The organism is Herbiconiux flava (genome assembly GCF_013409865.1).
Taxonomy (GTDB): Bacteria; Actinomycetota; Actinomycetes; order Actinomycetales; family Microbacteriaceae; genus Herbiconiux; species Herbiconiux flava.
Map to the genome: position 1 here is coordinate 2693249 of NZ_JACCBM010000001.1, position 57671 is coordinate 2750919.

The window sequence follows — 57671 nt, forward strand, 5'->3', positions numbered from 1 at the left end:
GATGACGAACTTCGTGTCGAGCTGGGCCAGGAACTGGCCCGAGATCTCACCGGTGTAGGCGCCGGAGTCGTACTCGGAGATGTCCTGCCCGCCGTAGGCGAGCCCCAGCTTGTCGGCCGCCACCAGGGTCTGCACCGAGCGGAGGTCGGTGAACGGGGGGAACACCGCGACCTCGACGTCGTCGAAGCTGTGCTTCGCGTCCTCCAGCGACCAGGCGAGCTTCTGGACGAAGGCGATCGCCTGCAGGTGGTCGAGGTTCATCTTCCAGTTGCCCGCGATCAGGGGCGTGCGCTTCAGGACCATCCGAGGACCTCCAGGCCGGGGAGACGCTTGCCCTCGAGGAACTCGAGACTGGCACCGCCTCCGGTTGAAATGTGACCGAACTGGTCGTCAGTGAAGCCGAGGGCGCGCACGGCCGCAGCCGAGTCACCGCCACCGACCACACCGAGGCCGTCGACCTCGGTGAGGGCCTGCGCCACGGCTTTGGTGCCGGTTGCGAAGGGCTCGAGCTCGAACACGCCCATGGGGCCGTTCCAGAACACGGTCTTCGAGTCGGCGATGATCTCCGCGAAGGCCGCCGCGGTGTCGGGCCCGATGTCGAGACCGAGTCCGGATGCGCCGAACGGCGTCTCCTCGATCGAGTCCGCCGAGGTGACCGCCGTGTCGGCGTCGGCGCCGAACGTCGAGGCCACGACGATGTCGGTCGGCAGCACGATGCGCACACCGAGCTCGTCGGCCTTGGTGAGGTAGCCGCGCACGGTGTCGAGCTGGTCCTCCTCCAGGAGGCTGGAGCCCACGGCGTGGCCCTGGGCCTTGAGGAAGGTGAAGAGCATCCCGCCGCCGATGAGCAGGGTGTTCACCTTCGGCAGCAGGTGACCGATGACACCGAGCTTGTCGGAGACCTTCGAGCCGCCGAGCACGACGGTGTAGGGGCGCTCCGGGTTCGCGGTGAGGCGGTCGAGCACCTCGAGCTCGGTCTGGATGAGCAGACCGGCGGCGCTCGGCAACAGCTCGGCGAGGTCGTAGACGCTCGCCTGCTTGCGGTGCACGACGCCGAAGCCGTCGGAGACGAAGGCGTCGCCGTAGGCGGCGAGCTTCTCGGCGAACGCGCGGCGCTCCCCCTCGTCTTTGCTGGTCTCGCCGGGGTTGAAGCGGAGGTTCTCGAGCACGGCGATCTGGCCGTCTTCGAGGGCGGCCACCGCATCCGTCGCCTCGTCGCCGACCGTGTCGTGGGCGAACGCGACCGGGGCGCCGAGCAGCTCGCTCAGGCGCTGGGCCACGGGCTCGAGGGAGTACTTGGCCTCGGGGGCGCCGTCGGGGCGGCCGAGGTGGCTGACGACCACGACGCGGGCGCCCTGCTCGAGCAGCGCGTTCAGGGTGGGGAGGCTCGCTCGTACGCGGCCGTCGTCGGTGATGACTCCGTCCTTGACAGGGACGTTGAGATCGCAGCGGACGACGACACGCTTGCCGGCGAGCGATCCGAGGGAGTCGAGAGTGCGGAGCGTCACGGGATCGCTTTCAGTCAGGAGCCGGTGGTGCCCCGTCGCGGAACGACGAGGCACCACCGGCTGAGGGGTTGCTACAGCTTGGCGGCGACGAACTCGGCGATGTCGACGAGTCGGTTCGAGTAGCCCCACTCGTTGTCGTACCACGAGGCGACCTTGACCTGGTTGCCGATGACCTTGGTCAGGCCGGCGTCGAAGATCGAGGAGTGCGGGTCGGACACGATGTCGCTGGAGACGATCGGGTCTTCCGTGTAGCTCAGGATGCCCTTGAGGTCACCCTCGGCGGCGTTCTTGTACGCCTCGTTGATCTGCTCGACCGTGGCCGGGTTGGTCAGCTCGACGGTGAGGTCGGTGATCGAACCGGTCGGGACCGGGACGCGCAGGGCGTAGCCGTCGAGCTTGCCCACGAGCTCGGGGATGACGAGGCCGAGGGCCTTCGCCGCACCGGTCGAGGTGGGGATGATGTTCAGCGCGGCGGCGCGGGCGCGACGCAGGTCGCTGTGCGGGCCGTCCTGCAGGTTCTGGTCGGCGGTGTACGCGTGCACCGTCGTCATCAGGCCGCGCTCGATGCCGAAGTTGTCGAGCAGCACCTTGGCGAGCGGCGCGAGGCAGTTCGTGGTGCAGGAGGCGTTCGAGATGATGTCGTGCACCTGGGGGTCGTAGGTGCCCTCGTTCACGCCGAGCACCAGGGTCGCGACGTCGTCGCCGGTGGCCGGAGCCGACACGATGACCTTCTTCGCACCCGCGGTGATGTGCTTGCGCGCGTCGTCGCTCTTGGTGAAGCGGCCGGTCGACTCGATGACGATGTCGACACCCAGCTCGCCCCAGGGGAGGTCGGCGGGGTCGCGCTCGGCGAGGACGATGATCGGCCTGCCGTTGACGACGATCTTGTCGCCGTCGAGCTCCACCTTGGCGTCGAGACGGCCGGTGATGGAGTCGTACTTGAGAAGGTGCGCGAGCGCCTTGTTGTCGGTCAGGTCGTTGACGGCGACGATCTCGATGTCGCTGCCCTTGGCGAGGGCGGCGCGGAAGAAGTTACGGCCGATACGGCCGAAGCCGTTGATGCCGATCTTTACGGACACAGATTGCTCCTGTTGCTGGGGCCCTGTCGGGCATGTGGTGGTGGGTAGCCGTGGAGAAGGATGCCGGGGCGACCACGAGGTCGGCCCCGGCATCCGGCGTCGCTATGACAGTACCAGCAGGCCTTCGGTCTTCGTGCGGGCCGCCTCGAAGCGTGCGGCGACGTTCGACCAGTTGGCGATGTTCCACACCGCCTTGATGTAGTCGGCGCGGACGTTGAGGTAGTCGAGGTAGTAGGCGTGCTCCCAGACGTCGAGCATGAACAGCGGCACGACGCCGAACGGCACGTTGCCCTGCTGGTCGAACAGCTGGAAGACGGTGAGCTGCTGGCCGACGACGTCCCAGCCGAGCACGGCCCAGCCGGAGCCCTGCACGCCGAGCGCGACGGCGGTGAAGTGGGCCTGGAACTTCTCGAACGAGCCGAAGGTGTCGTCGATCGCCGCGGCGAGCTCGCCCTCGGGCGTCTGGGTGTCGGGGGTCAGGTTCGTCCAGAACACCGTGTGGTTGACGTGACCGCCCAGGTTGAAGGCGAGGTCCTTCTCCAGCTTGTTGACGTTCGCCAGGTTGTCGGATGCGCGGGCCTCGGCCAGCGCGGCGAGGGCCGTGTTGGCGCCAGCCACGTAGGTCGCGTGGTGCTTGTCGTGGTGGAGCTGCATGATCTTGCCGCTGATGTGGGGCTCGAGCGCAGCGTAGTCGTACGGCAGCTCAGGCAGAGTGTACTCAGCCATTGATGATCTCCTCGTGATAGAGGCCGCCGGCCAGATGAGCGGCGGCTGTGAGTGACCTGATCAGTCTATTCCTGCTCCGCCGGTCGCGGTGGCGGCACCCAGCGATCGTTCACCTGGGGCCGTCTGACCGATCGCGCCGGGAAGTTCCGAGCGGGTCCGGATGCCCAGCTTGCGGTACACCCGCAGCAGATGGGTCTCGACGGTGCGCACCGAGAGCACGAGCGCCTCGGAGATCTCCCGGTTGCTCAGGCCGGAGGCCGCGAGGACGGCGAGCTCCCGCTCCCGTCCGGACAGGGGCGAGCGGCTGTGGCCTTCGAGGAACGGAGACTCCGTGAGATCGCAGATCTCGAGCTCTTGATCGACCCGCCGGGAAGCCGCGGCGGCCTCCCGTTCCGGACCGTGCCGGGTGCGGAGCTTCTCACAGCGTGAGAAGAGCTCTGCGGCATGGAGATGGAAGCCGGCCCGGGCCGTTCGCTCGCCGGCGTCGGAGAGTTCATCCGCGACGGACCGCGCCCTGGCGTCGGCCCTCTCCACGGTCGACGAGGTGCCCGTCAGGCGCTCGTAGCGGGCCAGGGCCCGAGCCGCGACGACGAGCGATGCGGAGTTCTCCCCCTGCACCAGGGCGGCCAGTGCCTCGATCCGAGGCAGGACCACGGTGGCGCTGCCTGCGCGTGCGGCCTCGGCCCACGGAAGCATGGCGGCACCGAAGTGGCCCAGCTCCTCGTAGGCTTCCGCCGCTGCGACGAAGTGCCTGGCCGCTTCGTCGCAGTCGCCCGCGACGGCGGCCTCCCATCCACGGGCCTGGTGCTCCGTCGGCGCCACCACGAAGGGGTGGCCGGCCGGTGCTTGCGTCGACCCGGTGGCAGCGCCGTCTGAACGTGCCGATGCGCCTGTCAGTGCCTCGGCGATCCGGACCTCAGCGCTCGACAGCCCCGTCCCGATGTTCATCCCGGCCCGTGTCATGAGCTCCTGGGCGGCGAGGAGCTCGGTGAGCGCGAGCCGGCATCGGCCGGAGTAGAGCAGGCGATGACCGAGGATCCAGGTCGCGACCGCGTGCTGCACCGGCCGGCCGGACACCCTCGCCTGATCTCGCAGTTCGCCGATCACGGCCAGGTTCTCCTCCATGGCCCCGTCGAGGCTCCGCGCGAAGGCGCGATTCAGGCGGACGACGAAGGTGTCGCCGCCGACTCCGTCGAGCAGGGATTCGGCGGCGTCGAGGAACGCGTTCGTCGTGCGAAGGTCGCCGCTGAGGGCGGCGTTCTCGGCGGCCTGTCTCAGCCGCTCAGCCTCCACGACGTCACGCAGTCGATCGGCGTCGGCGGTATGGCCACCTCCGGTCGGCGGCATCGAGTGCCGACGCGAGCCGAGTCGGAGCAGCGCCGCGAGATCCACGGCCTCCGAGGGCATGGGCGATCCGCTCGGCCGGTCCCAGCCGAATCCCGGGCTGCCGGCCGTGTCGCTCATCAGAGCTCCGAGCGTCGAGATGGCCGTCGAACGAACCGCGTCACCGGCGGCGAGCATTCGGGCAGCCTGCAGCCGTGTCGACGCCTGATCAGGATGCCCGAGCCGCCACTCGCACGCGGCGACGACGATCTCGGCATCGACTCCCCCACCCGCCGCACCGGCTGCGGTGGCCAGTTGGAGCGAGAGCTCGACCTGGGAGCTCTCGAAGGCCGCCACGGCCGAGAGCAGAAGAGCCCGGCGGTCGACGGGCCGTCCGGAAGGCAGAGCGTGCCTGGCCAGGGCTGCGAGCTGCTCCGGTGCCAGCCCATCGGGATCCCGGCCGCTCAGGACATCGGCGATGGCGCGGCCGAGCCTCTCCTTCCGCAGCCGGCCGACCGTCCACGGCAGCACCAGCTCGATGACGGGATCGGTGATCGTCAGGCGAGATGGCCCCCCGTGCATCGAGACGTCGACGATGCCCTCGCGCTCCAGACGCTCGAGGTCCTCGGCCGTCCCCGGCGAGACCATCGCCTCCACGATGTCGTCCGCGGTGAGCCCCGGTGCCAGGGCGACGATGTCGAGGATGGATTCGATGCTCGAGGTGACCTCGACCGAGGTCGACAGGCGGGCGTGGACGAGGCGGCGGAGGCCGTCCCGCGGAGGTATCGGATCGACGATGCTCCATCGACCGCCGGACAGCGCGAGCGCTCCGACTGCCTTGAGGTCGACGACGGCCGCGCGCAGGACGACGAGGTCTCCCCCGGGCCGCGCCGGGACCACGGAGGGAACCGAGTCCGGGCTGAGGATGCCTCCGAGAGTCTCCTCGACGACCCGGTGCATCGTCTCGATACCCGGTTCCGGGAGTTCGAGCCTCACGGCCTCGCCGTCACGCACGAGCCGCTCCAGGGCCGGCGGGAGGGGGAAGCTCCGAAGGACCGTGCCCAAGGGCACCAGCCGACCCGACTGCACCGCCTGCGCCAGCTTCTCAGCCTGCTGAGCGTCGAGCAGATGCACGTCGTCGCCGATCCACATCCGCTCGCGGCCGTCGGCGCCCGCACCCTCCAGCAGGCGGTGGACGAAGTGCGTGCGGCCCCAGCCCGCCCCGCCCGACACGAAGACGCCACGGCCCTCGAGTACGGCCGCAGTCGCCGCCGGATGCAGATCGACGGCGGCACCTGACATGCACGTCACATCCATTCCACCGGCCCCCCGTTCGCTGGGGACTCATTTCTACCCCGTGTGACGCGATAGGTCCAGGGCGGACACCCTCGTGAGGCCGGATCTGTCGCCGACGTGCGGAAGGACGGCGCGGATCAGTCGTCGAGGTCGGGCGGGAGGTTGGCCTCCGTGCCCGGGATGCCCTGGTCGGCGGCCTGCTTGTCGGCCATCGCGAGGAGGCGGCGGATGCGGCCGGCGATCGCGTCCTTCGTCATGGGCGGGTCGGCGTGGTGGCCGAGCTCGTCGAGGCTGGAGTCGCGGTGGGCGAGGCGGAGCTCGCCGGCGTACTTGAGATGGTCGGGGATCTCGGGGCCGAGGATCTCCATGGCCCGTTCGACCCGGGCGCAGGCGGCGACGGCGGCCTGCGCGGAGCGGCGCAGGTTGGCGTCGTCGAAGTTCACCAGGCGGTTCGCGGTGGCCCGCACCTCGCGGCGCTGGCGCATCTCCTCCCAGGTGGTGACGGTCTTGGCCGCCCCCATCACGGAGAGCATCGCGGCGATGGCCTCGCCGTCGCGGATGACGACTCTGTGAACCCCGCGCACCTCGCGCGCCTTGGTGGCGATGCCGAGGCGACTCGCGGCGCCGACGAGCGCCATGGCCGCCTCGTTGCCGGGGCAGGTGACCTCGAGGGCCGCCGACCGTCCGGGGTCGGTGAGCGAGCCGGCGGCGAGGAACGCGCCGCGCCAGACGGCCGCCAGGTCGTCCCGGCCGCCCGTGGTGAGTCGGTTGGGGAGGCCGCGGATGGGGCGCCGCCGTGCATCCAGCAGCCCGGTCTGGCGGGCGAGCGTCTCTCCCCCGTCGATGACGCGCACGAGGAAGAAGCCCTCGCGGCGGGCACCCGAGGGCGCCACCTTCGAGACGTCGCCCTTCACGCCGTAGAGCTCGGCCAGGTCGCGCAGCACGCGCTTGACGATGTCGGCGGTGTCGAGCTCGGCCTCGATGGCGATGCGGGAGGAGATGAGGTGCAGACCTCCGGCGAAGCGGAGTACGGTCGCGAGCTCGGCTGCCCTGACGGTCGTCTTGCTGACGACGACGCGGGCGAGCTCGTCTTTCACATCGGCTGTGAGAGCCACTATTCAGAACCTTCTTCTATTGCTGGTCACTCGCGACCGAGGTCGCGGTGCTTGACGTTGACCACCACGCCGGGGAAGGCGCCGATCAGCTCGGAGAGCTCGCGGGCGATGGCGACGGAGCGGTGCTTGCCGCCCGTGCAGCCGATCGCGATGGTCGCGTGGCGCTTGTTCTCGCGCTGGTAGCCGGCGAGCACCGGCTCGAGGGCCTTGGCGTACGCCTCGACGAACTCGCGCGCGCCCGACTGGCCGAGCACGTACTCGCTCACCTCGGGGTCGAGCCCGGTGTGGGCCCGCAGCTCGGGCACCCAGAACGGGTTGGGGAGGAAGCGGGCGTCGGCGATGCCGTCGGCGTCGGTCGGCGCCCCGTACTTGAAGCCGAAGCTCATCACCGTGACCTGCACGCCCGCGGTGTCGGCGTGCGAGAACTTCTCCTGCACGACGGTGGCGAGCTGGTGGATGTTCAGGTCGGAGGTGTCGATGATGATGTCGCTCGACTCCCGGATGGGGCTCAGGCGCGAGCGCTCGGCCCCGATTCCGTCGAGCAGCGTGCCGTTGCCCTGGAGCGGATGCGGACGCCGCACCTGCTCGAAGCGCCGCACCAGTGCCTGGTCGGTCGCCTCGAGGAACACCACGCGCAGCTGGGTTCCGCTGCGGAGCGCCTGGATCATGTCCTGCAGGTCGGCGAAGAAGTCGCGCCCGCGCACGTCGACCACCGCGGCGATGCGCGGCAGGGTCGACCCGGCGTGCTCGGCGAGATCGACCAGCGGCCGCAGCATCTGCGGCGGCAGGTTGTCGACGACGTACCAGCCGAGGTCTTCGAGGGCGTTGGCCACGGTGGAGCGGCCCGCCCCCGACATGCCCGTGACGATCAGCACTTCCTGCTGCTGAGGGGAGTCGGACATCACACGCTTTCGCTCAGGGGATCGGGACGGGACGGCATCCAGCCTACCGGTGCAGGGTGGTGCGGATCTGCTCGGCGAGCACCGGACCGATGCCCTTCACCTCGGAGATGGCCTCGAGGTCGGCCTTCTTCAGCTCGGCGACCGAGCCGAAGTGCCGCAGCAGCTCGCGCACCCGGGACGGGCCGAGGCCGGGCACCTCGGTGAGCACGCTGGTGATGTCGCGCTTGCGGCGCGAACGCTGGTGCGTGATGGCGAAGCGGTGGGCCTCGTCACGGATGCGCTGGATCATGAACAGCGCCTCGCTGCCGCGGGGCAGGATGACCGGGTAGTCGCTGTCGGGCAGCCAGATCTCTTCGAGACGCTTGGCGATGCCCGCGAGGAAGATGCCCTGCACGCCGGACTCCTCCAGGGCGCGGGCGGCGGCGTTCACCTGCGGCTGGCCGCCGTCGACGATCAGCAGGTTCGGCGGATAGGCGAACTTCTTCTTGCGCTCGGGCTCGACCGGCCCCTCCCCCTCGGCGAAGACCTGCGTCTGCGCCTCGAGGGCGGCCTTGGCCTCGGCGGCCACGGCCTCTGGGCTCTCGTCGGTCTTCAGGTAGGCGAGACGCCGGGTGATGACCTGGTAGATGGACTCCGTGTCATCCGTCGAATCGGCGATCGAGAATCGGCGGTACTGATCCTTCCGGGCCAGACCGTCTTCGAACACGACCATCGAGGCGACGATGTTGGTGCCCTGCAGGTGCGAGACGTCGTAGCACTCCATGCGCAGCGGGGCGTCGGTCATGCCGAGCGCCTCCTGGATGTCGGTGAGCGCCTGGGAGCGGGCCACGAAGTCGGACGAGCGCCGGGTCTTGTAGAGCATCAGGTTGTTCTTCGCGTTCATCGTGGCGGTCGACATCAGGGCCGCCTTCTCGCCGCGCTGGGCGGTGCGGAGGTGCACCTGGCCGCGGCCGCGCCGCCCGCCGAGCCACGCCTCGAGCTCGTCGGTGTCATCCGGCAGCGCCGGCACGATGATCTCCTTCGGCGGCACCTCGTTCTCGTAGGCCTGCAGCAGGATCGTGTCGACCAGCTCGCCCGTGTCGATGTCGATCTCCTTGTCGACCGTCCACGAGCGCTCGCCCCGGATGCGCCCGCCCCGCACGATGAACTGCTGCACGCTGGCGGCCAGTTCGTCGTGCTCGATGCCGAACAGGTCGGCGTCGACCTTGTCTCGGAGCACGACGGCGCTCTTCGCGAGCACGGCCTCGAGGGCCTGCAGCTGGTCGCGGTACTTCGCCGCGGCCTCGTAGTCCTGCCGCTCGGCCGCCGCCTTCATGTTCTTGGTGGCCTGCGTGACGAAGCGCTTGTCGCCGCCCGCCATGAACGCCACGAAGTCGTCGACGACCCTGCGGTGCTCCTCGATGGTGACCTTGCCCGAGCAGGGGCCGCCGCAGCGCCCGATCTGGCCGGGGAAGCAGGGCCGCCCGGTCTGCATCGCGTGCTTGTAGCTCGAGTCGGAGCAGGTGCGGATGGGGAACGCCTTGATCATCAGGTCGATCGTGTCGCGCACCGCCCAGATCTTCGGGTAGGGCCCGAAGTACTTGGCGCCCTTGATGCGGTGGTTGCGTGTCACCATCACCCGCGGCGCCTCGTCACCGAGGGTGACCGCCATGAACGGGTACGTCTTGTCGTCACGGAACTTGACGTTGAAGGGCGGGTCGAACTCCTTGATCCAGGTGTACTCGAGCTGCAGCGATTCGATGTCGGTCGCCACGACCGTCCACTCGACCCCGGCCGCGCTCAGCACCATGCGCCGGGTGCGCTCGTGCAGGCTGCGGAGCGGGGCGAAGTAGTTGCTCAGACGGGCGCGGAGGTTCTTCGCCTTGCCGACGTAGAGCACGCGGCCGGTGGCGTCCTTGAAGCGGTAGACGCCGGGCTGGGTGGGGATCTCCCCCGCCTTGGGGCGGTACGAGACGGTGTCTGCCATGGGTCCTTGCTGCTTCGGTGCGGGTCTGTCGGTCGGGCGGGTGCCTACTTCGTCAGGGCGGGCTGCTTCTCGGCCTTGTCGACCGCCGCTTTGTCGGCCGCCTTGCGCGGGCGCCGGGCCGGGGCCCTGTCGGCCGCCGTGCGCGGCGCCGGCAGCACCTCGGCCAGGAAGTGCCCGGTGTGGCTCGCCTCGACCTTGGCCAGTGCCTCGGGGGTGCCCGAGGCGATGATCGTCCCGCCTCCCGAGCCGCCCTCGGGGCCGAGGTCGATCAGCCAGTCGGCCGACTTGATGACGTCGAGGTTGTGCTCGATCACGATCACGGAGTTGCCCTTGTCGACGAGCCCGTTCAGCACCATCAGCAGCTTGCGCACGTCTTCGAAGTGCAGACCGGTGGTCGGCTCGTCGAGCACGTAGATGCTGCGCCCGTTCGAGCGCCGCTGCAGCTCGGTGGCGAGCTTGACGCGCTGCGCCTCGCCGCCGGAGAGCGTGGTGGCGCTCTGGCCGAGCCGCACGTAGCCGAGGCCGACCTCGACGAGCGTCTTCAGGAAGCGGTGGATCGCCGAGATGGGCTCGAAGAACTCGGCCGCCTCGGAGATCGGCATGTCGAGCACCTCGGCGATGTTCTTGCCCTTGTAGTGCACGCTCAGGGTGTCGCGGTTGTACCGCGCGCCGCCGCAGACCTCGCACGCGACGTAGACGTCGGGCAGGAAGTTCATCTCGATCTTGATCGTGCCGTCACCCGCGCAGGCCTCGCAGCGGCCTCCCTTGACGTTGAAGCTGAAGCGGCCGGGCAGGTACCCTCGCGCCTTCGCCTCGGCGGTCTCGGAGAAGAGGTTGCGGATGCGGTCGAACACGCCGGTGTACGTCGCCGGGTTCGATCGCGGGGTGCGGCCGATCGGCGCCTGGTCGACGTGCACGACCTTGTCGAGGTTCTCGAGCCCGGTGACGCGCTTGTGCTTGCCGGGGAGCTTGCGCGCCCCGTTCAGCTTGTTGGCGAGCACCCGGTAGAGGATGTCGTTGACGAGGCTCGACTTGCCCGAGCCGCTCACGCCGGTGACGGCGGTGAGGGTGCCGAGCGGGAAGTCGGCCGTGACGTTCTTCAGATTGTTCGCCTCGGCGCCCACGACCGTGATCATGCGCTTCTTGTCGATCGGCCGACGCTTCGTCGGCACCTCGATGGCCTTGCGGCCGGAGAGGTAGTCGCCGGTGAGCGACTCGGTGTTCGCCAGGAGTTCGTCGTAGTGGCCCGAGTGCACCACCGTGCCGCCGTTCACGCCGGCACCGGGGCCGATGTCGACGATCCAGTCGGCGGTGCGGATGGTGTCTTCGTCGTGCTCGACGACGATCAGCGTGTTGCCGAGGTTCTTCAGCTTCACGAGGGTGTCGATGAGGCGGCGGTTGTCGCGCTGGTGCAGACCGATCGACGGCTCGTCGAGCACGTAGAGCACGCCGGTGAGGCCCGACCCGATCTGCGTGGCGAGACGGATGCGCTGGGCCTCGCCGCCCGAGAGCGACCCCGCGGCGCGAGCCAGGTCGAGGTAGCTCAGGCCGACCTCGATCAGGAAGTCGAGCCGCGCGCGGATCTCGCGCAGCACCTGCGCCCCGATCATCGCCTCCCGGTCGGTGAGGGTGAGGGTGCCCATGAACTGCTGGGCGTCGCTCAGGCTGAGCTCGGCGACGTCGGCGATGCTGTGGTCGTTGACGGTGACCGCGAGCACCTCGGGCTTCAGGCGCTTGCCGTTGCAGACGGGGCAGGGCACCTCGCGGAGGTACTCCCCCCAGCGCTGGCGCTGCGAGTCGCTCTCGGCCTGCAGGAACTGACGCTCGATGTAGGGCATGACGCCCTCGAAGCCGGAGGTGTAGCTCATCTCACGGCCGTAGCGGTTCTTCCACTTGACCTTGACCTCGAAGTTGTCGCCGCGCAGGATCGCCTCGCGCACCTCGGGTGTGAGCTTCTTCCATGGCGTGTTCAGCGAGAACTTGAGGTCCCGGGCGAGGCCGTCGAGCAGCTTCTCGTAGTACTGGAACAGGCCCTTGCCCTGCGTGGTCCAGGGGATGATGACGCCGTCGTTGATGCTGAGGTCTTCGTCGCCGAGCAGCAGGTCTTGGTCGACCGACATGCGCGTACCGAGGCCGGAGCACTCGGGGCAGGCGCCGAACGGGGCGTTGAACGAGAAGGTGCGCGGCTCGATCTCGGAGAGCTGGATGGGGTGCTGGTTCGGGCAGCTGAGCTTCTCGGAGAAGGTGGCCCAGGCGTCGGGCCCGTTCTCGTCGACGTAGTTGATCTGCACCAGGCCGTCGGTGAGGCGGAGCGCCGTCTCGAGTGAGTCGGTGAGGCGCCCGAGGATCTCGGGGCCCGCCACCAGACGGTCGACGACGACCGAGATGTCGTGCTTGAACTGCTTCTTGAGCTTGGGGGCGTCGGAGAGCTGGATCATCTCGCCGTCGACGATGGCGCGCGAGTAGCCGCTCGCGCTCAGCTCCTTGAAGAGGTCGACGAACTCGCCCTTCTTCTGCGAGACGACCGGGCTGAGCACCTGGTAGCGGATGCCCGGCTCGAGCTCCATCAGCTGATCGGCGATCTGCTGCACGGTCTGCGCCGAGATGCGCTCCCCGCAGATGGGGCAGTGCGCGATGCCGATGCGCGCCCAGAGCAGACGCATGTAGTCGTAGATCTCGGTGATCGTGCCGACCGTGGAGCGCGGGTTGCGGTTCGTCGACTTCTGGTCGATCGAGACCGCAGGGCTGAGGCCCTCGATGAAGTCGACGTCGGGACGGTCGACCTGGCCGAGGAACTGGCGGGCGTAGGCGCTCAGGCTCTCGACGTAGCGGCGCTGGCCCTCGGCGAAGATGGTGTCGAACGCGAGGCTCGACTTGCCCGAACCCGACAGGCCCGTGAACACGACGAGCGAGTCGCGCGGGATCTCGATGTCGACGTCGCGCAGGTTGTGCACTCGGGCGCCCTTGACCGTCAGCTTCCCGAGGGAGTTGAAGGGCTTGACGGCAAGGGAATCAACGTTCTCTACGTTCGAAATCGACACCCTTCAACTGTACGTGGAGCCACCGACACTGGCGTCCGCGTTCGCTCGGAGCGACACCGCGCTACGCGATGTGGCCGGCCTTCTCCATCTGCCGGAGCTCGCGCTTCAGCTCCGAGACCTCGTCGCGCAGGCGACCCGCCAGCTCGAACTTCAGCTCGGCGGCCGCCTCGAGCATCTGGCTGTTCAGGTCGGCGATGATCGACTCGAGGTCGTTCGCGCCCTGGGCCGCGATGCCCTCGCGGCGGAGGTTCGGCGTGGGGCTCTTCTTGCCGCGCCCGGCGCGCTCCTTCAGCAGGTCGGCGGTGTCGGCGCCTTCGCGGGCCAGCGCCTCGGTGATGTCGGCGATCTTCTTGCGCAGGGGCTGCGGGTCGATGCCGTGCAAGGTGTTGTAGGCGACCTGCTTCTCGCGCCGGCGGTCGGTCTCGTCGATGGCGAGCCGCATCGAGTCGGTCATCTTGTCGGCGTAGAGGTGCACCTCGCCCGAGACGTTGCGGGCCGCGCGGCCGATGGTCTGGATGAGCGAGGTCGACGAGCGGAGGAACCCCTCCTTGTCGGCGTCGAGGATCGCCACGAGCGACACCTCGGGCAGGTCGAGCCCCTCGCGCAGCAGGTTGATGCCGATGAGCACGTCGTAGACGCCCTGCCGGAGCTCGGTCAGGAGCTCGACCCGTCGGAGCGTGTCGACATCCGAGTGGAGGTAACGCACGCGCACGCCGGCCTCGGTGAGGAAGTCGGTGAGCTCCTCGGCCATCTTCTTCGTGAGGGTGGTGACGAGCACCCGCTCGTCGCGCCCCGCGCGGATGCGGATCTCCTCGAGCAGGTCGTCGATCTGCCCCTTGCTCGGCTTCACGATGAGCGTCGGGTCGATCAGGCCGGTGGGGCGGATGATCTGCTCCACCACCCCGTCGGCGATGCCCATCTCGTACCGGCCGGGCGTCGCGGACAGGTAGACGGTCTGGCCGACGCGCTCCTTGAACTCGTTCCACTTCAGCGGACGGTTGTCGAGCGCGCTCGGCAGCCGGAAGCCGTGGTCGACCAGAGTGCGCTTGCGCGAGGAATCGCCCTCGTACATCGCACCGATCTGCGGCACGGTGACGTGGGACTCGTCGATGACGACGAGGAAGTCGTCGGGGAAGTAGTCGATCAGGCAGTGCGGCGCCTCGCCCGGGTTGCGGCCGTCGATGTGCCGGGAGTAGTTCTCGATGCCCGAGCAGAAGCCGATCTGCTGCATCATCTCGAGGTCGAAGGTCGTGCGCATCCGGAGCCTCTGGGCCTCGAGCAGCTTGCCCTCGCGCTCGAGCTGGGCCAGCCGGTCGTGCAGTTCGGTCTGGATGGTCTCGATGGCGCGGTGCATCACGTTCGTGTCGGCCACGTAGTGGGAGCCGGGGAAGACCGAGACGCTCTCGAGCTTCTGCACGATGTCGCCGGTGAGCGGGTGCAGGCTGTAGAGGCCCTCGATCTCGTCGCCGAACATCTCGATGCGGATGGCGAGCTCTTCGTACATCGGGATGATCTCGATGGTGTCGCCTCGCACCCGGAAGTTGCCGCGCGAGAAGTCGACGTCGTTGCGCTGGTACTGCATCGAGACGAAGCGGCGGATCAGGTGGTCGCGGTCGATGCGCTGCCCGACCTGGAGCGCCATCATGGCGTTCAGGTACTGCTCCGGCTTGCCGAGGCCGTAGATGCACGACACGGTCGAGACCACCACGACGTCACGTCGGGACAGCAGCGAGTTGGTGGTGGAGTGACGCAGGCGCTCGACCTCGGCGTTGACCGAGCTGTCCTTCTCGATGAAGGTGTCGGTCTGGGGCACGTAGGCCTCGGGCTGGTAGTAGTCGTAGTACGAGACGAAGTACTCGACGGCGTTGTTGGGCATCAGCTCGCGGAACTCGTTCGCCAGCTGCGCCGCCAGGGTCTTGTTGTGCGCGAGCACCAGGGTCGGGCGCTGCACCTGCTCGATCAGCCAGGCGGTCGTCGCCGACTTGCCGGTACCGGTGGCGCCGAGCAGCACGATGTCGGTCTCACCCGCGTTGATGCGGCCGGCGAGCTCGGCGATGGCGGCGGGCTGGTCTCCACTCGGCGTGTATTCAGAGATGACTTCAAAGGGGTGCACGGAGCGAGTGGGTTCCATGCGTTAAGTTTAGGGAGAGCCACCGACATCAGCGTCGGTGCTCGCTCAGAGCGTCATGCCGAGCGTTACCTCACCACCACCACCACGAGGCAGACATCACCATGCGAATCGGAATCCTCACCAGCGGCGGCGACTGCCCCGGCCTGAACGCCGTCATCCGCGGCGCCGTGCTCAAGGGCACGGAGATCAACGACCAGGAGTTCGTCGGCTTCAAGGACGGCTGGCGCGGTGTCGTCGCCGGCGACATCCGCCCCCTCGAGCGCAGCGACGTGCGCGGCATCGCCAAGCAGGGCGGCACCATCCTCGGCACCTCGCGCACCAACCCCTTCGAGGGCAACGGCGGGCCCGAGCGCATCCAGGAGACCCTCGACCGTCTCGGCATCGACGCCATCATCGCCATCGGCGGCGAGGGCACCCTCGCGGCGGCCAAGCGGCTGACGGATGCCGGACTGAAGATCGTGGGTGTGCCGAAGACCGTCGACAACGACCTCGACGCGACCGACTACACCTTCGGCTTCGACACCGCGGTCGAGATCGCCACCGAGGCCATGGACCGGCTGCGCACCACGGGCGACTCGCACAGCCGCTGCATGGTCGCCGAGGTGATGGGGCGCCACGTCGGCTGGATCGCGCTGCACTCCGGCATGGCCGCCGGCGCCCACGCCATCCTCATCCCCGAGCAGAAGACGAGCATGGAGCAGGTCGCCGCGTGGGTGCGCAGCGCCGCCGACCGCGGCCGCGCGCCGCTGGTCGTCGTCGCTGAGGGCTTCACGCCCGACCACGCCGACGACGCCCACTCCGAGCGCGGCCTCGACGCTTTCGGCCGCCCCCGCCTCGGCGGCATCGGCGAGCGGCTCGCCCCGATGATCGAGGAGATGACGGGCATCGAGACCCGCGCCACCACGCTCGGCCACATCCAGCGCGGCGGCGTCCCGACGGCCTACGACCGGGTGCTCGCCACCCGCCTCGGCATGGCCGCGAGCGACATCGTGCAGGACGGCTCGTGGGGCCGCATGGTGGCGCTCCGCGGCACCGAGATCGAGACGGTCGGCTTCGAGGAGGCCCTCGGCAAGCTCAAGACGGTGCCGCAGCACCGCTACGACGAAGCAGCGATGCTCTTCGGCTGATCCCCGAGCTGCTCGCGCACGGATGCGGGCCGTCGACCCATCGCTGCGGTCGGCGGTCCTCATCCGTGCGGCTAGCCCCCCACCGCCTCGAACCCGACGGCATCGCCCGGCCTCAGCTGTGCCGCCACGTCCACGGCTTCCGGCGTGAGCACCGCGATCACCGGGTAGCCGCCCGTCACCGGGTGGTCGCGCAGGAACACCACCGGTTCGCCGCTCGGCGGCAGCTGCACCGCGCCGACGACCATGCCCTCGCTGGGCAGGGTGAGCGCCTCGCGTCCGGGTTCGGCGGATGACGGCGGGCCGACGAGCCGCACGCCGACACGGTTCGACGCGGGCGAGACGGTCCACTCGGTGGCGAGCAGCCGCGGCCAGCCCGCGTCGCCCGCCAGCTCGGCGCGCGGCCCGGGCGTCACCGCGAGCATCCACCCCGGTCGCCACCCGATCGCCGACGGCAGCAGCGTCGCCTCGGGCCACTCCCCCGCGGCATCGCCCACCGGCAGCACCTCGCCGGCCCGCAGCGGGGCCGGACCGAGCCCGCTCAGCACGTCGCTCGACCGGCTGCCGAGCGTCGGCGGCACGGCGAATCCGCCGCGCACGGCGAGCACGGTGCGGAGGCCGGCCGACGGCGTCCCCACCCGCACGACGTCGCCGTCGCCGAGGGTGAACGAACAGCCCACCGGATGCTCGACCGCCGCCCGCCCGCCACCCCGCTCCACCACGACTTCCGCCGAGGCCCCCGTCACGGCCACGAGCAGCGCCCCGCGTGCGCGCAGCGCGATCCCGCCGAGCACGGACTCCAGCACGGCCGCCCCCGACGCGTTCCCCACCAGCCGGTTGGCTGCCCGGTACGCGCCCTGGTCGGCGGCACCCGATCCGGTCACGCCGAGGTGCGCGAAGCCCGGCCGGCCCGCATCCTGCACCAGTGTCAGCGGACCGGTCGCCAGCACCTCGACCGCGTGCTCAGCCGGCATCGACGAACCCCACGACCGTGCCCGGGGCGATCAGGGCGGGGTCGTCGCGTCGGCTGTCCCAGAGCGCCGCGTCGGTGTGCCCGATCAGGTGCCAGCCGCCCGGCGACTCCCGCGGATACACGCCGCAGTACCCCGCGGCCAGCGCCACCGATCCCGCGGGCACAGCAGACCGGGGCGTCGCCCGGCGCGGCAGCGCCAGCCGCCCTTCGTCGTCGCCCATCAGGTAGGCGAAGCCGGGCGCGAAGCCGATGAAGGCGGCCGTCCAGCGGGTGGCGGTGTGCAGCGCGATCAGCTCGCCGACGGTCAGCCCGAGTGTGCGCGCTACGTCGTCGAGGTCGGGTCCGTCGTAGGTCACCGGGATCTCCACCCGCCGCTGCCCGGCCCCGGCGACCGGGGCCACGGGCGCGGTCGCCGCCTCCTCCAGCCCGCGCCGCACCCGGGCGGCGTCGGTGCGTGCGGCGTCGAAGGTGACGAGCACCGTGCGTTCGGCCGGCACCACGTCGATCACCCCGTCGAGGGCGGGAGACGCAGACGGCTGCGCCCTCAGGCGGGAGTAGAGGGTGAGGGCGGAACGGGCATCCGGAACCTCGGCCAGCAGCGCCGAGCCGCCGAGCGCGCGCAGCTGCAGCCGGGGTGGCGACTCGGGTGTCTGCCCGGGCCCGGTCATCGCACCGCGAAGGGCGCGACCGTGAGCCCCGAGGCCTCCAGCGCGTCGCGCACGGTGCGGGCGATGCGCACGGCACCCGGGGTGTCGCCGTGCACGCAGATCGTCTCGGCCGAGAGGGGCAGCTCGGTGCCGTCGACGGCGGTGATCACGCCCTCGGCGGCCAGGCGGAGCATCCGCTCGCCGATCTCGTCGGGGTCGTGCAGCACCGCGCCCGCTTCGCTGCGCGGCACGAGGCTGCCGTCGGACCGGTAGCCGCGGTCGGCGAAGGCCTCGGGCACGAAACGCAGGCCCTCGGCCTCGGCGAGCCGGCCGATCTCGGAGTCGGGCAGGCCCACGATGGGCAGCGTCGCGTCGACTGCGAGCACGGCCTCGACCACGGCCGCCGCCTGCAGCTCGTCGTGCACGACGCGGTTGTAGAGGGCGCCGTGCGGCTTGAGGTAGGCGACGCGGGTTCCGGATGCGGTGGCCAGCCCCTGCAGTGCCCCCAGCTGATAGACCACATCGGCCATCAGGTCGGCGGGCGGCAGGTCGAGGGCGCGGCGGCCGAAGCCGCGGAGGTCGGGGTACGAGACCTGGGCGCCGATGCTCACCCGGTGCGCGGCGGCCTGGCGCACCGTGGCGAGCAGGCCGGACGGGTCGCCGGCGTGGAAGCCGCAGGCGACGTTCGCGCTGGTGACGAGCTCGAGCATGGAGCGGTCGTCGCCGAGGGTCCAGGCGCCGTAGGACTCGCCGAGGTCGGCGTTGAGGTCGATGGAGGTCATGGCGCGCGTGTCGCTCTCGGCCTCAGTCGGCGGATGCCCGGTCGGCGGCCTCGCGCACCCGGATCCACGCGGCGTCGGTCTGCTGCACGGTCTCGTCGAGGGAGCCGCCCGTGTCGATCACCACGTCGGCGAGGGCGCGGCGCTCCTCGTCGCTCGCCTGCGCGGCGACGCGTCGGGCGGCCTCGTCGGCGGCCATCCCCCGCAGCTCGATGAGGCGCTGCACCCGCACCTCGGCCGGGGCCTCGACCACCACGACGAAGCGGAAGAGCCCGTCGCGGCGCCCGCCCGACTCGGCCAGCAGCGGCACGTCGTAGACGACGATCGCGTCGGGGTCGGCCTGCGCGGTGTCGGCCAGGCGCTCCTTCAGCAGCGCGGCGACGGCCGGATGGGTGATGCCGTTCAGGTCGAGCCGCGCCGTCTCATCGGCGAAGACGATGGAGCCGAGCGCCGGACGGTCGAGCCGGCCGTCGGCGTCGATGACCCCCGGGCCGAAGCGCTCGGCGATCGCGGCCAGGCCGGGGGTGCCCGGCTCGACCGCCTCCCGGGCGAGCCGGTCGGCGTCGATCACGACGGCGCCGTGCTCGGCGAAGCGGCGGGCGACGGTGGATTTGCCGGCGGCGATGCCTCCGGTGAGCGCGATCACGAACACGCTGCCCATGCTAGCGGGCGGCCCGGGCGCCGGCCGTGGAACGGCGGATGGCCGCCCCTCGAGAGGGACGGCCATCCGGTACTGCTGGTGTGACTAGTTGTTCGAGCTGAGCTTCTCGCGCAGTGCGGCGAGGGTCTCGTCGTCGGCGAGGGTGCCCGCGCCGGTCGACTCGCTCGAGAACGAGTTCGAGGCAGAGGGGATGTCGCTGTTGAGCGCCTCGGCGGCCGACGTCGCGACCTGCTTCTTGTGGGCCTCCCAGCGGGCCTGCGCCTCGGCGTAGTCCTGCTCCCACTTCTCGCGCTGGGCCTCGAAGCCCTCTTTCCACTCGTTGGTCTCCGGGTCGAAGCCCTCGGGGTACTTGTAGTTCCCCTGGTCGTCGTACTCGGTGAGCATGCCGTAGAGCGCCGGGTCGAACTCGGTGCCCTCGGGGTCGACGCCCTCGTTCGCCTGCTTCAGCGAGAGGCTGATGCGGCGACGCTCGAGGTCGATGTCGATGACCTTGACGAAGACCTCGTCGCCGACCGACACGACCTGCTCGGCGAGCTCGACGTGCTTGCCGGAGAGCTCGGAGATGTGCACCAGACCCTCGATGCCCTCGGCGACGCGGACGAACGCACCGAACGGCACCAGCTTGGTGACCTTTCCGGGCGCGACCTGGCCGATGGCGTGGGTACGGGCGAACACCTGCCACGGGTCTTCCTGCGTCGCCTTGAGCGACAGGGAGACACGCTCGCGGTCGAGGTCGACCTCGAGGATCTCGACGGTGACCTCCTGGCCCACCTCGACGACCTCGGAGGCGTGCTCGATGTGCTTCCAGGAGAGCTCGGAGACGTGAACCAGACCGTCGACGCCGCCCAGGTCGACGAACGCACCGAAGTTGACGATCGACGAGACGACGCCCTTGCGGACCTGCCCCTTCTGGAGGTTGTTGAGGAAGGTGGTGCGGCTCTCGGACTGCGTCTGCTCGAGCAGGGCGCGGCGCGACAGCACGACGTTGTTGCGGTTCTTGTCGAGCTCGAGGATCTTCGCCTCGATCTCCTGGCCCAGGTACGGGGTCAGGTCGCGAACGCGGCGGAGCTCGATCAGCGAGGCGGGGAGGAAGCCGCGGAGGCCGATGTCGACGATCAGGCCGCCCTTGACGACCTCGATGACCGAACCGGTCACCACGCCGTCGGCGTCCTTGATCTTCTCGACGTCGCCCCATGCGCGCTCGTACTGGGCGCGCTTCTTCGACAGGATGAGCCGGCCTTCCTTGTCCTCCTTCTGGAGGACGAGGGCCTCGACCAGGTCACCGACCTGAACGACCTCGGTCGGGTCGACATCGTGCTTGATCGAGAGTTCACGCGAAGGGATGACGCCCTCCGTCTTGTAACCGACGTCGAGGAGGACCTCGTCGCGGTCGATCTTCACGACGGTGCCCTCGATGAGGTCTCCGTCGTTGAAGAATTTCAGAGTCTTTTCGACCGCGGCGAGGAAGTCTTCAGCAGATCCGATGTCATTGATGGCGACCTGCTTGGTTGCCTTTTCGGTCGTTGCGATTGTCATGTAGTGGTTGCTCCGTTGTGGACATGATTCAGGCCGGTCGCGCGGGATCTCATTCGAAGTCCAGGTTTTCCGCGACTGGCAGGCGGATAGAAGTCACAGAAGTGACGCTCTAGTCTAGCTATTCAGCTCACTGTCCTGCAACGCCTTCGAGGCACCGGGTATTCCGACGCCGGAGCCCGAGAGCGCGCCCGCCAGCTCGCTCCGGCCCCGCACCCCGAGCTTGCGGTAGACCCGCAGCAGATGCGTCTCCACCGTGCGCACCGACAGCACGAGCGTCTCGGCGATCTCCCGATTCGACCGGCCCTGGAGGACGAGATCGACGATCTCCCGCTCGCGATCGGACAGCTGGGGGCCGGAGGGACCGGCGTCGCCGGGCGCTCCGGCGCGACAGATCGCCGCGTGGGCGGCGGCCCGTCGCGATGAGGCCGCCGCCGGCCGTGTCCGGCCCTCGGCGACGTGCAGTTCGGCTGCGGCGCTGAAGGCCTCCTGTGCGTGAGCGTGCATTCCGAGGGACGCGGCCGTCTCGCCGATCCCGTCGAACTCGTCTGCGAGGTCCGGGTCTGCGCCGTCGGGTGCCTGTTTCCGCGCCAGGGCGCGCGCCTGACGGACGAGGAGGACGATCGAGCATCCGTCCACCGTGGTCGCGAGCTCTTCCATCCGGCCCACGACCCTGGCGGCGGCTCCGGACCGCGCGGCCCCGCTCAGCGCGATGATCTCCGACAGCGAGAACCCCATGCCGCCGTGGATGGAGGCGGCGGCCAGGAATTCGTCGACTGCCTCGCGGTGCTCGCCTAGCCCGTGGAGTACCCAGCCGTGGGCATCTCGGGCCCAGCCCTCGAGGAGGGGTTTCCCGGCGGAGGCCGCGAGAATGGGGGCGAGGGTTCCGTTCGCCTCGGCGCCCTCACCGGCAGCGGCCAATGCCTGAGCGAGGGCCAGCTGTGCCAGGAGCGCCGCCTCGCCGAGCTCGAACCGTTCGAGCCCGTGCAATGCCGTGCGCAATTCGGGAACGGCCTCGGCCACCCGCCCCGCATGGCCGAGCGCGACAGCCGCCGACCACCGGCAGAGCGACTCCTGTTCGGCTCGCCCGAGACTCGCCGCCTCGTCGCCCAGCAGGGACAGCTGCTCGAGAGTCGTGTCGAACGACTGATCCCACAGCATCGAGTAGATCTGCCCCCAGCGCACCCGGAAGGTGTCGGCTCCCGCTGCGCAGAGAGTCGCCTCTACGTCGCGCAGTTCGTCGACCGCATTCCGCGAGTGCCCGCGCATCACGAGCAGGGAGGCCTCGAAGGCGACCCTCTCGCCCTCGAGCACGAGGGAGTGGTCGACCGGCACGACGGAGCTGATCACGGCGTCGGTGCCGCCCTGCTCGATGGAGAGGGATGCGAGCTCCGAGTCGGACCCGACCCCGCTCCGCGACGGTCCGGTCGGTAGGCTCCAGGACGAGTCGGGGTCGGCGACGCGCGCTTCGACGAGCTGCACCAGCTGCTCATAGATCCGGGCTCGTCCCGGGTGGACCGCCTCGTCGACGTCGATCTCGCGCAGCCGGGCGAGTGCATCGGCCGGGTGACCGAGTTGGGACTCGGCGGCGGCGAGCACGAAGGAGGCCTCGATCGGTGCCCCGTTCTTCAGCGCCGCGGCGGCCAGCCGACTCGCGAGGTCGACGCGCGACGCCCGGAGCGCGGTCTCTGCGGCTCGGGTCAAGGCCGCACCGTCGACGTTCCAGTCCAGAGGCAGCGCGAGGCGCGCCAGAGCGAGGAGCTCGCGCTCGTCTGACTCGGCGGCCGGGCGGTCGGAGAGGGCCTCGACGATCGCGTTCGAGAGTCGGCGCCGGCGGAGGCGCCCGATCGTGTGGGGCAGCAGCTGCTCGGCGACGGGATCGTGGACACGGCATCGGACCGCATCGTCCAGGCCCAGCACGTCGATCGCCCCCGTGGACTCCAGTAGCTCCAGCACGCTCTGCGCCTCGGAACCGAGCTGTGCGCCCAGCACGTCCCGGGTGCGCTCGAGTCCCAGCTCCGGGGCGAGGGCCACCAGGTCCAGAGCCGTCTCGACGTCGGCAGTGGGGAACGGCAGGTCGAGGCGGGCGAACAGGAGCCGGCGCAGCCCCTCGAGCCGGGGCGACGACCCGGACAGCAACCAGATGCCGTCATTGTCGACGAGGGCGCCGGTGGCCTTAAGCTCTCTCACTGCCTCCCGCAGCACGACGAGGTCTCCCCCGTCGCGCCGGGGCAGCAGAATGGGCACGGCTTCTGCGGCGAGCGGGCCGCCGAGCAGCCGACGCGCGATACGGAGGACCGCAGCCCGGTCGAAGGGGTCGAGACGGAGGCGCAGGGGCTCGAACTCGTCGGTGAGCCTGTCCAGCCACGGCTCGGCCGACGAACGGACGGCGGTCACGAGCACAGGGACGACATCACCGCGCACGACGGCTTCGGCCAGCCGCTTGCCCGACTGCCCGTCGAGCGGGCTGTCGTCGTCGTGGACCCAGAGACGTCGGCGGAGCGGTTCGTCGACACCCGCGACGACTGAGCGCACGAAGGTGCTCCGCCCCGACCCACGCTCCCCCGAGACGATCACTCCGCGGCCGGTCATCAGTGCCTCGTGCGCAGCGCGCAACGCGACCGTTCGATGGATGTCGCCTTCGACGCCCGTCATCCTTCTCCCACAATCGCCCCCACTCGGTCCACGGCCATTCCCGTCGTGGACGCACCATTGTGACCTAACGGGCCCGCGAGCACCAGGTCCCGATCACAGGCTCAGAGCAGAGACGGTGGCCGAGTCACCGTGTCTTCACCGGTCTGGGGTAGCGCCGTGAGGCCGCGCGCTGCGCGACGATCGCGGCGAGGGCCGCGTCGTGGTCGCGGTAGCGGAAGGGGTAGCCCGCCGCCTCGAGGCGCTCGGGCAGCACCCAGCGGCTCTTCAGCACGAGCTCGGTCTCGGTGCGGATGGCGACCGAGCCGAGCTCGAGCATCCATCGCCAGGTGGGGATGCCGACGCGGGCCCCGACCGCGCGGCGCACCGAGGCCATGAAGGTGCGGTTGTCGGTGGGGTTCGGCGCCGAGACGTTGACGACGCCGTCGATCGAGGGGGTCTCGTCGACGAAGTGCACGACGCCCACGACGTCGTCGAGGTGCACCCAGCTGAAGCGCTGCCGGCCGCCCCGGGAGCTCGGGCGGTAGCGGTGGTAGGTGCCCGCGGCGACTCCGGCGCGGGTCGCGGGCCAGTGCCCGTCGAACTGCGGGCCGCCGAGCCCGAAGCGCGCGAGCATCATGATGGGCGCCAGAGCACTGCCGTCGCCGAGCACGATCGCCGTGCGCAATGCGACCCGGCGCGTCGCGGGCAGCTCGCCGCGGAAGAACTCGGCCTCCCAGCTCGTGGCGACGTTCACCGAGAAGCCCTCGCCGATCTCGCCCGTCGACTCGGTCATCGGCCGGTCGTCGGCGTGGCGGTAGATGGTCGCGGTCGACGAGTTGATCCACAGGCGGGGCGGATGCGCGGCGGCGGCCACGGCCTCGTTCAGCGCCCGCGTGGTCTCCAGCCGTGAACGGAAGATCTCGGCGCGGTTCGCCGCGTCGTACCGGCAGTTCACGCTCTTGCCGGCCATGTTGATCAGGAGGTCGGCGCCGTCGACGGCGGCGGCAATCGCCGCGGGATCGCTCCAGCGCGCATCCGGCCCCCGACGACCGATGAGCAGCACCTCGGCGCCCTCGTCGCGGAAGGACTGCGCGAGGGCGGTGCCGATGAAGCCGGATGCTCCGGCGAGCACAACCCGCCGTGTCGGCGTGGCCTCCGGCGACGTCACTCGGGGCCGCCCGGGTGGTGACCCTGGGGTGTCGCGGCCCCGTCGGACGAGGACGGGCGCGCGACGGCGGGGTCGGCGGCGGCGCCGGACCCGGCGCCTCCCGCCGCATCCGCACGCACCCGTGCCCGCACCGGCTCGGGCCGGATCTCGTACTGGAAGGTGCCCGCGTACTCGTACACCCGCCCCACGACCGGCGCCTCGACCACGGCGGTGACGCGCTGCGCACCCTCCCCCGCGTTGGCGGCGTCGTCGAAGCGCTCGACCACGGTGACCCGCGGCGACAGCGCCGCCGGCAGCCGCACGAAGTGCCGCCCGACCCGCAGCTCGAGCACGGTCGAGGTGAGGTGCAGCTCGCCCCGCACGACCCGCGTCGCGAGCCGCACCCGGAAGCGCCGGTCGAGGCCGAGGTGGTCGACCAGCCCGTCGGCGCCCGGGTTCTCGGCGGTGATCGCGTCGACCATGGCCTGCGCGCCGCTGAGGAAGTGGAAGCGGCGCACCGCGATCACACCCGTGCGCCCGTCACGGTCGACGAGCGGGGCGTTGACGATGCTGAAGGGGACGTTGTGCTCCCAGGCGGGGAACAGGATGCCCTGCCGGGCCAGCATCCCGAGCACCGGCCAGAGCCAGCGCCGAGGCGTGCCGATCTGCTCGAACACCCCGCTGCCGTAGCCGCGGAAGCCGGGCTTGATGCCCCCGACGTAGCGGCGCACCACCGGATGCAGGTCGTCGAGGGCCGAGCCGGAGGTCAGCTCGTAGGGGGAACGCGCGCGGGCGGCCACGATCAGCCGAGGAGCGCGGTGCGCAGGGTGTCGAGGCCGACGCCGCCGAGGTCGAGGGCGCGGCGGTGGAACTCCTTGGAGGAGAAGGCCTCCTTCTCGCGGGCGCGGAGGGTGTCGCGCACCTCCTCCCAGATGCGCTGGCCCACCTTGTAGGAGGGGGCCTGGCCGGGCCAGCCGAGGTAGCGGTTCACCTCGAAGCGGATGAAGGCGTCGTCCATGTTCACGTTCTGGCGCATGAACTCCAGCGCGTACCCGGCGTCCCAGACGCCCTGGCCGTCGAGGCGCGGCTTCTGCAGGTGCACGCCGATGTCGAGCACGACACGGGCGGCGCGCATGCGCTGCCCGTCGAGCATGCCGAGGCGGTCGGCCGGGTCGTCGAGGTAGCCGAGCTCCTCCATGAGGCGCTCGGCGTAGAGCGCCCAGCCCTCGGCGTGGCCGCTCGTGCCGGCGAGCTGGCGGCGCCAGGTGTTGAGCTTGGCGCGGTTGACGACGGCCTGGCCGATCTGCAGATGATGGCCGGGCACACCCTCGTGGTAGACGGTGGTGAGCTCGCGCCAGGTGTCGAACTCGGTGACGCCCTCGGGCACCGACCACCACATGCGGCCGGGACGGGAGAAGTCGTCGGTGGGGCCGGTGTAGTAGATGCCGCCCTCGTGGGTGGGCGCGATCATGCACTCGATCGCGCGCACCTCCTCGGGGATGTCGAAGTGGGTCGCGCCGAGCTCGGCCACCGCGCGATCGCTGGTCTCCTGCATCCAGACCCGCAGCGCCTCGGTGCCGTGGAGCTTTCGGGCCGGGTCCTCGTCGAGGAAGGCGATGGCCTCGAGAACGGATGCCCCCGGCTTGATCTCCTCGGCGATGGCCTCCTGCTCGCGCACCATGCGCCCGAGCTCCTCGATGCCCCACTCGTAGGTCTCGTCGAGGTCGACCGTGGCGCCGAGGAAGCGGCGGGACTGGAGGGCGTAGAGCTCGCGGCCCACTGCATCCTGCTCACCGGCGACCGGCGCCAGCTCGTTCTCGAGGAACTGGGCGAGCTTCGTGTAGGCCTCGGAGGCCGTCTCGGCGGCGCGCCCGAGGTCGCGGTGCAGCGCCTCGCCCACGCGGGCGGTGGCCTCGGCGCTCGTGGCGAAGGTGGTGAAGAAGCTGTCGGGGCCCGAGTTGGTGCGGGCCTGGGCGAGCACCTCGAGCACCTGCCGGCGCGCGGGCACGACGCCCTGGCGCATACCCTCGCGCAGGGTGACGATGTAGCCGTTCACCGCCTCCTCGACGGCCGAGAGGCGCTTCGAGACGACCGCCCAGTCGTCTTCGGTCTCGGTGGGCATGAGGTCGAAGACCTCGCGGATGTGCTGGCTGGGCGAGTCGATCACGTTCAGGTCGCGCAGGTGCAGGCCGGCCTCGCTGCTCGCCAGGCTGAGCCGCAGCTCGTTCGACAGGTCGCTCTTGGTGACCTCGTCGACCTCGTCGGCCGGGACGGCGCCGTCGAGCTCGGCGAGCACGGACCTCACGGCGGCGACGTAGCGCTCGTGGCCGGCGGGCGAGAGATCGCCGAAGCGGTCGTTCGCCTCGGTGCGGCCGATGTAGGTGCCGAGCACCGGCTCGAGCTCCACCACGGTGTCGACCCAGCGCTCGGCGATGCGGTCGATGTCGGTTGCGGGACGTACTGTCGAACTGCTCATGCAACGACCCTAGGGCACCCCACCGACACCGGCGCTGAGGGTTCTTCACAGGCTCCCGGATGCTCTGCACAGCCTCTTCGGCCCGATTGACTTCTTCGAACATATGTTCGAACATGGGGCCATGACCGATGCCGCACTCGACGTCTCCTCCCCCGCTTCGGCGGGCGAGGAGATCCGGGCGCTGCAGTCGCGCATCAGCCAGATGCAGGCCACCAAGCTCGACACCCGGGCGGTGCGCACCCATCCGGCGATCGCGCCGCTGCTGCCCGGCGGTTCGCTGCGCGCCGGCGCCACCTACTCGGTGGAGGGCTCGACCGCGCTCGTCATGGCATTGATGGCGGGGCCCTCGGCCGACGGCGTCTGGTGCGGCGTCGTGGGCATGCCCGACTTCGGGGTCGAGGCGGCGGCGCGGTTCGGGGTCGACCTGGAGCGGCTGGCGCTGGTGCCGCATCCGGGAGACGAGTGGCTCACCGTCACCGCGGCGATGGCCGACGTGGTCGGGGTCGTCGTCACGCAGGCGCCCGGCCGCGTGCCCGACGCCGCCATGGCGCGGCTGCAGGCGCGCATCCGGCAGCGGGAGGCCACGCTGATCGTGCTCGGCGGCTGGCCGCAGAGCGAGGCGACGCTGCGTATCACCGAGAGCTCGTGGACGGGCATCGGCTCGGGTCACGGCTACCTGGCGGGGCGGCAGGCGATGGTGTCGGTCACGGCCCGCACCGGCAACGGGCGGCCGCGGAGGGGACGGCTGTGGCTGCCCGACGGCGACGAGCTGTTCCGGCCCGTGATGGAGCTGCCGGGGATGGCGGCGGTGCCGCCTGGCGCGGGTGCTCCGTCCGTCTCTGCTGTTCCGACCGGCGCTGCTGTTCCGACCGGCGCTGCTGTTCCGTCCGGCGCTGCTGTTCCGTCCGGCGCTGCGGCGTCCGGCGGGGCCGCGCCCCTCCGGCTGCTCCGCGAGGTGAACGGATGAGCGCGGGGGCGGCCGCCGGGGCCGTGCGCACGATGGTGCTGTGGTGCCCCGACTGGCCGGTGGCGGCGACGGCCGAGGTTGAGGGGCTGACTCTCGACGACCCGATCGCGGTGATCGAGAAGGGGCTGGTGTACGCCTGCTCCGAGGGGGCGCGGGCCGACGGGGTGCGCCGCGGTCTGCGGCTGCGGGAGGCGCAGGCGCGGAGCCCCCGGCTGCGCGACTTCCCCTACGACCCGGTGCACGTCAACCGCGCCTTCGAGCCGCTGATCAGCGCCCTCGAGGAGATGAGCCCGAACGTGCAGGTCATGCGCGCCGGCAGCTGCGCCCTGCGTGCCCGCGGCCCGAAGCGGTTCTACGGCAGCGAGCACGCGGCGGCCCTCGCCTTCCTCGAGCGCTTCGCCGAGCTCGGGGTCACGGAGGCCCGGGTCGGCGTGGCCGACGGGCTGTTCGCGGCCGAGCAGGCGGCCCGGCTGCCGGGGGTCGACCTCATCCGCATCGTGCCGGAGGGCGCCTCCCCCGAGTTCCTGGCCCGGCTGCCGCTGCAGCTGCTGGCCGAGGAGGAGCTCTGCGCCCTGCTCTGGCGCCTGGGCATCCGCACGCTGGGCGACTTCGCGCGGCTGCCGGCCGAAGACGTGCGGTCCCGTTTCGGCGAGCCGGGGGCGCGGGCGCACGAGCGGGCGAGCGGCACCGACCCGCGGCGGGTGATCCCGCGCATCCCGCCCGAGGTGCGGGAGAGCGTCAACGCCTTCGAGCCGCCGCTCGAGCGCATCGACCAGATCACCTTCAGCATCCGGGCCGAGGCCGACCGCTTCGTCGGCGACCTCGCCGCCGCGCGCCTGGTCTGCACCGAGCTGCGCATCGAGATCGCCACCGAGCGAGGCGAGGTGCGGGAGCGCACCTGGCTGCATCCGCGCTGGTTCGGCGCGAGCGACGTGGTCGACCGGGTGCGCTGGCAGCTGCAGGGCGGCAGCACGATCGAGAGCACGCTCTCGGCCCCGGTCGTGCGGGTGCGGCTCACTGCCGAGACGGTCGACGACAGCGCGCGCCACGAGACCGGCCTCTGGGGCACGGGCTCCGAGGAGCGCATCCACCACGGCCTCTCCCGTGTGCAGAGCATCGTCGGCCACGAGGGTGTGCTCACCGCCTCCATCGGCGGTGGCCGCTCACCGCGCGAGCGGCAGCTGCTCGTCCCGTGGGGTGACCGCCCGGCGGCCCCCGTCTCCTCCCCCGGACGCACCGCGCCCACCATGCCCCGCACCGCGCCCGCGGCGGTGGCGGCACCCAGCACCCGCCTGGCACTGGCCGGAGCCGAGGCCATGATCGAATCCCCCGCGTCAGCCACCACCGGCGCGTCAGGCACCACCGGCGCGTCAGGCAAGCCGACATCAGGCAGGCCGGCGTCGGCCGGCGGGCGGCGGCGGGGGCCGAAGAGCTCGGCCGGATCCGAGGTGGCGCCCTGGCCGGGCAGTCTGCCGCCACCGCTGCCGACCACGGTGTTCGAGCAGCGCCGCCAGGTGCTGCTCGTGACGGGCCGGAACGAGCTGGTCGACGTCGACGACTCCGGTGGGCTCGTCGGCGTGCCGGCGCGCTTCTCCCCCGACGTCTCCGGCCGGTCGCTCCGCCCGGTGCAGGCCTGGGCCGGTCCGTGGCCGGTGTCCGAGCGCTGGTGGGACAGCCGCAAGGCCCGCCGCGTCGACCGGCTCCAGCTCGTCGACGCCGACGGCGTCGCCTGGCTCCTCGCCCTCGACCGCCACCTCTGGTGGGCGGAGGCCCGCTATGACTGACCGCTTCCCCATCCGCCGGGCACCGGCCCGCTACATCAGCCTGACCATCCGCCGGGCACCCGCCCACCACGTCAGCTCGCCCGCCGGCCGGGCACGAGGGAGGGGACGCTGATGGGGTTCAACAATCCCGCGATCCCGTGGTCGGAGCTCGAGCGCACGCTGTCCGACCGCACCCGGCCCGGGCCGCCGCCCGGCGACGGGGTGACCGAGTCGGCCAAGCGGGCGCCATACGATCCCGAGGCCGCCGAGAGCGCCCAGCCGAAGGAGCCCGTCGAGCCGGCGGTGCCCTACGCCGAGCTCCACGCGCACTCCAACTTCAGCTTCCTCGACGGAGCGTCCTCCCCCGAGACCCTGATCGAGGAGGCCGCCCGCCTGCGCCTGAACGCCCTGGCCCTCACCGACCACGACGGCTTCTACGGCATCGTCCGCTTCGCCGAGGCCGCCGAGAAGCACGACGTCGCCACGGTCTTCGGCGCCGAGCTCTCGCTCGACCTCAGCAAGCCGCAGAACGGCGTCGCCGACCCCGAGGGCTCCCACCTGCTCGTGCTCGCCCGCCGGAAGGAGGGCTACCACCGCCTCGCCGGCGCCATCACCTCCGCCCAGCTCGCCCCCCAGGCCGAGAAGGGCCGCCCCCTCTACGACCTCGACGAGCTGGCCGCCCAGGCCCACGGCGACTGGATGGTGCTCACCGGCTGCCGCAAGGGCCCCGTGCGCCAGGCGCTCGAGTTCGAGGGGGCCGACGGCGCCGCCCGCGAGGTCGACCGCCTCGTCGCCCTGTTCGGGCGCGAGAACGTGCTGGTCGAGCTCACCGACCGCGGAGATCCGCTCGACAGCACCCGCAACGACGCCCTGGCCGCCATCGCCGAGCGGCAGGGCCTCGGCACGGTCGCCACCGGCAACGTGCACTACGCCACCACGAAGCAGCACCGCCTCTCCCAGGCGCTGGCCGCGGTGCGCGCCCGCCGCAGTCTCGACGAGCTCGACGGCTGGCTGCCCGCCGCCCCCACGGCGCACCTGCGCTCCGGCGCCGAGATGGCCCGGCGCTTCGCCCGCTACCCCGGTGCCGTCGAGCGCACCGTGGAGGTGGCGGCCGACCTCTCCTTCCAGCTGCGCATGGCGAAGCCGCGCCTTCCTCGGCAGAAGGTGCCCGAGGGCCACACCCCCATGTCGTGGCTGAGACAGCTCGTGCTCGACGCGATCCCCCGCAAGTACCCCGATGCGAGCGACGACGACCTCGCGCGCATCGACCGCGAGCTCGCGGTGATCGAGATGAAGGACTTCCCGGGCTACTTCCTCATCGTCTACGACATCGTGCGCGAGGCCCGCAGCCGCGGCATCCTCTGCCAGGGCCGCGGCTCGGCCGCGAACTCCGCCGTCTGCTACCTGCTCGACATCACCGCGGTCGACGCGATCGCCCGCGAGCTGCCCTTCGAGCGCTTCCTGTCGAGCATGCGCGACGAGGAGCCCGACATCGACGTCGACTTCGACTCGGAGCGGCGCGAGGAGGTCATCCAGTACGTCTACGAGAAGTACGGCCGCCGCAACGCCGCCCAGGTGGCGAACGTCATCCAGTACCGCCCCAAGTTCGCGGTGCGGGACATGGCCAAGGCGCTCGGCCACAGCCCCGGTCAGCAGGATGCCTGGTCCAAGCAGATCGAGCGCTGGGGCCCGGCGGTCGAGAGCGACGACCACGACATCCCCGACGAGGTGATCGCGCTCGCCACCGAGGTGCTGAAGTTCCCGCGGCACCTCGGCATCCACTCCGGCGGCATGGTGCTCACCGACCGCCCGGTGGGCGAGGTCTGCCCGATCGAGAACGGCCGCATGGAGAACCGCACGGTGCTCCAGTGGGACAAGGACGACTGCGCCTGGATGGGCCTCGTGAAGTTCGACCTGCTCGGCCTCGGCATGCTCTCGGCGCTGCAGTACTGCTTCGACCTCGTGAACGAGTCCACCGGCCGGCTCTGGAACCTCGACAGCCTCCCCAAGGAGGAGGAGGCGGTCTACGACATGCTCTGCCGCGCCGACTCGATCGGCGTCTTCCAGGTCGAGAGCCGGGCGCAGATGGGCACGCTCCCCCGCCTGCAGCCGCGCGCCTTCTACGACCTGGTGGTCGAGATCGCGCTGATCCGTCCCGGTCCGATCCAGGGCGGGGCCGTGCATCCGTACATCAGGCGCAAGCTCGGGCAGGAGCCGGTGACCTACCTGCACCCGAAGCTCAAGCCGGTGCTCGAGCGCACGCTCGGGGTTCCGCTGTTCCAGGAGCAGCTGATGCAGATGGCCATGGCCGTCGGCGACTGCTCCGCAGAGGACGCCGATCTGCTCCGCCGGGCGATGGGCTCCAAGCGCGGCCTCGAGAAGATCTCGAGCCTGCGCGAGAAGCTCTACGAAGGCATGGCGAACAACGGCATCAACGCGGCCGACTCCGACGTGATCTACACGAAGATCGAGGCGTTCGCGAACTTCGGCTTCGCCGAGAGCCACTCCACGAGCTTCGCCCTGCTGGTCTACGCGAGCTCCTGGATCAAGCTGCACTACCCCGCCGCGTTCCTCGCCGGGCTGCTGCGCGCGCAGCCGATGGGCTTCTACTCACCCCAGACCCTCACGGCGGATGCGCGGCGGCACGGCGTCGAGGTGCGACGCCCCGACATCCAGCGCTCCGGCGTGCAGGCCGGGCTCGAACCGGTGCTGCTCTCGGCCGAGCCCGGGGTCGTGGTCGCCGAGACCGGGCTGGACGAGTGCCTCGGTCGACCTCATCCGGTGCCCAAGGTGTTCGACCGCTCGAAGCCCGACCGCACGGCGGAGCACCGCCGCGACGGGAACGTGGCGGTGCGGCTGGGGCTCGACGAGGTGACCTCGATCGGCAGCACGCTGGCCGAGAAGATCGTGGCGGAGCGCGACGAGAACGGGCTCTACCTGAGCATGGCCGATCTGGCGCGGCGGGTCGGGCTGACCACTCCGCAGCTGGAGGCGCTCGCCACAGCCGGCGCGTTCGAGAGCCTCGGGCTGACCAAGCGGGAGGCGCTGTGGGAGGCCGGCAACGCGGCGCAGGAGAAGGCGGAGTACCTGCCGGGCACCTTCGTGTCGGTGCAGCCCCCGCTGCTGCCGATGCTCTCGGCCGAGGAGCAGGTGGTCTACGACCTGTGGGCGACGGGCATCTCGCCCGACGATCATCCGCTGGCGCACGCGCGGGCCGAGCTGCGGCGGCGCGGAGCGCTCTCGGTGGGCGACCTCGCGACGGCGGAGAACGGGCGGCGCATCGAGGTGGGCGGGGTGGTGACGCACCGGCAGCGTCCGGCGACGGCGAGCGGCATCACGTTCATGAACATCGAGGACGAGACGGGCATCCTGAACGTGATCTGCGGGGTCGGCGTGTGGAAGCGCTACCGGCGCATCGCGCGCGACTCGCCGGCGCTCGTGGTGCGCGGCATCCTCGAACGCACCGACGAGGGAATCACGAACCTCGTGGCCGACCAGCTCGAGCCCCTCACCTTGGCGGCCAAGACCTCCTCGCGCGACTTCCGCTGACCCCCCTCCTGTCCTGCACCACGTGAAGCGGGGCGGCGGCGTGGTGCCAGGGCCGCCGGGGGCCCGGGCATCGAGGGCGGGCTAGTGCGCCGCCTCGTTCCAGTTCTCGCCGCGCCCGATCTGCACCTCGAGGGGCACCGAGAGGGTGGCCGCCGTCGACATGCGGGCCGTGACGAGGGCCGCCAGGGCGTCCCACTCCCCGGGCGCGACGTCGAAGACGAGTTCGTCGTGCACCTGCAGGAGCAGCTTCGAGGCGAGGCCCTGGGCGGCGAGGTCGGCGGCGATGTCGATCATCGCGATCTTGATGATGTCGGCCGCGGTGCCCTGGATGGGGGCGTTCAGGGCGGCGCGCTCGTCGTTGTCGCGCAGCACGCGGTTGGCGCTGTTCAGGTTCGCGAAGGGGCGGCGGCGGCCGAAGATGGTCTCGGTGTAGCCGTCGACCTTGGCCTGCACGACGACGTTGCGGAGGTAGTCGCGCACGCCGCCGAAGCGCTCGAAGTAGTCGGTCATGAGCTGCTTGGCCTCGGCGGTCTCGATGCGCAGCTGCTTCGACAGCCCGAAGGCCGAGAGGCCGTAGGCGAGGCCGTACGACATGGCCTTCACCTTGGTGCGCATGTTCGGCGTGACGTCGGCCGGGTCGACCGAGAAGATGCGCGAGCCGACGAAGCGATGCAGGTCTTCGCCCGAGTGGAAGGCGTCGATCAGGCCCTGGTCGCCCGAGAGGTGAGCCATGATACGCATCTCGATCTGCGAGTAGTCGGCGGTGAGCAGGCACTCGTAGCCCTCCCCGACGCGGAAGGCGTGGCGGATGCGCCGGCCCTCCTCGGTGCGGACGGGGATGTTCTGCAGGTTCGGGTCGGTCGAGGAGATGCGCCCGGTGGACGACCCGGTCTGCACGTAGGTGGTGTGCACCCGCCCGTCGCCGGCGATCGCCTTGTCGACGCTCTCGATGATCTGCCGCAGCTTTGTGGCGTCGCGGTGCGCGAGCAGGAGCCCCAGGAACGGATGCGGGTTGGAGGCCTGCAGGTCGGCGAGAGCCCCCGCATCGGTCGAATAGCCCGTCTTGGTGGCGCGCGTCTTCGGCATGTCGAGCTGGTCGAAGAGCACCTCCTGGATCTGCTTCGGCGAGCCGAGGTTGACCTCGCGCCCGATGATGCCGAAGGCCTCGGTGGCGATCGCGGTGGCCGAGGCGCCCAGCTCGTCGGAGAGTGCGGTGAGCTCGGGGTGGCTGACGGTGACGCCCGTGAGCTCCATCTCGGCGAGCACCATCAGGGTGGGCAGCTCGATCTCGGTGAGCACGCGCAGGGTGCGCTCGTCGAGCTGGGCGGTGAGCGCGCGGGCGACTCGCAGCGCGTACCAGGCCTCGCCGGCCGGGCCGACGACCGTGTCGTCTTCGGGAACCAGCTGGTTCGGGTCGGACTTCGGCAGGATCTCGAGCAGGTGCCGGTCGACGAGCTTCTCGAGCGAGCGGTCGGCGCTGGAGTCGGGCTTCAGCAGCCAGGCCGCGATGACCGGGTCGAACGCCAGCCCGGAGACGGCGAGACCCGCGGTGCGGAGGGCCTTGATCTGGCGCTTGGCGTCGAAGAAGGTCTTCGGGGTGTCACTCGCGAGCCACGCCTCGAAGGGGGCGTAGTCGCGGCTGCCCTGCGTCCACGGCAGGAAGATCGTCTCGTGCAACGTGGCGAGCCCGACGGCCACCGGGTAGCCGTCGATGGTCTCGACCTGCACCGAGACCGCCTTGGTGATGTCGGCCGCGGCCTCGGCGGCCGTCGCGGTGTGCCGCGCGAGCCAGCCCGCGAGCTCTTCGTCGAGAAGGGTGACCGGCACCGGCGCGTTCTCGGCCTTCGCCGCGGCCTCGGCGGCGGCGGCCTGGCCGACCTCGGAGTCGCCCGCGATGCCCTCGAGCTTCAGCACCCGGTCGAGCAGCGTGCGGAACTCCAGGCGCGCGAACACGTCACGCACCTGCTGCTCGTCGGCGGGGGCGCGCAGGAGGTCGGCGGGGCCGACCGGGAGCTCGACGTCGGTGAGCAGGCGGTTCAGCTTGCGGTTGCGCACCACGTTGTCGACGTGCTCCCGCAGGTTGTTGCCGACGACTCCCGGGATCTCGTCGCGGTGCTCGAGGATGGCGTCGAGCGTGCCGAACTGGTTCAGCCACTTCACCGCGGTCTTCTCGCCGACCTTGGGCACACCGGGCAGGTTGTCGCTCGTCTCGCCGACGAGGGCTGCGATGTCGGGGTACTGCTCGGGGCGGATGCCGTAGCGCTCCTGCACCTTCGCCTCGTCGTAGCGGGTGAGGTCGGAGACGCCCTGCCGCGAGGGATAGAGCAGCGTGACCTTGTCGTTCACCAGCTGGATCGCATCCCTGTCGCCCGAGACGACGTAGACCTTGAAGCCCTCCTCGACGCCCTGGCGCGCGAGGGTGGCCAGGATGTCGTCGGCCTCGAAGTCCTCTTTCTCGATGGTGGTGATGCCGAGGGCGTGCAGGCACTCCTGCAGGAGCGGCACCTGCCCGATGAACTCCGACGGCGTCTCGCCGCGGGTGCCCTTGTAGTCGGGGTACTCGCGGGTGCGGAAGGAGTGGCGCGAGATGTCGAACGCCACCGCGAGGTGGGTGGGCTTCTCGGCCTTGAGGAGGTTGATGAGCATCGCCAGGAAGCCGTGGATGGCATTGGTGTGCTGCCCGTCACGGGTCTGGAAGCTGTCGACCGGAAGGGCGTAGAACGCCCGGAACGCGAGCGAATGACCGTCGATGACGAGGAGGGTAGGCTGTTCTTTGTCCGGCACGAGGCAAGCCTACACAGGGCCTCCGACAGTCATTCGAGACAGGATTCCACACCGATGACGCAGCCAGAATCCGACACCCGCAGCGAGCCCGCGATGAGCGCCGAGGCCCTCCCGATCGACGTCATGTCGGTCTTCGGCTACCGCGGCATCGGCAACCTCGCCGAGAAGATGGGCATCGAGTTCCTCGAGCTGAGCGCCGAGCGCTCGGTGGCGCGGATGCCCGTCGAGGGCAACACCCAGCCGCTCGGTCTCGTGCACGGCGGGGCCTACGTCGTCTTGGCCGAGAGCCTCGGATCGACCGCCGCGAACCTGCACGCGGGCCCCACCAAGGTCGCCATGGGCATCGAGATCAACGCCAGCCACTCGGGCTCGGCCACCAGCGGCTGGGTGATCGGCACCTGCACCGCTATCCACCTCGGCAAGAGCCTCGCGACGCATCAGATCGAGATCGACGACGAGAAGGGCCGCCGGCTCTCGACGGTTCGCATCACGAACATCATCAAGGACCGACGGCCCCAGCAGGTCTTCGAGCCCAAGTAGCCCCAAGTAGCCCCAGGTAGCCCCGACAGCGCAAGCAGCCGGAGAAGACCGTTGCTACTTCTTCGGCGACAGCTGCTCGATGATGGCCTGCGCCACGTCGTGCATGGTCAGCCGGCGGTCCATCGACGCCTTCTGGATCCACCGGAAGGCCTCGGGCTCGGTGAGCCCCATCTTCTCGTTCAGCAGGCCCTTGGCCCGGTCGACGAGCTTGCGGGTCTCGAAGCGCTCGACGAGGTCGGCGACCTCGGACTCGAGCGTGATGATCTGAGCGTAGCGCGAGAGGGCGATCTCGATCGCGGGCAGCAGGTCGTTGGGCGTGAACGGCTTCACGACGTAGGCCAGTGCGCCGGCCTCGGTGGCCCGCTCCACGAGCTCCTTCTGGCTGAAGGCGGTGAGCAGCACGACGGGCGCGATGTGGTCCTTCGACAGGCGCTCGGCCGCGGAGATGCCGTCGAGCTGGGGCATCTTGACATCCATGATCACGAGGTCGGGGCGGAGCTCGGTGGCCAGGGCCACGGCGGTCTCGCCGTCTCCGGCCTCGCCGACGACGTCGAACCCGTTGTCGCGCAGGATCTCGACGATGTCGAGGCGGATCAGGGATTCGTCTTCGGCCACCACTACACGGCGGGGCACTGCTGTCGTCGGTTCTTGGTCAGTCACGTTTCAACCCTACGGTATTCTTGAGCTCGCTCGTAGCAGGCCGGTGTGGCGGAATGGCAGACGCTGCGCACTCAAAATGCGCTGTCCGAAAGGGCGTGTGGGTTCGAGTCCCACCACCGGTACCGCCCGAGCGAGGCGGCACGCGCAGGCCTCGCCCGCGCGGATCGGCCTCAGCCCGCGGGAATGGGCGTCGGCGTCGCGGTCGGCGTCGGCGTGGCCTTCGCCGCCACCGCGTCGGCCTCCGAGAAGATCGCCACCGGCACGTACTGGTGCACGACCTGCGTCATGTAGGTGTTCGCCAGCGGCGCGGTCTCGTACGACACCTGGAACGCGAAGTCGAGCATCATGCCGAGGGTGTCGTCCGAGACGACACCGATCTGCTGCGACTCCAGCTGAAAGCCGCCCTTCGGCGAGGTGATCAGGAGGCCGAGCCCCTGCTCGGAGCGCAGCGCCTCGGGGTCGAGGGTGATCTTCAGCGGGTCGTTGTTGAGGTTGTACGCGGTCTCGACGGCGCCCGAGACGGTGGTCGTCTTCGCGGTCACCGTGATGTTCGACATGTACACGCGCCGCTTCTGGTCGAAGGGCGCCTCGGCGGGCACCTTGTTGTCGTAGACGCCGATCACGAACGAGAAGCGCTTGTCGGCCATCGGCGTCCAGTCGTGGGTCTTCTGCTCGGTCCAGACGTCGAGCTTGAGCTGCAGCTGGTCGGCGATGTCCACCGTGGGGTGCACCGAGCCCATGTCGGTGAAGACCGAGGCGAACTGCAGCGAGCCGTCGGTCGTGTTGGCCCCGAGGTCGGCGGTCGTCGAGTCGGCGGTCGTGCCGGCGCCCGCTCCGGCTCCGGCGGCGCCAGCGGCTCCGGCCGCACCGGGGGCGGTGGGCTGGATGCCGAAGAACGGCATGATCGTCGAGCAGCCCGAGAGGGCGACGACGGTCGCGAGGGCCGCGGCGATGCCGGCGGAGCGGAGGACGAGGGTCTGACGGGGCATGAGGTGTTCTTTCGGTCGCGAGGTCGCACGGTCGACGGATGCCCGGCCCGTTGCGAGAACGGGAGTGCAGGATGCGGGGGCTGCCACGGGTGCAAGGGTGCAGCCCCCGCACGAGTGCTGCAGGGCATCCGAAATCTATCGCCCCGGACGCACCCGGAGACAGCGAACGGCCAGGAACCGATCGAAGCTTGATCGAATCCTGGCCGAATCCTGAGGTAGGCCCTCAGACGCCGCGACGAGCGCTAGTTGTCGAACTTCTCGGGCACCAGCGGGTTGTGCGCCGAACCGATGACGTGCACGCGCATGTCGTTGGTGGTGCCGGCCACTCCGGGAGGGGAACCCGAGATGACGATGACCTTGTCGCCGATCTGCGCGCGGCCGAGGCCGAGCAGCACGTCGTCGACCTGGCCCATCAGCTCGTCGGTGTGCTTCACACGGTCGACGAGGTAGGACTGCACGCCCCAGCTCAGCGCCATGCGGTTGCGGATGCCCGGCTCCGGCGTGAAGCCGAGGATGGGGATGCTCGAGCGGAGCCTCGTCATGCGCCGCACGGAGTCGCCCGACTCGGTGAACACACAGAGGAACTTGGCGCCCACGAAGTCGCCGACCTCGGCGGCGGCGAGGGTGACCGCACCGCCCTGGGTGCGGGGCTTCGTGCCGAGCGCGGGGATGCGCTCGAGGCCGTGGTCCTCGGTGGACTCGATGATGCGTGCCATCGTCTGCACGGTGATGACGGGGAACTCGCCGACGCTCGTCTCGCCCGAGAGCATGACCGCGTCGGTGCCGTCGAGCACCGCGTTGGCGCAGTCGGAGGCCTCGGCGCGCGTCGGGCGCGGGGAGGAGATCATCGACTCGAGCACCTGGGTGGCGACGATGACGGGCTTCGCCATGCGGCGGGAGAGCTCGACGGCGCGCTTCTGCACGATCGGCACGGCCTCCAGCGGCAGCTCGACGCCGAGGTCGCCACGGGCGACCATGATGCCGTCGAAGGCGTCGATGATCTCCTCGAGGTTGTCGACGGCCTGCGGCTTCTCGATCTTGGCGATGACGGGGACCCGGCGGCCCTCCTCGTCCATGATGCGGTGCACCTCGACCACGTCGGCCGCATCGCGCACGAAGGACAGCGCGATGTAGTCGGCGCCGAGCTTGAGACCCCAGCGCAGGTCGGCGATGTCCTTCTCGGACATGGCGGGCACGTTGACCGCGACGCCGGGCAGGTTGATGCCCTTGTTGTTCGACACGGCGCCCGGCACCTCGACCACCGTGGTGACCACGGTGCCGTCGGTCTCGAGCACGCGCAGGGTGACCTTGCCGTCGTCGATCAGGAGGGGGTCGCCCGGCTTGACGTCGTCGGGCAGGCCCTTGAACGTCGTGGAGGAGATCTCCTTGTTGCCGATGATGTCCTCGATGGTGATCTTGAAGATGTCGCCCTCGGCGAGATCGTACGGGCCGTTCTCGAACTTGCCCAGACGGATCTTCGGACCCTGCAGGTCGACCAGCACCGCGACCGCACGGCCGGAGTCGTCGGCCGCCTGGCGCACGTTCTTGTACACGGACTCGTGCACGTCGTAGCTGCCGTGGCTCAGGTTCATGCGGGCCATGTCGACGCCCGCGTCGATGATGGCCCTGATGGTTTCGTAGGTCGACGTCGCCGGCCCGAGTGTTGCGACGATCTTCGCGCGTCTCATCTGTGTCAACTGCTCCGTGTTCTGCGCCCGGGGGCGCAAGTGGTGGTGGTGGAGGTGGAGGTCGTGGGGACCCGGGAGGAAGTCCCGGTGGAGGCTATCAGACCGCGATGGCGCGGTCGGTCGGCTTGACGGGGAAGGGCAGCTCGGTGTCGCCCTCGAGGTAGCGGTCGACGGCGGAGGCCGCCGCGCGGCCCTCGGCGATCGCCCAGACGATCAGCGACTGGCCGCGGCCGGCGTCGCCGGCGACGAACACGCCGGGGTGGGTGCTCTGGTAGTCGCCCGCCCGCTCGATGTTGCCGCGGCCGTCGAAGCGCGTGCCGAGCTGGCCGTCGAGGTGCTCGTCCTCGGCGCCGGTGAAGCCGAGCGCCAGCAGCACGAGATCGGCCGGGATCTCGTGCTCGGTGCCCGCCTTGGGGACGCGGCGGCCGTCGACGTACTCGGTCTCGGCGACCCGGATGGCGCGCACCTCGCCCGAGTCGTTGGCGAGGAACTCGATCGTGGAGGCCAGGAACTTGCGCTCCCCCCCCTCCTCGTGGGCGCTCGCGACCTCGAACAGCTGCGGCGACATGGGCCACGGCTGGTCTTCGGGTCGCTCGGCCGGCGGCTGCTTGCCGATGGCCAGGTTGGTCACCGACAGGGCACCCTGGCGGTGCGCGGTGCCGATGCAGTCGGCTCCGGTGTCACCGCCGCCGAGCACGACGACGTGCTTGCCCTCGGCGTCGATCTGGCCGGGGATGTCGTCTCCGGCGCCCACCTTGTTCTGCTGGACGAGGTACTCCATGGCGAAGTGCACGCCGTCGAGGTCGCGGCCCGGGATCGGGAGGTCGCGCGGCACGGTCGCGCCGGTGCAGACGATCACCGCGTCGTAGCGCGCACGGAGGTCGCTCCAGCTGAGGTCCTTGCCGATCTCGATGCCGGCGCGGAAGCGGGTGCCCTCGGCCATCATCTGGGTCAGCCGCGCCTCGAGGTGCTTCTTCTCCATCTTGAAGTCGGGGATGCCGTAGCGCAGCAGGCCGCCGATGCGGTCGTCGCGCTCGTAGACGGCGACCGTGTGGCCGGCGCGGGTGAGCTGCTGGGCCGCGGCGAGGCCGGCCGGGCCGGAGCCCACGACGGCGACCGTTTTGCCGGTCAGGCGCTCGGGCGGGTGCGGCTGCACCCAGCCGTTCGCGAAGGCCTGGTCGATGATCGAGACCTCGACCTGCTTGATTGTCACCGGGGGCTGATTGATGCCGAGCACGCACGCCGACTCGCACGGTGCCGGGCAGAGCCGGCCCGTGAACTCGGGGAAGTTGTTCGTGGCGTGCAGGCGCTCGATGGCCGCGCGGCCCTCGTCGCGCCAGGTGAGGTCGTTCCACTCCGGGATCAGGTTGCCGAGCGGGCAGCCGTGGTGGCAGAACGGGATGCCGCAGTCCATGCAGCGGCCGGCCTGACGGCGCGTGGTCGCGGCGTCGCCCTGCTCGTAGACCTCTTTCCAGTCCATCAGCCGCACCGAGACCGGGCGGCGCTTGGGGAGCTCGCGCTCCTGCGTCTTCAGGAAGCCCTTGGGATCAGCCACCTGTCACCTCCAAAATACGGCCCCAGACGACGTCGCCGTCGGGGTCAAGACCTTCTTCGACCGCCGTCTGCCGGGTGGCGAGGACGGCGGCGTAGTCACGGGGAAGCACCTTCACGAACTTCGCGACGGTGCTGTCGAAGTCGGCGAGCAGGCGGGCCGCGAGGGGCGAGCCGGTCTCCGATTCGTGGCGCTCGAGCAGGTCGCGGACGATCTCGACGTCGGCTCCGCCGAGCGGCAGCAGCTGCAGCTCTCCGGAGGCCAGCGAGTCGGCGTTCACCCGGTCGGGGTTGAGCTCGTAGATGTAGGCCGTGCCGCCCGACATGCCGGCACCGAGGTTGCGCCCGGTCGAGCCGAGGATGAGCGCGAGCCCGCCCGTCATGTACTCCAGTGCGTGGTCGCCCACGCCCTCGACGACGGCGGTCGCACCCGAGTTGCGCACCAGGAACCGCTCCCCCACGATGCCGCGCAGGAACATGCTGCCCTGGGTGGCGCCGTAGCCGATGACGTTGCCCGCGATCACGTTGCGCTCGGCGGGGAACACCGACCTGCGGTCGGGGCGCAGGATGATCTGCCCGCCCGAGAGGCCCTTGCCGACGTAGTCGTTCGAGTCGCCCTCGAGGCGCAGGGTGATGCCGGAGGGCAGGAACGCACCGAGCGACTGGCCCGCCGAGCCGAGGAGCGTGATCTGGATCGTGCCGTCGGGCAGACCCTGTTCACCGTGCCGCTTGGTGACCTCGTGGCCGAGCATCGTGCCGACCGCGCGCTCCGTGTTGCGGATGGGCAGCGTGATCGCCACGGGCTCGCCGTGATCGAGGGCCGCGGCCGCCTCGTGGATGAGCCGGTTGTCGAAGTGCTTCTCGAGCTCGTGCTCCTGCTTGCGGTGGTTGCTGCGGGGCTCGTCGGGCGCGAAGGCCGGGCCGACCAGCACGGGGCTGAGGTCGAGGCCGTCGGTCTTCCAGTGCTCGATCGCCCCGTTGACGTCGAGCAGCTCGTGGTGGCCCACGGCCTCCTCGAGCGAGCGGAAGCCGAGCTCGGCGAGGTACTCGCGCACCTCCTGGGCGAGGAACTCGAAGAAGTTGACCACGAACTCGGGCTTGCCCGAGAAGCGCGCCCGCAGCTCGGGGTTCTGCGTCGCGACGCCCACGGGGCAGGTGTCGAGGTGGCAGACCCGCATCAGGATGCAGCCCTCGACCACCAGAGGAGCGGTGGCGAAGCCGAATTCCTCGGCGCCGAGCAGGGCGCCGACGATCACGTCGCGGCCGGTCTTCATCTGGCCGTCGACCTGCACCACGACGCGGTCGCGCATGCCGTTCAGCATCAGCGTCTGCTGGGTCTCGGCGAGGCCGATCTCCCACGGCGTGCCGGCGTGCTTCAGCGAGTTCAGCGGGCTGGCGCCCGTTCCGCCGTCGTGGCCAGAGACGAGCACCACGTCGGCCAGGGCCTTGGTGACGCCGGCCGCGACCGCGCCGATGCCGTTCTGCGAGACCAGCTTGACGTGCACGCGGGCCTCGGGGTTGGCGCGCTTGACGTCGAAGATGAGCTGCTTGAGGTCTTCGATCGAGTAGATGTCGTGGTGCGGCGGCGGCGAGATGAGGCCGACGCCCGCGGTGGCGTGCCGGGTGCGCGCGACCCAGGGGTAGACCTTGGTCGGGGGCAGCTGACCGCCCTCGCCGGGCTTCGCGCCCTGCGCCATCTTGATCTGGATGTCGGTGGCGTGCGTCAGGTACATGCTCGTCACGCCGAACCGGCCGGAGGCGACCTGCTTGATGGCGCTGCGGCGCTCGGGGTCGAGCAGCCGGTCGACGTCCTCGCCGCCCTCACCGGTGTTCGATTTGCCGCCGAGCCGGTTCATGGCGATCGCGAGGGTCTCGTGCGCCTCCTGGGAGATGGAGCCGTAGCTCATCGCCCCGGTGGAGAAGCGCTTGACGATCGATTCGACCGACTCGACCTCGTCGATCGGCACCGAGGGCCGTGCATCCGTTCGCAGCTTGAACAGGCCGCGCAGCGTCATCAGGTTCTCGGCCTGGTCGTCGACGAGCTTGGTGTACTCGCGGAAGATGTCGTACCGGCGGGCGCGCGTGGCGTGCTGCAGGCGGAACACCGTGTCGGGGTTGAACAGGTGCGGCGGGCCCTCACGGCGCCACTGGTACTCGCCGCCGACAGCGAGCGGCTCGTGGGCGACGATCGCCACGTCCTCGGGGTAGGCCTGGCGGTGCCGCGCGGCGCTCTCGGCCGCGATGACGTCGATGCCGACCCCGCCGAGCTTGGACGAGGTGCCGGTGAAGTACTCCTTCACGAACTCGGGGGCGAGGCCGACCGCCTCGAAGGTCTGGGCGCCGGCGTAGGAGGACACGGTGGAGATGCCCATCTTCGACATGATCTTGAGCACGCCCTTGCCGAGCGCCTTGATCACGTTCTTGACGGCCTTCTCGGGGGTGATGCCCGCGAGGCTGCCGGAGCGCACCAGGTTCTCGCAGGTCTCCATGGCGAGGTAGGGGTTCACCGCCGAGGCGCCGTAGCCGATCAGCAGGGCCACGTGGTGCACCTCGCGCACGTCGCCGGCCTCGACGATCAGGCCGACCTTCATACGGGTCTGCTTGCGGATGAGGTGGTGGTGCACGCCCGCGAGCATGAGCAGCGACGGCACGGGAGCGAAGTCCTTGTTCGAGTCGCGGTCGCTCAGCACGATGAACTGCGCACCGTTCTCGATCGCCTCGTCGGCCTCGGCGCACATCGCCGCGATGCGGTTCTGCATGGCCTTGGGGCCCTCGTCGACGCGGAACAGCCCGCGCAGGGTCGTCGTGAGACGGCTGCCCGATGAGGGGTCGATGTGCTGGATCTTCGCGAGCTCGTCGTTGTCGATCACCGGGAAGTCGAGCACGACCTGGCGGGTGTGCTCGGGCGTCGCGTCGAGCAGGTTGCGCTCCGGGCCGAGGCCGAGGCGGAGGCTCGTCACGACCTCCTCGCGGATGGAGTCGAGCGGCGGGTTCGTGACCTGCGCGAACTGCTGGGTGAAGTAGTCGAAGAGCAGGCGCGGGCGGTCGCTCAGCACCGCGATGGGGGTGTCGGAGCCCATCGCGCCGAGGGGCTCCGCGGCGTTCTTCGCCATCGGGGCGAGCAGGATGCGCACCTCCTCCTGCGTGTAGCCGAAGATGCGCTGGCGGCGCGTGACCGACGCCGGGGTGTGCACGATGTGCTCGCGCTCGGGCAGGTCGCGCAGGTTGATGCGGCCCTCGTCGAGCCACTCGCCGTAGGGCTCGGCCGACGCCAGGCCCGACTTGATCTCGTCGTCCTCGATGATGCGGCCGGCGGCCGTGTCGACGAGGAACATCTTGCCGGGGCGCAGCCGCCCCTTGCGCACCACGCGGGAGGGGTCGACGTCGGGGAAGACGCCGATCTCGCTGGCGAGCACGACGAGGCCGTCGTCGGTGATGAGGTAGCGGCCGGGACGCAGCCCGTTGCGGTCGAGCGTGGCGCCCGCGAGCGTGCCGTCGGTGAAGATGAGGGCGGCGGGGCCGTCCCACGGCTCCATCAGCATGGAGTGGTACTCGTAGAAGGCGCGGCGGGCGTCTTCGAAGTCGGCCTGGTTCTCCCACGCCTCGGGCACCATCATCATGATCGCGTGCGGCAGCGAGCGGCCGGCGAGGGTGAGCAGCTCCACGACCTCGTCGAACGAGCCGGAGTCGGACAGCCCGGGCGTGACGATCGGGTAGAGCGGCGACAGGTCGCCGAGCAGCTCGGACTCGAGCTGGGACTGCCGGGCGCGCATCCAGTTGCGGTTGCCCTGCACCGTGTTGATCTCGCCGTTGTGCGCCATCATGCGCAGCGGCTGCGCGAGCGGCCACGACGGGAAGGTGTTGGTGGAGTAGCGCGAGTGCACGAGCGCGAGCTTCGAGGCGAAGCGCTCGTCGGAGAGGTCGGGGTAGAACGGCTCCAGCTGGAGCGTCGTCACCATGCCCTTGTAGGTGATGGTGCGGCAGGAGAGCGACATGAAGTAGACCTCGTGCTGCAGCTCGATGCGCTTGCGCAGCCGGTAGGCCTGGCGGTCGAGCGCGATGCCCGAGAGGGTCGCGCCCGACTCGGTGGTGCGGGTCGACTGCAGGTAGAGCTGCCAGATCGAGGGCATGGCCTCGCGGGCGAGGCGGCCGAGCTCGTCGGGGCGCACGGGCACCTCGCGCCAGCCGAGCACCGCGAGGTCTTCCTCGGCGGCGAGTTCGCGGATGCGGTCCATGATCTCCTGGCGCTCGCGCGCGTGCAGGGGCAGGAACGCGTTGCCGACGGCGTAGCGGCCCACCGGGGGCAGCTCGACCGGGGCCACGGCGCGCAGAAACGCGTCGGGGATCTGGGTCAGGATGCCCGCTCCGTCGCCGGTGCCGGCGTCGGAGCCCACGGCACCGCGGTGCTCGAGGTTGCGCAGGGCGTCGAGCGCCGTGTCGATGATGTCGTGGCCCGCGGTGCCACGGAGCGTGGCGACCATGGCGAGACCGCACGCGTCCTTCTCGTCGGCAGGGTCGTACAGACCCTGGGCCATCGGGAGCGCGCTGAACGGCACCGCCTGGGAGCGGGACTGGTGTGCGGGCTGATCGGCCATAGAGAACCGTCCTCTACGTCATTCTTAGGGAACTGGGACGCCTATGGCCCATGGATATCAGGGATTCCTCGTAGCGTTCAAGCCGACGAGGTGTCGCCTCCCGCGCCTGGTGCTGTGGTGGTTGCGCGGGACGGCTTCGCTCCGATTTCACTTGTGGCGCTCGGGTCGACTGCCTCGTTCTCGGAGAGCCCGGGGGCTTCCTCGCCCTTCAGCCCGTGTCCCGATCACGTATCGGCTCGATTCTAACCCAGGCTGGGCCGAAGACCGCTCATCGTCTCAGCGGCGGGTGCCCTCGGCCAGCTGGGCGGCGAGCCGGGCGACGGCGGGCACTCCCCCGTCGGCCAGCGCCTTGACGAGGGCCGAGCCGACGATGGCGCCGTCGGCGTAGCCCAGGATCTCGGCGATCTGCTCGGGCGTCGAGACGCCGATGCCGACGGCCAGGCTCTCGGCGCCCTGCTCGCGCAGTCGCGCCACGAGGGCGCGGGCGGCGGTGCCGAGGTCGGCCCGGGCACCCGTGATGCCCATGGTCGAGACCGTGTAGACGAAGCCGCGGCTGGAGTCGACGGCGAGGCGCAGGCGCTCGTCGGTCGACGTGGGAGCTGCGAGGAACACTCGGTCGAGGCCGGTGCGGTCGCTCGTGGCTAGCCAGTCGGCACCCGAGTCGACCGTGAGGTCGGGGGTGATCAGGCCCGCGCCGCCCGCCGAGACGAGGTCGTCGGCGAAGCGGTCGACCCCGTACTGCAGCACGGGGTTCCAGTAGGTCATGACGAGCACGGGGGCGTCGACACGCGAGCGGATGCGCTCCACCGCCGTGAAGGCGTCGCGGAGCCGCACGCCCGCCTCGAGCGCGGCGACCGTCGCGGCCTGGATGACCGGGCCGTCCATCACCGGGTCGGAGTACGGCAGCCCGAGCTCGAGCACGTCGACGCCGTTCTCGACCAGGGCGACCGCCGCGTCGATGCTCGCGTCGAGGCTGGGGAAGCCGACCGGCAGGTAGCCGACGAGGGCTCCCGCCCGCTCCGCCTTGGCGGCCGCGATCGTGGAGGCGACCGGGCTCACGATGGTCTCGCTCATACCCGGGCGTTCCCGTTCTCGTCGAGCACGTCGAAGTACCGGCCCGCGGTCTCGACGTCCTTGTCGCCGCGCCCGGAGAGCGAGACGAGGATGGTCGCGTCGGGGCCGAGCTCGCGGCCGAGCTCGATCGTGCCGGCCAGCGCGTGCGCGGACTCGATGGCCGGGATGATGCCCTCGGTCGTGCACATCAGCCGGAAGGCCTCCATGGCGGCCTTGTCGGTGACCGGGCGGTAGTTCGCGCGCCCGATCGACGACAGCCAGGCGTGCTCGGGGCCGACTCCCGGGTAGTCGAGCCCGGCCGAGATGGAGTGGGAGTCGAGCGTCTGGCCGTCCTCGTCCTGCAGCATGAAGCTGCGCGAGCCGTGCAGCACGCCGGGGCGGCCCTTGGTGATCGTCGCCGCGTGGCGCAGGGTGTCGACGCCGTCGCCGGCGGCCTCGTAGCCGTAGAGGCCGACCGAGGTGTCGTCGAGGAAGGCGTGGAAGATGCCGATGGCGTTCGAGCCGCCGCCGACGCAGGCGGTGACCGCGTCGGGCAGCGCGCCGGTGAGGTCGAGCATCTGCTGACGCGCCTCCTCGCCGATGACCTTGACGAAGTCGCGCACCATGGCCGGGAAGGGGTGCGGGCCGGCGACCGTGCCGAGCAGGTAGTGCGTCGACTCGACGTTCGCGACCCAGTCGCGGAACGCCTCGTTCAGGGCGTCCTTCAGTGTTCGGGTGCCGCTCTTGACCGGGATGACCTCGGCGCCGAGCAGGCGCATGCGGGCGACGTTCAGCGCCTGGCGCTCGGTGTCGACCTCGCCCATGTAGACGACGCACTCCATGCCGAACAGGGCGGCGGCGGTCGCCGTGGCGACGCCGTGCTGGCCGGCGCCGGTCTCGGCGATCAGGCGGTGCTTGCCGATGCGCTTGGCGAGCAGGGCCTGGCCGAGCACGTTGTTGATCTTGTGCGAGCCCGTGTGGTTGAGGTCTTCGCGCTTCAGGATGATGCGCGCCCCGCCGGCGTGCTTCGCGAAGCGCGGCACCTCGGTGAGGATCGACGGCCGGCCGGTGTACGTGCGGCCGAGCTCGGCGAGCTCGCGGTGGAACTCGGGGTCGAGCTTGGCGAGCTGGTAGGCCTCGTCGAGTTCGTCGAGGGCCGCGATCAGCGACTCGGGCATGAAGCGCCCGCCGAACTCCCCGAAGAAGGGGCCGGTCTCGGCGCGGAGGGAGGTGCGTGTGTCGGTCATACGGAGAGGAACTCCTTCAGTGTCGCCACGGGATCGGGCCCCGTGACGAGGGCTTCGCCGACCAGCACCGCATCGGCACCGGCCGAACGGTAGTGGGCGACGTCGGCGGCTTCGAGCACGGCGGATTCGGCCACCGTGATCGTGCCGGCCGGGATGCGGTCGACGAGCCGGCCGAACAGGTCGGCGTCGAGCTCGAAGGTGCTGAGGTTGCGCGCGTTCACGCCCACCAGGCGGGCACCGAGGTCGACGGCGCGCGAGACCTCGACGGCATCGTGGGTCTCGACCAGCGGGGTCATGCCGAGCTCGGTGACGAAGTCGTGCAGCCGCTGCAGCGTGGGCTGGTCGAGTGCGGCCACGATGAGCAGCACGAGGTCGGCGCCGGCGGCGCGCGCCTCGAGCACCTGGTACTCGGTGGCGATGAAGTCCTTGCGGAGCACCGGAACGTCGACGCGGGCGCGCACGGCCTCCAGGTCGGCGAGCGAGCCCTTGAACTTGCGTCCCTCGGTGAGCACGCTGATGGCGCTCGCCCCGCCCTCGGCGTAGGAGGCCGCGAGCAGCGCCGGGTCGGGGATCGACGCCAGGGCGCCGCGCGAGGGGCTCGCGCGCTTGACCTCGGCGATGATCTTCACCCGCTCGGCGGGTGCCAGGAACGCCAGGGCGTCCAGGGCCGCCGGGCGGGCCGTGGCCGCGGCCTCGACGTCGGCGAGGCCGCGCGTCGTGCGGCGCTCCTCGGCGTCCTCGAGCGCTCCGGCTACGAGATCGGCGAGCACCGGGTCAGTGCTCCTTCTGGAGCGTCTTGGCTCCGCGCACGCCGTAGCCGAGGCGCGACAGGATGAAGCCGGCCAGGAAGCCGATGAGCGTGACGCCCGCGGCGGCCCAGACGAGCCACTGCACGTCGAAGAAGAAGGCGACCGTGCCGATGGCGATGCCGACGAGCGCGATGATCACGCCGGTCCAGGCGGCGAGCGAGTGGCCTTCGCCCATTTCGTCTTCTTCGTGGCTCATCGATCCTCTTCCTGTCTCAATCGATCGGGTCGTGTCGAGTCTACCCGGTCGGTCCGGGGCCGCCGGGTCGGGCGGGGCCGTCCGCCGTGCCCGGGCGGGCGGGCGGATGCGCGGCTAGCGGGTCGGGTCGGTGCCGCGGCTGAGGTCGTCCCAGCTGTCGACGGCGGCGTCGCGGGCGTTCTCGGCCGGGCGGCGGGCGGGACGGGCATCCGCCGGACCGGGTGCCGGCCAGTCGTCGTGGCTCGCGTCGATGGTCTCGTCGTCGAACAGCTCGGCCGGGTTCGCACTCTGCCGCCCGTCGGCCGCCTCGAAGGTGACCGCCTGGTACTTGCGGCTCGAAGCCGGCCAGCGCCGCACGGTCACGATCACGGCGAGCCCGGCGAGCACCATCAGGATGCCCAGCACCACCGTGAGCGCCGGCCACGGGCTGCTCGCGCCGACCGTGACCAGCTCGCGGATCGACGAGGTGCCGGCGACCCCGGTGCTCGTGGTGACGACGGACGCCCCGGCCGCGACCGGGTCGGTGAGCGCGAGCACGCCCGACCAGATGACGCTGACGCCGAGCAGCACCTCGAGGGCGCCGAGCACGATCCGCACGATCGGCCCCGCGATGGCGAGCGCGCCGGCGAGGGCGATTCCGGCGAGGCCGAGTGCCGAGAGGGCGGGCGCGGCGACCGAGCCGGGCACCTCGAGGGTGCCGTCGGTGACGGTGCCGCCGACGAACTCGAGGGTGCCCCAGGACTGCGACCAGGCGAGGAAGGTCAGCGCGCTGAGGGCGAGCACGAGGAGGATGGTGCCCGACTTCAGGCGGCGGCCCGTGCCGGCCGGGGCCGGTGCGCCGGCCGGCGCGGCGGCTGCCACGTCGTCGCTCATCACCGCACCCGCGTCATGGCGTTCGCGATCGCCACGGCCCGCAGCGGCGCCGCCGCCTTGTTCTGCGACTCCTGGAACTCGCTCGCCGGGTCGGAGTCGGCCACGAGACCGCCGCCCGCCTGCACGCGCGCCACGCCGTCGACGATGGTCGCCGTGCGGATCGCGATCGCGAGGTCGGCGTCGCCGCCGAAGCCGAAGTAGCCCACGACACCGCCGTAGAGGCCGCGCTGGGCGGGCTCCAGCTCGTCGATGATCTCGAGCGCGCGCGGCTTCGGCGCCCCCGAGAGCGTGCCGGCCGGGAACGTCGCGCGGAACACGTCGATCGCGTCGACGCCGTCCCGCAGCTGCCCCTCGACCGAGGAGACGATGTGCATGATGTGGCTGAACCGCTCGACCCGCATGAACTCGGTCACCTCGACGCTCGCGGCCTCGCAGACCTTGAGCAGGTCGTTCCGGGCGAGGTCGACGAGCATCAGGTGCTCCGCCCGCTCCTTGTCGTCGCCGAGCAGCTCCTGCTCGAGCTCCAGGTCGTGGTGCGGGGTCGTGCCGCGGGGCTTCGAGCCCGCGATCGGGTGGGTGTGCGCCCGCCCCTTCTCGACCTTGACGAGAGCCTCGGGGCTCGACCCGACGATCTGGTACGGCTCGCCGCCTGAGTCGACGAGCGTCAGCAGGTACATGTACGGGCTCGGGTTCAGCGTGCGCAGCACCCGGTACACGTCGAGCGGATGCGCGGGGCAGTCCAGCTCGAACCGCTGAGAGATGACGACCTGGAAGATGTCGCCCTCGCGGATGTGCTCCTTCGCCACCTCGATCGCGGCCAGGAAGTCGTCGCGCTCGGTGCGGTGCCGGGGCTCCCCCACGACGCCGAAGTCGGCCTCCGCGAGCCAGGCCTCGGACGGGCCGCCGAGGCCGCGCTGCAGCTCGTCGAGCCGCGCCTGGGCGTCGCTCCAGAGCTCGTCGGCGGGCGTGTCGCCGTCGGTCAGCACGTTCACGAGCAGCTGCACGGTGCCCTGCAGGTGGTCGACCACCACCATCTCCGAGACGAACGACAGGCCCTGGCTCGGCATGCGATACTCCCGCGGCGGGCGGTTCGGCAGCCGCTCCAGCTGGCGCACGGTCTCCCAGCCGATGAAGCCGACGAGTCCGCCGGTGAGGGGCGGATGCTCGGGCACGGCCGCCGTCTTCCAGTGCTCGTAGAGCGCCGAGACGGCCTCGAGGGGCCCGGTGGGCAGGCCGGCCGGGAAGACGCGGTCGGCCGGGAGGCCGAGGTCGAGCCAGACGGCACGGTCATCCGCCTCGGTGAGCAGGCCGAAGCTGGAGACGCCGATGAACGAGAAGCGCGACCAGATGCCGCCCTGCTCGGCCGATTCGAGCAGGAACGTGCCGGGGCGGCCGTCGGCGAGCTTGCGGTAGATGCCGACCGGGGTCTCGCCGTCGGCGAAGAGCTCGCGGATGACCGGCAGCACCCGGTGCGAGCCGCTCAGCTCGTCGAACTCGGCCCGGGTGGTGGTGGCTGTGGTCGTCATGATCGTTCGAGCACCTCGGGGTTCAGGGGGTCGACGTCGAAGCAGCGGCGGGCGCCGGTGTGGCAGGCCGCGCCGATCTGGTCGACCTGCACGAGCAGGGTGTCGTCGTCGCAGTCGAGCGCCGCGGTCTTGACGTACTGCACGTGGCCGGAGGTGTCGCCCTTCCGCCAGTACTCCTGGCGGGAACGCGACCAGAAGGTGACCCGGCCCTCGGTGAGGGTTCGGCGGAGCGCCTCGGCGTCCATGTAGCCGAGCATGAGCACCTCGAGGGTGTCGTGCTGCTGGATGATCGCCGGCAGCAGGCCCTTGTCGTCGAAGTGCACCCGGCTGAGGATCTCGTCGGTCTCGGTGACGGTGCTCATCGCACGTTCACCCCTTCTCGTCGCAGTTCGTCCTTCACGTCGCCCACCGTCATCTCGCGGAGGTGGAACACGCTGGCGGCGAGCACCGCGTCGGCGCCGGCCGCGATGGCCTGGCCGAAGTGCTCGACCTTCCCGGCCCCGCCCGAGGCGATGACGGGAACGGTGCTGAGCTCGCGCATGAGCCCGACGAGCTCGAGGTCGAAGCCGTCCTTCGTGCCGTCGGCGTCGATCGAGTTGACCAGCAGCTCGCCGGCGCCGCGCTCGATGGCCTCGCGAGCCCACTCGAGGGCGTCGAGCTCGGTCTCGCGCCGGCCGCCGTGCGTGGTGACGACGAACCCGGAGGGTGTGCGGCCGGGTACCGCCGTGCGCTTGACGTCGAGCGAGAGCACGAGCACCTGGGCGCCGAAGCGGTCGGCGATCTCGTTCAGCAGCGGCGGCCGGGCGATGGCGGCGCTGTTGACGCCGACCTTGTCGGCGCCGGAGGCGAGCAGCTTCGCCACGTCGTCGGCGGAGCGCACTCCCCCGCCGACCGTGAGCGGGATGAAGACCTGCTCGGCCGTCTTCTGCACCATCTCGTAGACCGTGGCGCGGTCGTCGACGGTGGCCGTGACGTCGAGGAAGGTGAGCTCGTCGGCGCCCTGCGCGGCGTACAGGGCCGCGAGCTCGACGGGGTCGCCCGCATCACGCAGGTTCTCGAAGTTGACGCCCTTCACGACGCGGCCCGCGGCCACGTCCAGGCAGGGGATGACGCGAACGGCGAGCGACATCAGATGCGCGCCGCGTGGATCGGACTGACGAGGATGGCGCGGGCGCCGACGGCGTACAGGTCGTCCATCACCTGGTTGGTGTCCCGGCGGGGAACCATGCTGCGGACGGCCACCCACTCGGGGTCGTGCAGCGGGGAGATCGTCGGCGACTCGATGCCGGGGGTGAGCGCGCAGGCGTCGTCGAGCTGGGTGACCGGCACGTCGTAGTCCATCAGCACGTACTGGCGGGCGACGAGCACGCCCTGCAGGCGGCGCAGCAGCGTCTCGGCACCGCGGTGGGTGGTGCCCGAGCTGATCAGCACGGCGCTGGACTCGAGGATGACCGGGCCGAAGATCTCGAGGCCCGCCTTGCGCAGGGTGGAGCCGGTGCTGACGACGTCGGCCACCGCATCCGCCACACCGAGGCGCACGGCCGACTCGACCGCGCCGTCGAGGCGGATCAGCTGGGCGGTGATGCCGTGGGTGGCGAGGAACGCCCCGACGAGGCCCGGGTAGCTGGTGGCGACGCGGGCGCCGTTCAGGTCGGACAGCTCGATGGACGTGCCCTCGGGGCGGGCGAAGCGGAAGGTCGACTCGCCGAAGTCGAGCGAGGCCGTCTCGGTGGCGGGCGACTCGGAGTCGAGCAGCAGGTCGCGGCCGGTGATGCCGACGTCGAGCGCGCCCGAGCCGACGTAGGTCGCGATGTCGCGGGGTCGGAGGTAGAAGAACTCGACGTCGTTGCGCGGGTCGGCGATGACGAGCTCGCGGGAGTCGCGCCGGCCGTTGTAGCCAGCCTCGGCGAGCATCTGGGCGGCGGTTTCGGAGAGGGAGCCCTTGTTGGGCACCGCGATCTTGAGCATGGGGGTCTTTCGCTACGGAGTCATGGGCGGATGGCGCGTGTCCCGCGCCCGACGAGGATTGCGACAGCAATCAATTGGCTACAGATGTCGGTAGACGTCAGCCGGGCTGAGGCCCTTGGCCAGCATCAGCACCTGCAGGTGGTAGAGCAGCTGCGAGATCTCCTCGGCCGTGTTCTCGTCGGACTCGTACTCCGCCGCCATCCACACCTCGGCGGCCTCCTCGACGATCTTCTTGCCGATCTGGTGCACGCCGGCGTCGAGCTCGCGCACGGTGCCGGAGCCCTCAGGGCGCTCGGTGGCCTTGGCGGAGAGCTCGAGGAACAGCTCGTCGAAAGTCTTCACGGATCAAGGCTACCGGTGTCCGTGGCCGTGACCGGCCGCGAGCTCGCGCAGGTGGTCGACCTGGGCGCCGGCGTTCTCGGCGCCGAACACGCTGGAGCCTGCGACGAAGACCGTGGCGCCGGCCTCGGCCGCGATGCCGATGGTGTCGTCGTTGATGCCGCCGTCGACCTGCAGCCAGACGTCGAGGCCCGAGTCGCGCACGGCCTGCGACAGGGTGCGGAGCTTCGGCATCGTCTCGGGCATGAAGGACTGGCCGCCGAAGCCGGGCTCGACCGTCATGACGAGCACCATGTCGAACTCGGGCAGCAGCTCGAGGAAGGGCTCGGCGTCGGTGCCGGGCTTGAGGGCGAGGCCGGCACGGGCGCCGCGCTCGCGGAGGCTCCGGGCGACGGCGACCGGGTCGGAGTCGCGGCCGACGGCCTCGGCGTGGAAGGTGACCGAGTAGGCGCCGAGCTCGGCGTACTGCGGGGCCCAGCGCTCGGGGGCGTCGATCATCAGGTGCACGTCGAGCGGGATCGGCGAGACCTGCTGCAGGCGCTCGACGACCGGCAGGCCGAGGGTGAGGTTCGGCACGAAGTGGTTGTCCATCACGTCGACGTGCGCGAGGTCGGCATTCTTGATGCGCCCGAGCTCGCTCTCGAGGTTGGCGAAGTCGGAGGCGAGGATGCTGGGGTTGATACGAAGGGCCACGACCCGACTTTACCCGGGTGCCCGTTCGGTCGGCGTCGGATGCTCGGCGGCCAACTGCCCGTAGACCGCGAGGTCGTGCCGTCGGTCGCCGACGGGCAGCGCCTCTCGCAGCACGCCCTCCAGCCGGAAGCCGAGCCGCTCGGCGACCGCCCGGCTGCGGGTGTTGCCGGCCGCCGCGCGGATCTCGATCCGGGCGAGCCCGCGCGCGAAACCGGCGTCGCGCAGGGCCGCGGCCGCGCGGGTGACGACGCCCCGGCCCTCGTGGGCGCCGTCGATCCAGTAGCCGAGCTCGCCGGTCGCGGTGGCGGGGTCGAGCTTCAGCGAGACGCTTCCGATCGGATGCCCGTCCCGCACGATCAGCGCCGGCACGGTCTTGCCCTGCTCGTACAGCGCCAGCACGAAGTCGGTGAAGGTGCGGGTGGCGGTGAGGCTCTGGGCGGGCTGGGCCCACGGCTCCCACTCCCGCAGGCGGTCGAGGTTGCGCAGGGTGAGCTCGTGCGCCTCCGGCGCCCCGGCCCGGGTGCGCAGCTCGAGGTGCAGCCCGTCGCCCAGGTCGAGCGGGAGGATGTCGGCGTAGGGGTGGTGCGGCACTGCGGGTCTTCCGGGTCGTGGGCGGCCGAGCGCTCGGCGGTCAGCGCTTCTCGAACAGGGCGATGAACATCGCGTCGGTGGTGTTGCGGTGCGGCCAGAGCTGCACGGCGGGGTCGTCGGCGCCGAGCTCGACGGCGCCGCCGGTGATCTCCCGCAGCACGTCCTGGGCGGGCAGCTGCACGAGCGTGTCCGGCCAGCGGCGGAGGGCGCCCTGCACCTGTCCGCGTGTCTCGGCCACGTGCGGCGAGCAGGTGACGTAGGCGAGCAGCCCGCCGGGCTTCAGGGCGGCCACCGCGGCGTCGATCAGCTGCTGCTGCAGCGCGACGAGCTCGGCCACGTCGGCCGGGGTCTTGCGCCAGCGCGCCTCGGGCCGACGGCGGAGCGCTCCGAGACCGGTGCAGGGCGCATCGACGAGGATGCGGTCGAAGCCCTCGTCGTTCTCGCGACCCAGCCGGGTGCCGTCGCGCTCCCAGACGACCGGCGGCTCGGGCAGGGCGGCCACGGCGCGCCGCACCAGGCCGGCGCGGGCGGCGATCGGCTCGTTCGCGATCACCGTCGCGCCGGCGAGCCCGGCCTCGGCGGCGAGCACGGCGGTCTTGCCACCGGGGCCGGCGCACAGGTCGAGCCAGCGCTCCCCCGCCGTGATCGGGCGGGCCCGGGTGAGGGCGAGGGCGGCGAGCTGCGAGCCCTCGTCCTGCACCCGCACGGTGCCGGCGCGCACCGCGGGGATCGACGCCGGATCGCCGGTCGGCGCCACGAGCCCGAGCGGCGACAGCGGGGCCGGCTCGAAGGCGGCGGGCACGCGGCGCTCTCCGTCTCCGACCGCGGTGCCCGAGGCGGAGGGAGCCGCGTCGAAACCGCTGCCGTCGTCGTCGGCGGGGTCGCTCGCGCCGGCCAGAACCGCTTCCAGGGCATCCGGATGCTCCCCCGGCGCGTCACCGGATCCGTCGCTCCCCGGCGCCGCCGCGGTCGCGTCGCGCTCGAGCGCCTCGCGGGCGGCCAACCCCGGAAGGGCGACGAGGCTCAGCCGAGCCGGGGTGTTGTCGGCCTCGAGCAGCGCGTCGAGCTCGGCGGGCACCTCGGCCTCGGGAACGCCGTCGGCGACGAGGGCGCGGCGGAAGGCGCGCACGATCCAGGCGGGGTGCGAGGAGGTGAGCGCGAGCCGCTCGTCGTCGGACTCGGCCGAGTCGGTCACCCGCTCGAGCCATTCCTCGGCGGGGGTGCGGGTGATGCCGCGCAGCACGCCGTTGACGAAGCCGGTCGCCGAGCGGGAGGCGACCGCGCGGGTCAGCTCCACCGACTCGTTCACGGCGGCGTGCTGGGCGACCCGCATCGACAGGAGCTGGTGGGCGCCGAGCTCGAGCACGTCGCGCACGGCGCCGTCGATCTCGTCGATCGGACGGCCGGACGCCAGCTCGATCACGCGGTCGTAGTAGCCGCGACGGCGGAGGGTGCCGTAGGTGAGCTCGGTCGCGAGGCCGGCGTCGGCGGGCGACAGGCGGGCGTCGGCGATCCGCACGGGGAGGAGGAGGTTCGCGTAGGCGTCGTCGGCGCGCACGGCGGCGATCACGTCGAGCGCCACCCGCCGCGCCGGCTGCACCGCGCCGGGCCTCGACGGCGCCGGTGTCGCCGGCTTCCGCCGCTCGGGGCCGCGCTGCTGCCCGCCCCCGCCGCCGCCCGTGCGCCGGCCGTCGTGGCCCCGCCGCCCCGAGCCGCCCGATCCGCCGGACCCGCTTTGTCCGGACCCGCCCTGCCCGGAGCCGCCGCTGCCCGTGCCGCCGCCCCGTCGTCGCTCGTCGCTCATCGTGCCACCAGTCCTTCCGCGCCCGATCCGCGCCACCAGTCGGCGGCCGCCATGGGCTTCTTGCCCGCCGGCTGCACCGTCAGGAGTTCCAGGGGCGCCGTCGCGGTGCCCACGTGCAGGGTGAGCCCGGATCCGTCGAGGGCGCCGGGGTCGAGGCGCGGGCGGTCGCGCGCCGGCGACGCCTCCAGCACCTTCACGCGCAGCCCGTCGAGGTCGAACCAGGCGCCGGGCTCGGGCGTCACGCCGCGCAGCCGGGCGTAGACCGTGTCGAGGTCGCGGGTGAAGTCGAGCCGCGCATCCTCGAGGCCGAGCTTGGGGGCCAGGGTGACCTCGCCCGTCTGCGGGGCCGCGGTGAGGCTGCCGTCGGCGATGCCGTCGACGGTGTCGACCAGCTGCGCGGCGCCCGAGTCGGCGAGCCGGGCCAG

At 71.0% G+C, this 57671-nt stretch carries 44 protein-coding genes and 1 tRNA gene (2 of these 45 running past the window's edge); 6 read left to right on the top strand and 39 right to left on the bottom strand.

Going from position 1 to position 57671, the window contains the following annotated elements; translation table 11 throughout:
- The 10 genes from tpiA to uvrB all read right to left on the bottom strand — a co-directional run.
- Positions 1-303 carry the beginning of a triose-phosphate isomerase gene (tpiA, locus tag BJ984_RS12980; protein ID WP_179548377.1) on the bottom strand. Its footprint begins 486 nt before the window's first position, so only the first 303 of its 789 coding nucleotides appear in the window; its start codon is at positions 301-303; its stop codon lies beyond the left edge, outside the window.
- Entirely contained in the window at positions 294-1508 is a 1215-nt protein-coding gene (locus tag BJ984_RS12985) for a phosphoglycerate kinase (RefSeq protein WP_179548378.1), read from the bottom strand. The genes tpiA and BJ984_RS12985 overlap by 10 nt, the downstream gene beginning before the upstream one ends.
- Before the next feature lie 71 nt (positions 1509-1579).
- Positions 1580-2587, bottom strand: a complete 1008-nt coding sequence (gap, locus tag BJ984_RS12990; protein ID WP_179548379.1) for a type I glyceraldehyde-3-phosphate dehydrogenase — start codon at positions 2585-2587, stop codon at positions 1580-1582.
- 102 nt (positions 2588-2689) lie between these two features.
- Positions 2690-3313, bottom strand: a complete 624-nt coding sequence (locus tag BJ984_RS12995; protein ID WP_179548380.1) for a superoxide dismutase — start codon at positions 3311-3313, stop codon at positions 2690-2692.
- 60 nt (positions 3314-3373) lie between these two features.
- Positions 3374-5938 (bottom strand): helix-turn-helix transcriptional regulator, encoded by a 2565-nt coding sequence (locus BJ984_RS13000; protein ID WP_179548381.1) that lies wholly within the window; start codon positions 5936-5938, stop codon positions 3374-3376.
- Between the two features lie 131 nt (positions 5939-6069).
- The gene (whiA, locus tag BJ984_RS13005; RefSeq protein WP_179548382.1) at positions 6070-7047 is read right to left on the bottom strand and encodes a DNA-binding protein WhiA; all 978 of its coding nucleotides are present in this window, start codon (positions 7045-7047) and stop codon (positions 6070-6072) included.
- 26 nt (positions 7048-7073) lie between these two features.
- On the bottom strand, positions 7074-7949 hold the full coding sequence (rapZ, locus tag BJ984_RS13010) for an RNase adapter RapZ (RefSeq protein WP_173180998.1): 876 nt from the start codon (positions 7947-7949) through the stop codon (positions 7074-7076).
- A gap of 43 nt (positions 7950-7992) precedes the next feature.
- Positions 7993-9915, bottom strand: coding sequence for an excinuclease ABC subunit UvrC (gene uvrC / locus BJ984_RS13015; protein WP_179548383.1), 1923 nt, complete (start codon positions 9913-9915; stop codon positions 7993-7995).
- Between the two features lie 44 nt (positions 9916-9959).
- Positions 9960-12950 carry an excinuclease ABC subunit UvrA gene (gene uvrA / locus BJ984_RS13020; RefSeq protein WP_179549458.1) on the bottom strand — a complete coding sequence of 997 codons (2991 nt, stop codon included), beginning with the start codon at positions 12948-12950 and terminating at the stop codon, positions 9960-9962.
- Positions 12951-13017: 67 nt separating this feature from the next.
- A complete protein-coding gene (uvrB, locus tag BJ984_RS13025) occupies positions 13018-15087 on the bottom strand; it encodes an excinuclease ABC subunit UvrB (protein WP_173181000.1) in 2070 nt (689 codons plus the stop codon).
- A 101-nt stretch (positions 15088-15188) separates the two neighbouring features.
- Here uvrB and BJ984_RS13030 point away from each other — a divergent pair, with 101 nt between their 5' ends.
- Positions 15189-16214: a 6-phosphofructokinase gene (locus tag BJ984_RS13030; protein WP_179548384.1), complete on the top strand. Its 1026-nt coding sequence runs from the start codon at positions 15189-15191 to the stop codon at positions 16212-16214.
- Positions 16215-16285: 71 nt separating this feature from the next.
- On the opposite strand, the gene BJ984_RS13035 is transcribed toward BJ984_RS13030, so the two are convergent.
- The 9 genes from BJ984_RS13035 to BJ984_RS13075 form a co-directional block, all read right to left on the bottom strand.
- Positions 16286-17185 carry a 5-oxoprolinase subunit C family protein gene (locus BJ984_RS13035; protein WP_179548385.1) on the bottom strand — a complete coding sequence of 300 codons (900 nt, stop codon included), beginning with the start codon at positions 17183-17185 and terminating at the stop codon, positions 16286-16288.
- Positions 17175-17852 (bottom strand): 5-oxoprolinase subunit B family protein, encoded by a 678-nt coding sequence (locus BJ984_RS13040; protein WP_179548386.1) that lies wholly within the window; start codon positions 17850-17852, stop codon positions 17175-17177. Before BJ984_RS13040 ends, BJ984_RS13035 begins: the two co-directional genes overlap by 11 nt.
- A complete protein-coding gene (locus BJ984_RS13045) occupies positions 17849-18613 on the bottom strand; it encodes a LamB/YcsF family protein (protein ID WP_179548387.1) in 765 nt (254 codons plus the stop codon). Before BJ984_RS13045 ends, BJ984_RS13040 begins: the two co-directional genes overlap by 4 nt.
- Positions 18614-18635: 22 nt before the next feature.
- Positions 18636-19262 carry a dephospho-CoA kinase gene (gene coaE / locus BJ984_RS13050; RefSeq protein ID WP_179548388.1) on the bottom strand — a complete coding sequence of 209 codons (627 nt, stop codon included), beginning with the start codon at positions 19260-19262 and terminating at the stop codon, positions 18636-18638.
- 93 nt (positions 19263-19355) lie between these two features.
- The gene (gene rpsA / locus BJ984_RS13055) at positions 19356-20807 is read right to left on the bottom strand and encodes a 30S ribosomal protein S1 (protein WP_179548389.1); all 1452 of its coding nucleotides are present in this window, start codon (positions 20805-20807) and stop codon (positions 19356-19358) included.
- Positions 20808-20921: 114 nt separating this feature from the next.
- Entirely contained in the window at positions 20922-23396 is a 2475-nt protein-coding gene (locus tag BJ984_RS13060; RefSeq protein ID WP_179548390.1) for a helix-turn-helix domain-containing protein, read from the bottom strand.
- Positions 23397-23583: 187 nt separating this feature from the next.
- The gene (locus tag BJ984_RS13065; RefSeq protein WP_179548391.1) at positions 23584-24606 is read right to left on the bottom strand and encodes an epimerase; all 1023 of its coding nucleotides are present in this window, start codon (positions 24604-24606) and stop codon (positions 23584-23586) included.
- Positions 24603-25385: a DUF4166 domain-containing protein gene (locus BJ984_RS13070; RefSeq protein ID WP_179548392.1), complete on the bottom strand. Its 783-nt coding sequence runs from the start codon at positions 25383-25385 to the stop codon at positions 24603-24605. Before BJ984_RS13070 ends, BJ984_RS13065 begins: the two co-directional genes overlap by 4 nt.
- 2 nt (positions 25386-25387) lie before the next feature.
- Positions 25388-27061, bottom strand: coding sequence for a DUF885 domain-containing protein (locus tag BJ984_RS13075; protein WP_179548393.1), 1674 nt, complete (start codon positions 27059-27061; stop codon positions 25388-25390).
- A gap of 121 nt (positions 27062-27182) precedes the next feature.
- Between BJ984_RS13075 and BJ984_RS13080 the strand changes: the two genes are divergently transcribed.
- The 3 genes from BJ984_RS13080 to BJ984_RS13090 all read left to right on the top strand — a co-directional run bounded on the left by BJ984_RS13080 (position 27183) and on the right by BJ984_RS13090 (position 33340).
- The gene (locus BJ984_RS13080; RefSeq protein WP_246306465.1) at positions 27183-28028 is read left to right on the top strand and encodes a hypothetical protein; all 846 of its coding nucleotides are present in this window, start codon (positions 27183-27185) and stop codon (positions 28026-28028) included.
- Positions 28025-29812: a Y-family DNA polymerase gene (locus tag BJ984_RS13085; RefSeq protein ID WP_179548395.1), complete on the top strand. Its 1788-nt coding sequence runs from the start codon at positions 28025-28027 to the stop codon at positions 29810-29812. The genes BJ984_RS13080 and BJ984_RS13085 overlap by 4 nt, the downstream gene beginning before the upstream one ends.
- Before the next feature lie 111 nt (positions 29813-29923).
- On the top strand, positions 29924-33340 hold the full coding sequence (locus BJ984_RS13090; RefSeq protein WP_179548396.1) for an error-prone DNA polymerase: 3417 nt from the start codon (positions 29924-29926) through the stop codon (positions 33338-33340).
- An 81-nt stretch (positions 33341-33421) separates the two neighbouring features.
- On the opposite strand, the gene polA is transcribed toward BJ984_RS13090, so the two are convergent.
- Positions 33422-36124 carry a DNA polymerase I gene (gene polA / locus BJ984_RS13095; RefSeq protein ID WP_179548397.1) on the bottom strand — a complete coding sequence of 901 codons (2703 nt, stop codon included), beginning with the start codon at positions 36122-36124 and terminating at the stop codon, positions 33422-33424.
- A 93-nt stretch (positions 36125-36217) separates the two neighbouring features.
- Here polA and BJ984_RS13100 point away from each other — a divergent pair, with 93 nt between their 5' ends.
- Positions 36218-36664 carry a PaaI family thioesterase gene (locus tag BJ984_RS13100; protein WP_179549459.1) on the top strand — a complete coding sequence of 149 codons (447 nt, stop codon included), beginning with the start codon at positions 36218-36220 and terminating at the stop codon, positions 36662-36664.
- Between the two features lie 54 nt (positions 36665-36718).
- Here BJ984_RS13100 and BJ984_RS13105 read toward each other — a convergent pair whose 3' ends face one another.
- On the bottom strand, positions 36719-37324 hold the full coding sequence (locus tag BJ984_RS13105) for an ANTAR domain-containing response regulator (RefSeq protein WP_092552903.1): 606 nt from the start codon (positions 37322-37324) through the stop codon (positions 36719-36721).
- A gap of 39 nt (positions 37325-37363) precedes the next feature.
- Between BJ984_RS13105 and BJ984_RS13110 the strand changes: the two genes are divergently transcribed.
- A tRNA-Leu gene (locus BJ984_RS13110) sits at positions 37364-37446 on the top strand.
- Positions 37447-37494: 48 nt separating this feature from the next.
- Here the strand turns inward: BJ984_RS13110 and BJ984_RS13115 are convergent.
- From BJ984_RS13115 to fmt, 18 genes are all read right to left on the bottom strand, one after another.
- Positions 37495-38313, bottom strand: coding sequence for a hypothetical protein (locus tag BJ984_RS13115; RefSeq protein WP_179548398.1), 819 nt, complete (start codon positions 38311-38313; stop codon positions 37495-37497).
- Between the two features lie 242 nt (positions 38314-38555).
- A complete protein-coding gene (gene pyk, locus BJ984_RS13120) occupies positions 38556-40001 on the bottom strand; it encodes a pyruvate kinase (protein ID WP_179548399.1) in 1446 nt (481 codons plus the stop codon).
- A 97-nt stretch (positions 40002-40098) separates the two neighbouring features.
- Positions 40099-41556, bottom strand: a complete 1458-nt coding sequence (locus BJ984_RS13125) for a glutamate synthase subunit beta (protein WP_179548400.1) — start codon at positions 41554-41556, stop codon at positions 40099-40101.
- Positions 41549-46147, bottom strand: coding sequence for a glutamate synthase large subunit (gltB, locus tag BJ984_RS13130; protein WP_179548401.1), 4599 nt, complete (start codon positions 46145-46147; stop codon positions 41549-41551). Before gltB ends, BJ984_RS13125 begins: the two co-directional genes overlap by 8 nt.
- Before the next feature lie 276 nt (positions 46148-46423).
- On the bottom strand, positions 46424-47221 hold the full coding sequence (gene trpA, locus BJ984_RS13135; RefSeq protein ID WP_179548402.1) for a tryptophan synthase subunit alpha: 798 nt from the start codon (positions 47219-47221) through the stop codon (positions 46424-46426).
- A complete protein-coding gene (trpB, locus tag BJ984_RS13140) occupies positions 47218-48447 on the bottom strand; it encodes a tryptophan synthase subunit beta (protein ID WP_179548403.1) in 1230 nt (409 codons plus the stop codon). Before trpB ends, trpA begins: the two co-directional genes overlap by 4 nt.
- Complete coding sequence (trpC, locus tag BJ984_RS13145; RefSeq protein ID WP_179548404.1) at positions 48444-49217, bottom strand: indole-3-glycerol phosphate synthase TrpC; 774 nt, start codon at positions 49215-49217, stop codon at positions 48444-48446. The genes trpB and trpC overlap by 4 nt, the downstream gene beginning before the upstream one ends.
- A 4-nt stretch (positions 49218-49221) precedes the next feature.
- Positions 49222-49431, bottom strand: coding sequence for a DUF6704 family protein (locus BJ984_RS13150; RefSeq protein WP_373877443.1), 210 nt, complete (start codon positions 49429-49431; stop codon positions 49222-49224).
- A 135-nt stretch (positions 49432-49566) separates the two neighbouring features.
- On the bottom strand, positions 49567-50325 hold the full coding sequence (locus BJ984_RS13155; protein ID WP_179548405.1) for a Trp biosynthesis-associated membrane protein: 759 nt from the start codon (positions 50323-50325) through the stop codon (positions 49567-49569).
- Positions 50325-51851: an anthranilate synthase component I gene (locus BJ984_RS13160; RefSeq protein ID WP_179548406.1), complete on the bottom strand. Its 1527-nt coding sequence runs from the start codon at positions 51849-51851 to the stop codon at positions 50325-50327. Before BJ984_RS13160 ends, BJ984_RS13155 begins: the two co-directional genes overlap by 1 nt.
- Positions 51848-52213 (bottom strand): phosphoribosyl-AMP cyclohydrolase, encoded by a 366-nt coding sequence (gene hisI / locus BJ984_RS13165; RefSeq protein WP_173181025.1) that lies wholly within the window; start codon positions 52211-52213, stop codon positions 51848-51850. The genes BJ984_RS13160 and hisI overlap by 4 nt, the downstream gene beginning before the upstream one ends.
- On the bottom strand, positions 52210-52980 hold the full coding sequence (hisF, locus tag BJ984_RS13170; protein ID WP_179548407.1) for an imidazole glycerol phosphate synthase subunit HisF: 771 nt from the start codon (positions 52978-52980) through the stop codon (positions 52210-52212). Before hisF ends, hisI begins: the two co-directional genes overlap by 4 nt.
- Positions 52980-53819, bottom strand: coding sequence for an ATP phosphoribosyltransferase (gene hisG / locus BJ984_RS13175; RefSeq protein WP_179548408.1), 840 nt, complete (start codon positions 53817-53819; stop codon positions 52980-52982). The genes hisF and hisG overlap by 1 nt, the downstream gene beginning before the upstream one ends.
- A gap of 78 nt (positions 53820-53897) precedes the next feature.
- Entirely contained in the window at positions 53898-54161 is a 264-nt protein-coding gene (locus tag BJ984_RS13180; RefSeq protein WP_173181028.1) for a phosphoribosyl-ATP diphosphatase, read from the bottom strand.
- Positions 54162-54170: 9 nt separating this feature from the next.
- The gene (rpe, locus tag BJ984_RS13185; protein ID WP_179548409.1) at positions 54171-54851 is read right to left on the bottom strand and encodes a ribulose-phosphate 3-epimerase; all 681 of its coding nucleotides are present in this window, start codon (positions 54849-54851) and stop codon (positions 54171-54173) included.
- Positions 54852-54860: 9 nt separating this feature from the next.
- Positions 54861-55442: a GNAT family N-acetyltransferase gene (locus BJ984_RS13190; RefSeq protein ID WP_179548410.1), complete on the bottom strand. Its 582-nt coding sequence runs from the start codon at positions 55440-55442 to the stop codon at positions 54861-54863.
- Between the two features lie 40 nt (positions 55443-55482).
- Positions 55483-57246: an RsmB/NOP family class I SAM-dependent RNA methyltransferase gene (locus BJ984_RS13195; protein ID WP_179548411.1), complete on the bottom strand. Its 1764-nt coding sequence runs from the start codon at positions 57244-57246 to the stop codon at positions 55483-55485.
- On the bottom strand, positions 57243-57671 hold the end of the coding sequence (gene fmt, locus BJ984_RS13200) for a methionyl-tRNA formyltransferase (protein WP_179548412.1). It continues 486 nt past the right edge of the window; only the last 429 of its 915 coding nucleotides appear in the window; its start codon lies off the right edge, out of view — the gene reads right to left on this strand; its stop codon occupies positions 57243-57245. Before fmt ends, BJ984_RS13195 begins: the two co-directional genes overlap by 4 nt.

What these genes read in the sequence shown, in the direction of transcription:
- BJ984_RS12995 (WP_179548380.1), bottom strand. Translation starts at nt 3,313, where the DNA reads ATGGCTGAGTACACTCTGCCTGAGCTGCCGTACGACTACGCTGCGCTC.
- BJ984_RS13000 (WP_179548381.1), bottom strand. Translation starts at nt 5,938, where the DNA reads ATGTCAGGTGCCGCCGTCGATCTGCATCCGGCGGCGACTGCGGCCGTA.
- rapZ (WP_173180998.1), bottom strand. Translation starts at nt 7,949, where the DNA reads ATGTCCGACTCCCCTCAGCAGCAGGAAGTGCTGATCGTCACGGGCATG.
- uvrC (WP_179548383.1), bottom strand. Translation starts at nt 9,915, where the DNA reads ATGGCAGACACCGTCTCGTACCGCCCCAAGGCGGGGGAGATCCCCACC.
- uvrB (WP_173181000.1), bottom strand. Translation starts at nt 15,087, where the DNA reads ATGGAACCCACTCGCTCCGTGCACCCCTTTGAAGTCATCTCTGAATAC.
- BJ984_RS13030 (WP_179548384.1), top strand. Translation starts at nt 15,189, where the DNA reads ATGCGAATCGGAATCCTCACCAGCGGCGGCGACTGCCCCGGCCTGAAC.
- BJ984_RS13035 (WP_179548385.1), bottom strand. Translation starts at nt 17,185, where the DNA reads ATGCCGGCTGAGCACGCGGTCGAGGTGCTGGCGACCGGTCCGCTGACA.
- BJ984_RS13040 (WP_179548386.1), bottom strand. Translation starts at nt 17,852, where the DNA reads ATGACCGGGCCCGGGCAGACACCCGAGTCGCCACCCCGGCTGCAGCTG.
- BJ984_RS13045 (WP_179548387.1), bottom strand. Translation starts at nt 18,613, where the DNA reads ATGACCTCCATCGACCTCAACGCCGACCTCGGCGAGTCCTACGGCGCC.
- rpsA (WP_179548389.1), bottom strand. Translation starts at nt 20,807, where the DNA reads ATGACAATCGCAACGACCGAAAAGGCAACCAAGCAGGTCGCCATCAAT.
- BJ984_RS13060 (WP_179548390.1), bottom strand. Translation starts at nt 23,396, where the DNA reads ATGACCGGCCGCGGAGTGATCGTCTCGGGGGAGCGTGGGTCGGGGCGG.
- BJ984_RS13075 (WP_179548393.1), bottom strand. Translation starts at nt 27,061, where the DNA reads ATGAGCAGTTCGACAGTACGTCCCGCAACCGACATCGACCGCATCGCC.
- BJ984_RS13080 (WP_246306465.1), top strand. Translation starts at nt 27,183, where the DNA reads ATGACCGATGCCGCACTCGACGTCTCCTCCCCCGCTTCGGCGGGCGAG.
- BJ984_RS13085 (WP_179548395.1), top strand. Translation starts at nt 28,025, where the DNA reads ATGAGCGCGGGGGCGGCCGCCGGGGCCGTGCGCACGATGGTGCTGTGG.
- BJ984_RS13090 (WP_179548396.1), top strand. Translation starts at nt 29,924, where the DNA reads ATGGGGTTCAACAATCCCGCGATCCCGTGGTCGGAGCTCGAGCGCACG.
- BJ984_RS13100 (WP_179549459.1), top strand. Translation starts at nt 36,218, where the DNA reads ATGAGCGCCGAGGCCCTCCCGATCGACGTCATGTCGGTCTTCGGCTAC.
- BJ984_RS13115 (WP_179548398.1), bottom strand. Translation starts at nt 38,313, where the DNA reads ATGCCCCGTCAGACCCTCGTCCTCCGCTCCGCCGGCATCGCCGCGGCC.
- pyk (WP_179548399.1), bottom strand. Translation starts at nt 40,001, where the DNA reads ATGAGACGCGCGAAGATCGTCGCAACACTCGGGCCGGCGACGTCGACC.
- gltB (WP_179548401.1), bottom strand. Translation starts at nt 46,147, where the DNA reads ATGGCCGATCAGCCCGCACACCAGTCCCGCTCCCAGGCGGTGCCGTTC.
- trpA (WP_179548402.1), bottom strand. Translation starts at nt 47,221, where the DNA reads ATGAGCGAGACCATCGTGAGCCCGGTCGCCTCCACGATCGCGGCCGCC.
- trpB (WP_179548403.1), bottom strand. Translation starts at nt 48,447, where the DNA reads ATGACCGACACACGCACCTCCCTCCGCGCCGAGACCGGCCCCTTCTTC.
- BJ984_RS13150 (WP_373877443.1), bottom strand. Translation starts at nt 49,431, where the DNA reads ATGGGCGAAGGCCACTCGCTCGCCGCCTGGACCGGCGTGATCATCGCG.
- BJ984_RS13155 (WP_179548405.1), bottom strand. Translation starts at nt 50,325, where the DNA reads ATGAGCGACGACGTGGCAGCCGCCGCGCCGGCCGGCGCACCGGCCCCG.
- BJ984_RS13160 (WP_179548406.1), bottom strand. Translation starts at nt 51,851, where the DNA reads ATGACGACCACAGCCACCACCACCCGGGCCGAGTTCGACGAGCTGAGC.
- hisI (WP_173181025.1), bottom strand. Translation starts at nt 52,213, where the DNA reads ATGAGCACCGTCACCGAGACCGACGAGATCCTCAGCCGGGTGCACTTC.
- hisF (WP_179548407.1), bottom strand. Translation starts at nt 52,980, where the DNA reads ATGTCGCTCGCCGTTCGCGTCATCCCCTGCCTGGACGTGGCCGCGGGC.
- hisG (WP_179548408.1), bottom strand. Translation starts at nt 53,819, where the DNA reads ATGCTCAAGATCGCGGTGCCCAACAAGGGCTCCCTCTCCGAAACCGCC.
- BJ984_RS13195 (WP_179548411.1), bottom strand. Translation starts at nt 57,246, where the DNA reads ATGAGCGACGAGCGACGACGGGGCGGCGGCACGGGCAGCGGCGGCTCC.